Here is a 57,671-nt window from a genome sequence, read left to right as displayed (position 1 = left end):
ATTCGGTAAAAATAATGATAAAAGTATTATTAAGTTTAACCCTGATATCACAATCGAGGGAATACCCCTAAGGACTTATGATTATATTTTGGATGGGCGATCTGCGGTGGAATGGATTATGGACCAGTATAAGGTATCAACTGACACGCCATCTCAAATTACGGATGATCCAAATGATTATAGTGATGACCCAAAGTATATTTTTAATCTGCTATTACGGGTAATTTCAGTTTCGTTAAAGACATTAGATTTGGTTGAACAGTTACCTAAATTTGAATTAGCTGAATAGTTAAACTATTAAGAAACTTACCTTGAGTAAAAAACACATAGCATAATGCTATGTGCTTCACTGCCCCTGCTAACTTTCGGTAAATTTTCGGTAAAAGTACTTAAAACGTTGATTTGATGCCCTAGTATGCGCCCTCGGGGGGCGCATAATATGAGTTTTATATGCGTTACAAACGTTGATATATAGCAGTTCTTAATCAAGACTCCTTTTGCTGGTGACACTTTTGGTGACTTTCGTTAAGAACTTGTGTCGCAGGAACTAGATTAATTAACTAATAGTATTTAAAAACATACTATTTCATATGAGGTTGACTTAAGATGTATTTGATTCTTGAGTTAACTTCTTTTTGTTTGTCGCCAAATAACTAAAAAATGACTTCACTCCAATATTCATTAAGAGTGAAGCCATTTTGTTTTGCCATTTTAAAACGATTAATCCGCCAGCTTGTAGTGTTTTTTAACTGTATTAGAGAGGTAAGTTAAAATGGCAATCAAAATCAGATACATCAGGGCAATTAAGAACCAGACCTTGAACCCTTCCATATTTTTGGCGATGATGATGGTTCCTTCTTGGGTCAATTCAGCGACCCCGATAGCGGACAGCACTGAAGTCCCCTTGAGGGCAATAATGAACTGGTTGATGAAAGATGGCACCATGATGCGAACGGCTTGGGGAAGGACAATCTGGCGCATAGCGTCAAAGTAAGTTATCCCGCAAGAACGGGCAGCTTCCATTTGCCCCTTAGGAACAGCCTCAATACCACCGCGTACGAAGGAAGCGGTATAGGCGCTGTTTTCTAGTGTGATGGTGACGACCCCAGCGATGAACAACGGGATTTTTTCACCAGTTAAGTCTGGAATCCCAATGTAAACGAAGAAGGCCAGCACCATAACGGGGATACTCTTAAAGATAAAAGCGTAAGTTGAGGAAATCGCTTTGAGTGCCCGGTTGGGAACCGTTCCTAAAATACCAAGCACAACGCCGATAACGGTGGCAAAAACAATCGCCAAAACGGTGATTTCAATGGTCATGGTGATCCCACTGATAAATGAGTCGGCGTTTTGCCGCAGCAAACCAATGAAGGAACGGTCCACTTTGGTGGCACCGGTGACGGTACTGTGCTTGCCAAGGTAAGTTGAGATGATTTTATTATAAGTACCGTCTGCTTTGATGGCTTTTAAACCGGCGTTGAATTGCCGCAGCAACTTTTTATGGGTACCTTTTTTGACTCCGAAAGCAACGGGATTTTTATTGTAGGCTTTCCCAACTAAATGGAGTTTCATTTTATTCTTAATGGCATATTCAACGGTGGCGGTTGAATCCACGGCAGCTACGGTGTTGCCCACTAAAACATCGTTTAATTCGGTATTACTATCTTTGAAGTGGCGCAATTTAAAACCGTATTTCTTTTGCATCGATTCAGCGAACGCTTCAGAAGTCGAACCAGCTTTAACGGCGATGGTTTTCCCTTTCAAGTCTGACCAGCCCTTAATCTTACTATTAATGGGGGCAGCCAGTGTCAGTCCAACGCTGAGGTAGGAGTTGGAGAAGTCCATTTTCTCTTTCCGTTCAGGCGTGATCATGAGTGCGGCAAGGATACCATCCGTTTGATTACCTTCAAGGGCTGTGATATTGGCGGTTAATTCCATTGGCTTAAAGGTGTAGCTAATATGTTCTTTTTTAGCAATGGCTTTAAAAATTTCAATTTCTAACCCCGGATGTTTGCCAGTATATTCGCCTTTATTATCCTGTATTTGGTAGGGCATGAAAGTTGGCCCAGTACCAATTGTGTAATGATCTGCTGCTTTAGCCTGATTCGAAAAAAGCAGTGTAAAGGTGAATAAGCAAATAAATGCGAGTGATAATTTAATCAAATATTTTCTCATCAATTTCACATCCTTGGCATTTTCTACACACTATAGCACGGCTGAATAAAAATTAAAAGGGTTATCTACTGTAGATATATCTTGATAATTCAGGTAAACACTGAAGGTATAAGAAAGTTGACAGATTAAAAAATAATGAGTATATTTTAATGCAACGAGTAATATTAATTCAGAAATGCTTTAATTATTCCGATTGCTAACAGTGACATTTAAAAGTCTTTATATTTAAAAGACTGTAAAAGTCGGAATTGCCGGCAATCCGGCTATTTGATCAATAAAAAGCTAAATACGAACTATTTTAACTTGAATGGTTTAATGACTTGCACATATTATGGAGGAATGCAATATGTCGATGATTGAATTTCATAACGTTGAAAAATACTACGGTGAGTTTCACGCCCTGCATGATATTAACCTGACTATTGATAGTGGTGAAACGGTGGTGCTGATTGGACCATCTGGTTCAGGAAAATCAACGTTGATTCGGACCATTAATGGACTAGAGACCATTCAAAAGGGGCAACTGATCGTTAATGGCCAGGATCTAGCCCAAAAAGCAACGGATATGAATCGGATTCGCAAAAACGTGGGCATGGTCTTCCAACACTTTAATCTGTATGCCAATAAAACGATTTTGGAAAATATCATGTTAGCGCCGCGATTGGTACTAAAGCGGCCGGAAGCAGAAAACAAAAAGCTCGCGATGGACTTGTTGGATCAGGTGGGCCTGGTTGACCAAGCTGCCAAGTTACCAGCACAGCTATCTGGTGGTCAGCAGCAACGAATCGCCATTGCCCGCTCCTTAGCGATGAAGCCTAAGGCGTTGTTATTTGACGAACCAACCAGTGCCTTGGACCCCGAAATGATTGATGATGTGCTGAACGTTATGACGGACATTGCCCGGGATTCAGCTATGACCATGCTGGTGGTGACCCATGAGATGGGGTTTGCGAGGGAAGTGGCCAACCGAGTTATCTTCATGGCGGATGGTCGTATTCTAGAAGATGATAGTAAAGAACACTTCTTTAACGGTCAACCGGAAAACGAACGGGTACGGCAGTTCCTGGCAAAGATTATTACTCACTAAATAAATTGATAAAAACGCTCAAGCACATGTCAATCTGCTTGAGCGTTTTTATATGGCTGGTACTGTTTACTTACTGATATACATACTCTTAAAGTTATATTGAAGTCCGGCACTGTTATAGGCTAATCCCTTGATCTTGGGATTACGGATCTGTGGAATAGTTGCCTGATAGATTGGCGCGACCCCTTGATCCTTCATCATGACCCGTTGAGCTTGAATCAAATCTTGCCATCTGGCATTTGGATCATTGGCATCGGTTGAGGCTGCCCGTTTAACTAACTGATCATACGTTGGATTATCCCAACCGCCTTCATTGAACGTGTTATTTGACTGAAGGATTTGCAAGAACGTGTAAGGATCTGAATAATCTGCGCCCCAGTTGGAAATGAAGAAGTCGAATTCATGGTGCGTCTGGCGCTGAATCAGTGTTTTGTTGGGAACGTTTGTCACGGTTAATTTCAAGTTGGGCAGGACTTTTTCCAGTTGTCCTTGAATATAGCCTGCTGAGTGTTGGGCGGCAACTGAGTCACCCGCCAAGATTTCAAGCTTCAAGGATTTTTTATGGAGTTGACTTAAAGCCAACTTGTACTGAGCCTTCGCCTTCGTTGGGTTGTACGTTAGTCCTTGGTTATTTTGATTAGCTTCCTTGGCAAAATCCTCGCCCGTTTTCGGGTTATTAGCTAATCCTGAGGTTACAAAGCCTTCAGCAGGTTGTGACCCATCTGCCAAGACGTTTTTAGTAAATGATTTCCGGTCAATGGCATAGGAGAAGGCCTTTCTTAGCGCCTGATTTTTAAAAGCTGGCCGAGTTTTCTGGTTAAATTCCAAGTAGAAAATCCGTGAATCTTGCAGCATGTGCATGTCCTTATTTTTAAGTTGGCTTTTGGCTTGTACGCCTGAAAGGGATGCCACATCGACTTTCTTAGTTTGATACAAATTATAAAGCGTTGAGGGATCCTTTATCACCTGATCATTGATCTGCTTGAGATAAACGTGTTTTTTGTCCCAGTAATGATTGTTGGCAACTAATCGCCACTTTTCATTCGTACCCGTCCAGCCTTTCATGACGAATGGCCCATCGTAGACCATTTTGTCAGCTGATGTCCCATAACGTTTCCCGTATTTTTCAACGGCATTTTGGTTTTGCGGGAAGAAAATGGGAAACGCCATTAGTAGCTTGAAATAGGGAATTGGCCGTTCCAGCGAAACCTGCAGTTTTTGATTGCTGAGTGCTTTAACTCCCAGTTGATCAGCAGTTACTTTATTTGCCTGAATCTGGTTAGCATTTTTAATACCATCAAAAATGTAACCATACTGGGATGCCGTTTTAGGATTAATTGTTCGTTTCCAGCTATATACAAAGTCTTTGGCCGTCACTGGATCGCCGTTTGACCATTTGGCATTTTTTCTCAGCGTGAAGGTATAGGTTTTTCCATCTTTAGAAACATTGGCACCGGTCGCAATTCCAGGCTCAATCTTGTGATGGTTGCCCAGCCGGTACAGCCCTTCGTTAACGTTCCCATTCATGGTTAAATCAATGGGTTCTGTCAACTTAGACGGATCCAAGGTTACTAAGTCCTGTGTTTCTGACCAATTGACAACTTGGTCAGTTGCCATATCCGATTTGAGATTATTTTGACCAGTACCGCTTTTCTGCTGCTGACCGCAGCCGGCTAATGCGAGTGCACTCACTGCCACCGTTACTAAGAAACCGATTCTTTTTTGCATCCATGTCACCTCATATCAAAACGTACATCGACAATAACTGTTTCAAGGATAATTTTACACTAAATAGCCAAAAATTAAAATAAATTGAGATTATGAATTTATGATGATAAAATTGTGTTCAATTCGATGACGTAAAAGAGGTTCTATAAATGATAACCATTCTTTGGCAGCTGACGGAATTCAAATAAGCATATAAAGCTGGGAAAATCGTGATGCATGATATAATAATGGCGTAGTCGAGAGGCTACACAAATATAAGTCATATAATGTGACTTCCTTCACTGACGCTCCGGTTCTCCCAGCCGGGGCGCATTTTTGTGTGCTGGGGAAATGCTGTAGACCGGAATCGCAACATTCTGGATGACGCTCAATTCCACATAGCAATACTAAAATTCATTTTAAAACCCCCGTTTTGTACCGCAATTAATGATTGCTAATTTCGGTTTCTTTGATATGCTTAAATCATGTAGGATACTTCACAATCAGCATGCAAAGGGGAGATTCAAAATGAAGAAGAAACGTCGGTGTATAAAAGGGGTAGCCGCTGGTCTGGCGGTTATTGGATTACTGGGACTAAGCGGTTGCGGTAAATCGATTCAAAGTCAGTTTTCGGATGCTTTTTTTAAATCTGCAGCGGATCACAGTAAAACGACGATGTCTATTCAAGTGAAGGATTTAAAGACATCGACCAGTTCGACTGCATCACTGACAAAACTGATGAGCAACAATAAGCTTAAACTTTCATTTATCGTAGATCGGGCGAAGAACACGATGCAGCTGTCTGGTGGTGATGATAAAAACACGGGTGGCATTATTATCGCTAAAGATAAGGCCTATGTAGTGGCGACTTAATTGCTGCAATGACACGGGCCGGCAGTCAAGCCAATTCCGCTAGCAGTAGTTTTGATCAAGGGGCGCTCAATAAATTAAAGGGTAAATATTTAGTCGAAAAAGCTTCCGCTACAGACCTTAAAGTGAATACAAATGATGCTAAAGAGACCCTCGCTTTTCAACAAGATGTCACAAAAGCCATTAAAGATAAGTACGCTCACTTTGATAAGGTTTCATATAAGCAAAAGGGCAATGTTATCTCTCATAAAGTAACGGTTAAGGAAGCTGGCGTTTTAGCCAAGGCATATAATCAAGTCGCTAACAGTAAGAAAGCTTATAAAGAGAACAAACTATCCAAGTCTGATATTAACGATATTAAGGCTTGGATTAAGCATTATCAGGTGAAAATGAGTGTGAATACGAAGACTGATCAGCAAACTATTCAAATTAAGGGTGCAGACAAAGCTGATGGTGTCCAAAGTCTAAATCTGCTTGTTAACGCGAAATCGGCAGCGACGAAACAAAATGTCAAAGTACCAGCGAAGTCAGACCTGATTACCGAAAAAGATGTGGCAGATGCCATTCAACCTAAAATCAGTGATTCTTCGTTCAACACCATTTTGAAGAGCTACAAACGGTTACCTAAAGCAAGTAAACAACAATATTTGGACACAATGAAAAGCAATAAAGATTACTTTACAACAGAACAGTGGCAACAATTAACTGATTTAGCTAAGTGACGCGCAATAATCAAAAATGAGTCACCTTCATTCTGAAGGCGACTCATTTTTGATTTAAAATAAACTGGATACTGGTTCGTCGAGCTAATATAGCTCAATCACCCACTAAAGCGCAAACTAAAAGAGACGCACTATAAAAGTACGTCCCATTAATAGCCTTGTTAAACTTTTTTTCTACGTCCTATGGCTCTCTCTCTTGGGACCGCTCTTTGTCCCCAGAGGTCAGTATACCACTTTTAATAGGCATAATTCGGTTAATGCTAAATTAATTTGACAAATCAATAACATTTTGTCTCAATAAGGTGTACAGGAGGGATGAAAAGGCTGTTATTTACGTGGTAGCGACACTTCTGAAATCAAAATAATTAAGTAAAGTGTCTTACTTAAATAGGGATAGCTACCTTGAACGGTAAAATAGCCGTAGAATTTTTTCCTGGTTAAGAAGAGAATAGAAACCAGTATCTCAAGAAATGAGTGTAAGTGGAGGCAATGCAGATGAAGATTAGACCAATAGAACCAAAGGATGACGCACAAATTAAGGCCATTATTCAGTCTGCCATTCGTGAGTATGGCAATGATTTACCAGATTCACCCTACTACGATACAGTTTTAGATCATTTAGCAGAACACTATGATCACCAGGATAAGGCGAAGTATTGGGTAGCAGAGGTAGACGGTGAAATCGTGGGTGGAGGCGGCCTAGGGCCGTTTTCATATCCGCACACAGCAGAATTTCAGAAGCTCTACTTGTCACCGGCAGCCCGAGGCCATCACATTGGTCATCAGCTGGAAACGTTGGCAGAGCAGACAGCCAAGGAATATGGTTATCAGAAGTTCTACATTGAAACATTTTTGAATTACAAAGCGGCTCGGGGATTGTATCAGCATGTTGGTTTCACGCAGCTTGATAAACCGCTGGGAGATAAGCCTTCACATAAGGCTTGCACGGCGTGGTATGTGAAGGATATTTAAATAACAAGGGACCGCTATTCTAATTGGGTAGCGGTCTTTTTAATGCGCTATTTGTCGAATACCTTTGCTTGTATCAGGCAAGTTACCGTGATAAGTTAAAGCCGATTAAATAGTCGGCTTTAAACAGCAACAGCAGCTAGCTGGTTATTTCATGACTAATCGTGCACCAGAACTCAGTCTTGTTATTGAAGGGACGAAGAACGATGAAAGCAAATAAAGTAGTAGTACTCGGTGGTGGCGTTTTAGGCAGTCAAATTGCTTATCAGTCGGCTTTTTCTGGTATTGAAACGGTGATTTATGATATTAACGATGCTGCAATTGCTGCGGCGCAAAAGAAGATTGATTCCTATCCAGATCAATACGCGCATGATTTGGGCGCAACTCAGGATCAGTTGGATGCGGCTAACAGTAACATTTCATTAACACTAGATTTAGCGAGCGCCATTACAGGGGCTGACGTGATTATTGAAGCAGTGTCCGAAAATATTAAGGTTAAGGAATCAGTCTATCAAGGTCTCAAACCTTACATTGGTGAGAACACGTTATTACTGACCAATACATCAACGCTGATACCAAGTCAGTTAATTGGGTTTGCGCCTAATAAAAACCGATTCTTGGCCATGCACTTTGCTAATCTCATTTGGATTCATAACGTTGCTGAAATTATGTGGGCACCCGAGACACCGCAAACGGCAATTGACGATGCAATTGATTTCGCTAAGCAGATCAAGATGATCCCGATTCCAATCAAAAAAGAAGTTTCCGGTTACGTCATGAACTCAATCTTTCTTTCAATGATTAATGCTGCACTCCTGCTGTGGGCGGATGACGTTACCGACCCAATCTTAATCGATAAAAACTGGATGGTCAGCATGGGTGTGGACCGCGGACCATTTGGATTCTTGGACATTATGGGACTGAATACGGCGGTTAATATTGAAAAAGGCTTCTTAGCAAACACCGGCAACCAAAAGTTCCAGACCGTTGTTGATAAATTGCAGGCAATGGTGGATGCCGGTAAGTTAGGGATTGAAACGGGCGAGGGCTTTTACACGTATCCCGACCCGGAATATCAGCAAGCAGCTTTTGTACAGGGCTAATAACTCGAAAATATGATCAAAACCAGAGTAGCGATGATTCAGTGGTTGCTCTGGTTTTTTAGTGGTGCAGTGTTTGAAGCTAAACTATAATCAAACTAAAACATGATTTGGAATGAAGGAGTCATATGGAGTATGTACTATTAATGCGCGGCATCAACGTTGGTGGTCATCGACGGGTAGTGATGGCCGACTTGCGTGGGTTCCTCGCTTCAGCAGGTGCCACTGATGTTCAGAGTCATATTAATAGTGGCAATGTTTTGTTTGGTTATGAAGGCAATGCGACGGAAATGGTTGCTCAGGTCATTAAGGACCACTATGAGTTTGAGATTACCCACACTGTAATTGCTGCGCCAGATTACTTACAAGAGGTCGGCCAAGCACCGGAATGGTGGCGGGTAGATGACGATAATCGATACAACGCGCTGTTTAAGTTGCCCGGCTATCTGAGTGACTATGATCAGCTGATTAAGCAGAAGCTGTCAACATATGATGAAGTTGAATTTACAGCCCACGTGATTTTCTGGCGAGCACCGATGAAAAGCAATTACCGAAAGTCGTTTTTCTCGAAGCTGCTGTCTCAGCCGTTCTATTCAACGGTGTCGATTCGTAATCGCAATACCACTCTGAAGCTAGCAAAAATGGTAGCAGAGCGATTAAAAAAGAGATGAATAACGGAATCAGGGATGTTTAATGAAAACACCTCTGATCCCGTTTTGACTACCTGCGAAAATTAACTTCAGTCAGTGAGTCTCCGGTTGATTGTCTTGTTCTTAAACACCATCAGTACACCCCAGATGATGGCAATTATCCCGAGAACCAAAAAATAAAGCACTTCATGTCCCTTGGTATAGAAGTTTGCGGCAATAGCTGCCATACCGGAACCGGCAGCTTGAAATAGCGTGAAAATGGTCATCATTTGGGTGGTATAGGCGCGGGGTGCAATTTCACTGGCCATTGCTCTACCAACTGGCGAAACCAAGGTTTCTCCCGCAGTCATTAGGACAAAAAACATTAGGATCCACAGAGGCGATACCTTAGTAGAAGTAGAAAACAGACTCAGCGGCAAAATCATGATCAATGGTGCTGCGCCCCAAAGCAACAGGCCAATCCCGAATTTTAAACTTTGATTTGGCCCACGGGTTCCCAGTTTAGCCCACAATTTACTCGTGAAACTACCAAAAAGAACAGCTAATATGGCAGGGACTGTTTGAAAACTGGCGGCCGAAAGATGAATCCCCCAGACGTTTAAGTTCACGTGGTACAACGTATAAATTGATAAAACACCTTCAGCCTGACTACTGATCAGCATGCTGATACTGACGCCGATTAAGAAAAGGCCATACGTTTGTAGGTGACCTGCTTCCTGACGGGTAACCTTACTGCTGCAGATGATTTTTACTAAATAGCCGAACGGTAAGATGATGCCGAGGATGCCGACCACATTATTGAAACGATTGGCAGTTAACCAACCCATCCAGACCAGCAGGATAATCAAAAGAGCAATGATGGTTATTCCCCAGAACAGTCTTTTTTTCAAAACTCGCCGCTCTGCTGGTTGCATGGGATCAGGCGACAACGTTCCCAGGGTGCCAAAGTAACGATGATTCAGAAGGAGATAGGGAACAGTTGTCGCGATTTGAACGATGACGGCTACCAGAAAGCCCATATTATAGCCGAAGCGTAGGGATACCGCACCCGTAATGACCGGTCCGGCTGCCCCAACGTTGTTCATGATATAAATGAAAGTAAATGCGGAATTCCGCATGGTGCCATTTTGGTGATAAAGCAATCCCACTAACGCATAGAGACTCTGGCCGGTGATACCAGAGGCGATGATCTGGAGTGCCAAACTAATGAAGAACAGGATTAGGCCACCGTGCGGGACAACCAGTAGCGAAATGGCAACGATATTGAGCAGGGTACCATATATGTAAGGTTTTCGCAGGCCCACCAAGCGATCCGCGGCATAACTACCAGCGATTCCGGCAAAGTAGCCTAATGAAGAGAAGACCGCCATGATTTGGGCAGCGGTGATGCGATCAAGTCCCAGACCGCCGGCGTGCAGCGGTTCGTAGAGATATAAAATCATGATGGCACTGACTGCGTAGGTTGCAAAGCCGTTGCCTAGCGCGCCAGTGGCCATCAGGTTGAATGCGGGTCGTTGCTTAATAAGCATATTGTCTTGTTTTGCCACGGGGGACACCTCTAGTGATGACGAATTTTGTGAACTAATTAGCATAACATAAAAGTTGTGGCGTTTTAAACGGTTAGGTGATAAAGGTTTGCCAAAATTCAATTCAGCGATACTAAATGGGCGGTTAAAAATGCTATAATCTGGGTATTAAATCAAGTCCACCGAGGTAGAGAAATGGCTGAATTAAAGGCGAAAGATAAAAGCAAAGAGAAGTTCTATCAGGCCCTACTGCAAATGAAAGCGGATGGGGTAGATTATCGGGCAACCACCGTTCAGCAAATTGCTTCGTACGCAGGTTTGTCTCGTCAAACTTTCTATCGCCACTATCAGGATAAAGATGAGATCATTGCTTCAAGAGTTCACGAATTTAAGTTAAACGCGCTACATCGTTTTAGGTTGACTGCCAATTTAGATGCCCAAGCCATGATCGGTTTTCTAATTGCCTACTGGAATGATCATCGCGAATTCTTTGCGTTAATTGAATGGGCGGAACTACGCGAAGTATTGATTGATAACATTGCGTTCATGCAGCGTGAAGTCATGAAAATGAATAACGTGGTCCACTTGAATGAAGCGTATATCACGAATACTTATGCAGGTGCGACGTACATGTTTCTAAGAACTTTTCTAGAGGAAGATAGTCAGTCCAGAAATGTTCAAACTCTGACTGAACTATTTTTAAAGATGACGAATAACTACAATCTGTTGTTTAAATAGTGTGACAGTTTGCCTGTTATTGATACATTTAAACAGGCTGATCCATGATATTCTAGAACCGAAATCAATGTGAATTAATTATCAAACATTAATGGAGGTATTGACCATGGAAATTACTGCTGCTGTATCATTAGAAAAAGGCGCCCCTTTAGAGATTAAGAAAGTTAATTTAGACGATAATCTAAAAGCTGATGAGCTATTGGTTAAAACGGTTGCCAGTGGGATTTGCGGCGCCGATATTTTGGAAGTAAATGGTGGGCCAACAGGCTTTGCACCAATCCCAATGATTATGGGACATGAAGGTGCTGGTATTGTTGAAGCTGTCGGTTCAAGTGTCACTGAATTTCAAAAGGGCGATCATGTCACCGTTTCCTACGCTAGCTGTGGCACCTGCAAGCAGTGTGTTGCTGGCCGTCCATATGCCTGCGAACGGATGAACGAACTGAACTTTGAAGGCAAAGACATTGATGGCGGTACTCGTTATGAACTTGACGGCCAACCACTGAGTTCATTCTTCCAGCAAAGTTCTTTTGGTAACTATATGAAAGTGCAAGCTAGAAACGTTGTCAAGGTAACTAAAGATGTTGACTTGAAACTCCTTGGACCTTTGGGCTGTGGTTTACAAACCGGTGCCGGCACCGTTTTGAACGATTTAAAGCCAGAACCAGGTGATGGGATCGTTATCTTTGGTACGGGTACCGTGGGGCTGGCTGCAATTATGGCTGCCAAAGTGGCTCACTGTGACCCAATTATTGCCGTTGACGTGGTTGATAGCCGATTAGACTTAGCACTTGAATTAGGTGCAACCAACGTCATCAACAGCAAAAACATTCCTGATGTGCCAGCCGAAGTACAAAAAATCAGTGCTGGCGGTGTCGAATTTGGTGTTGTATCAGCTGGTATCAAAGGCTTAGCTGAAAACGCAGTTCGTTCAACTGGTATTTATGGTCAAGTTGCAGTTGTCGGCGGTGCTTTTGAAGGTGAATTTAATATGGCACAGGATTTCTTAGTACCAGCTCGAACGATGCGCGGTGTCCTGCAGGGTTCTTCATTGCCGAAGCTATTTATTCCAAAACTAATCAAACTTTATCAAGCAGGCCAATTCCCATTCGACAAGTTAGTTAAATACTATGATTTGAAAGATATTAACCTAGCAATGGCAGATTCAAAATCAGGTAAAGTCATCAAACCAATTTTGATGATGCCTTAATAAGTGATAAGAAGCAGATCTGGTATAGGTAGATTCTTCGGAATTTGCTAATGTGCTGGTAAAATCGTATGAGTGATAAGTATTGCTAAAACTGCAGATTGATTAATATTGTTTCATTAAAGCGAGACCGGACAAAAGCTTTTGTCCGGTCTCGCTTTTTGTATTAAAAACTCGAATAGTAGTTATTTTGACTTTAAAGCCCATGTTCGATATAGTTAGTGTACTAACTATATAAAGGAGGCGTCAGCATGCATAATTTTGGCTATCTCATCATGGATGTTGCTAAAAAGCTTCGCCATCAGCTAAATATGACGTTGGAGAAAGAGGGAATCACCAGTGCTCAATGGGCGGTACTAGCTCAAATGGGACTGGTAGAATCGCTCTTAACTTCAGCACAAGTGGCGGACATGGTGGGGATGGATCGCGCTACGATCTCGGGAGTCGTTAAACGGCTTGAAGCAAAAGAACTGGTTCACATTCAAACATCCAGTGAAGATCGACGGGCCCGTACCTTAACGTTAACGGACAGTGGTGAGCAGATGTTCAAACACTGCCAGCGGATTGCTGACCTGCAAATATCAGAATTTGCGACGCCTCTGAACGCAGAAGAACAGGAAGCATTAGTACAACTACTTATGAAATTGGAAGAGGGTCATGATGTTGGATAAAGTTCTAGTTTTAGGCAGTACAGGAAACATCGGCTGGCCGGTGGTTCAACAGCTGGCAGCAATGAATGATGTGACTGTCGTTGCTGGGATTTATCATTCTGAGCCGGATCAAATGAGGCAACTGGGCGTTGAAACCCGCCATTTTGATTTTCTAGATGCCAGTACTTTTACGCCAGCCTTAGAAGGGGTTAATAAGGTGTTTTTTGTTCGGCCACCAGAATTAGCCAAGCCGGAACAAGACATGAAGCCGTTTTTGACTGCAGTGAAGAAACACGGGATTGATCAAGTCGTCTTCGTGTCTCTCATTGGCGTGGAGAAAAATCCAATGGTTCCCCACCGCAAAATTGAACGGATGATTACCGAAATGGGGCTGCCACACACCTTTATTCGACCGAGTTTCTTTATGCAGAACTTAACCAGCACGCATTTACAGGATATTCAACAGCATCATGATTTATTTGTTCCAGCCGGTCATTCTAAAACCAGCTTTATCGATACGCGGGACATTGCGGCGGTTGCCGTAGCAACACTATGCGATCCCCAGTACCTTGGTCAGGCGTTAGCAATTACGGGGCCTGCTGCCATTACTTACAAGCAGGCTGCCCAGATTATGACCACGGAATTAGGTGTACCAATTACTTACAGTAAGCCTAGTCTACTTAAATTCCGGCGCACCATGATTCAGCGAGGCATCAAGAAAGAATTTGCCAACGTGACGGTAATGCTCTATATCATTACGCAATTGGGTAATGCCAAAACAGTTACGAATACAGTGGCGGAGGTCCTGGGCCGCCCAGCCACGACCTTTGCTGAATTTGTTAGAGATAATAAAGCTTTGTTCTTAAATCAGAAGTAAAAACCCGCCGTTTATTGGGAATATGTAGCGTGCGGCGATCGTCACAATAATAGCGCTCACATTTAAATAATCGTTGAAGTTTGCTTTGTTTGTGCCACTGTTGGTGCTAAGATATTAAAGGTAAATAAGGTTTGTAGATACTTTCACACTTTTTAAACTGTGAGGCAGTATTTAACTTCGGGCGTAATGTTCCGGTGTTCACCGGCATTGCGCCCAATTTAAATGAATCAATAATTTGGTTAAGTTGGAGAGGCAATAATTTAATGAAGCGAAAAGTAAAAGAGTCGCCTGCGTTACGTCGAACAATGACGGCGGGACAAATGGAAATGATTTCCTTAGGCGGCGCAATTGGTGTTGGCCTGTTTATGGGTTCCACTTCAACGATTAAGTGGACGGGGCCTTCCGTATTGTTGGCTTATATGTTTGTTGGCTTAATTTTGTACATCGTCATGCGAGCGCTTGGTGAAATGATCTACATTAATCCCGGAACGGGTTCCTTCGCGGATTACGCCACCGAATACGTTCACCCCCTAGCTGGGTATTTGGCGAAATGGGCCAACGTGTTTGAATATATTGTGGTTGGTATGTCCGAAGTGGTGGCGGCAACGCAGTACTTACAATACTGGTGGCCGCACATTAACACTTCAACAGTGGGCATTATCATCATTGCCTTTTTAGTGGTCGCTAATTTGGCCAGTGCGAAGGCTTATGGCTCACTGGAGTTCTGGTTTGCCATGATCAAAGTGGTAACGATCATCATGATGATTATCCTTGGTCTATTGGTCATTTTCTTTGGGATCGGTAACGGCGGTCATCCAACCGGTTTCAGCAACCTCTGGGCACATGGCGGCTTCTTTACGGGTGGCGTGAAAGGGTTCTTCTTCTCCATGTCGATTATCGTCGGTTCGTATGAAGGTATTGAATTGTTGGGAATTACGGCTGGTGAAGTGGCCAACCCGCAACAAGCTATCGTTAAATCCGTAAAGTCGGTTCTGTTACGAATCTTGATCTTTTACGTTGGCGCGATTTTTGTGATCGTCACGATTTACCCTTGGAATCATTTGAGTGCGATCGGTTCGCCATTTGTTTCTACCTTTGCTAAAGTTGGGATTACGGCTGCCGCTTCCGTGATCAACTTTGTGGTGCTAACTGCTGCGTTATCCAGTGCTAACTCGGGGATTTACTCTTCAAGCAGAATGCTGTTTAAGCTGGCACATGAAAATGATGCGCCAAAGATTTTCGGGCACTTGTCAAAACGCGTTGTTCCTAGTGCATCGATCTTAGGAATCTCAGGTGGTATCCTGTTAGGGTTTATCTTGGATATTGTCTTTTCTGCCTATAACAAATCAACGTCAAACTTGTTTGTGGTGGTCTTCAGTTCCTCTGTGCTGCCCGGCATGATTCCGTGGTTTGTGATCCTATTGGCCGAACTGCGATTCCGGAAAAATAATGCTTTAGTTATGAAAGATCATCCTTTTAAGTTACCTTTATATCCATTCTCAGATTATTTTGCCATCGTCATGTTACTGGTGATCGTAGGGTTCATGTTTGTTAACCCTGATACGCGAATTTCGGTGATTGTTGGCGCATTGGTCCTGGTTGTCGCAACCTTGTTCTACTTGGTACGGCATCGGCATGGACGCTTAGATTAAAGGAAGCTGCGACACAACTCGGTAGATTCCAGAATATAACCCCAAATAACGTCATTCCGATGGGCTTTATCGGGATGGCGTTATTTGGGGTTATATGGCCGGAATCTGAGTTGTGGAACAGGTTAAGGCTATATCTAAGTAATGAACTAAAGTAAATTTTAGGCTGTGTGTCCGTCAATAAATCACTTTAAATCCTTGTCGATATAGATTTACGGTACCACTCATTTAATTTCGGGAGCCAATTAATTTGGTGGCACAATTATGAATTTCCTAATCATACTTTAATTTTTGTGCTATAATGTTACTCAAACTACTACAAGTGCAGTGGTTAACATATTGCTTATTAGTAAACTTACATATAGAGGAGTGTTCTAGATGAACTATAAATTTTCTAACCGAGTTCCCAAGACTGATACTGACCCCGTTGGTGATATCTTAAAGGCTGCTGCTGATCCTAAAGTTACGTCATTCGCTGGTGGCTTACCCGCCCCAGAACTCTTCCCAGTGGCCCAAGTTCAAGCTGCTGCGGATAAGGTTTTAAAGGAAAAGGGTGCTGCTGCGTTACAATACAGTTCAGCACAAGGGGTACCTGAATTACGTAACGTCATTCTCAAACGATTAGAGGTCGAAGGGATTCATACGACTGCTGACCACGTCATGATTGCCACTGGTTCACAGCAATCGATCGATTTAACGGCTAAGATGTTCCTTGATGAAGGCAGTGCTGTCATTGTTGAAGACCCAACCTACTTGACCGCCGTTGATGTTTTCCGTTCATACGGTGCCCATTTTGTCGGCGTTGATATGGATGAAGACGGGATGAAGATGGATTCTCTTGAAGAAGCGTTAAAGAACAATCCGGATACCCGTTTAATTTACACTGTCCCTACTTTCCAAAACCCAACTGGCCGAACGATGACCTTGGAACGGCGGAAGAAGTTGGTCGAATTAGCTGACAAGTACGATGTGATGGTTTTGGAAGATAACCCCTATGGTGCTATTCGTTGGGCAGGTAAAAATTTACCTTCGCTGAAGTCATTAGATAAGACCGGCCACGTCATCTACATGGGAACCATGTCGAAGATCTTCGCACCAGGCCTTCGAATCGGCTGGGTTGTTGCAGAACCAAAATTACTGAAGAAGTACACCATGATGAAGCAGTCTGCTGATCTGCATACGGATAGCTTCTCACAGTACGTTTGTGCACAGTACTTTACCGACAATGATATCAATGACCATATCGAAAAGATCACGGCTTTATATCACAAGCGTGAGCAACTCATGATGGATGCCATCGATAAGTACTTCCCAAAGGGTGTCAAGCACAGTAATCCTGAGGGTGGGATGTTCCTGTGGGTCACAGTACCTGGCGTTAAGAGCTCGCAAGACTTGTTTGACGCAGCTTTGAAGCGTAACGTGGCCGTGGTTCCCGGCGATCCATTCTATGGTAACCAGCCTGAACCAGGCACGTTTAGAATGAACTATTCAAACACGCCTGAAGACGGTATCGTCGATGGGGTTAAGGAATTGGCTGCCGCACTTGATGAAGTGATGACAGTACCAGCACCAAAATAATAATCAGAAGTTAAATTAAGAAAAATCCCGTTCGCTGACGGACAGCATGGTTAATGCTATCTGTGCGTGTCACGGGATTTTTTATTGATCAGAAACTGATATAATAAGGCTAAACACCAGAAATAGGGGGAATTAAAATGACGACAATTACCGAAACGTTTGAATTAAATAATGGCTTAAAGATGCCCAAAGTTGGTTTTGGTACCTGGCAAACGGAACCGGGAAAAGAAACCTATGATGCCGTTAGTAACGCGTTGAAAGCGGGCTATCGGTTCATCGATACTGCTAAAGCATACGGCAACGAGAAGAGCGTTGGTGAAGCTATTGCAGATAGTGACGTTGACCGGTCAGATATTTTTGTTCAAACGAAGCTGCCAGGGGAAACGAAGACGTATGAGCAAACGTTGGCGGATTTTGACAGCAGTCTAAAGGCCCTTAACCTTGACTATGTTGATTCTTATATCATTCATGCGCCATGGCCATGGGATCAGATGGGAACCAACCATGATGCTGAGAACCGTGACGTCTGGCGAGCAATGCAAGAAATCTATAAGAGTGGTCGGGCAAAGTCAATCGGAGTTTCTAACTTTAATTCTCACGATTTGGCCAACCTGCTCACTTGGAAAGACCTCACCGTTACACCCGCTGTAGATCAAATTCAGTACTATATTGGCTATACCCAGGATTCGATTGTAAAGACTGCTGAAGACAACGGGATTGTTGTCCAAGCCTATTCACCGCTAGCAACTGGTGGCTTAGTGGGAAGTCCCGATTTGGAACGGTTGGCTGATAAGTACAGCGTCTCGATTCCACAGTTGGCCCTGCGTTTTGTGATTCAAAATGGGTTAGCACCGTTACCTAAGGCGCGCTCAATGGCACATATTCAGGCAAATGCTAAGTTGGATTTTGAAATCAGCGATAAAGACATGGCCTTTTTAAACCGATTAACTGCTGAAGATCATTGGCACCCAACCGGCGATTAGTCAAAATGATAAACGATGGAACAGCGTCAAATGCGGGCGCTGTTCTTTTTTTTGACGTCTTAGAGTGTTTAATTCATATTTACTTAAAAAAATCAAGGCTTTTAGTAAAAAGTCGCGGAATTAAATTTAAATTTTGGGTTAAACGTGGTAAACTATTGTTATCCAAAGCATAAGTGTGATGGGTATTCGGTGTCTGAATTTACGAGGTCACCGAATTGCCGTTATGCCAGTTAGAACAGTGTGCAGATAAGTTGAGTGATCAACTTATCTGTTATGTTTGTTCTCACTGTCTGACGGTTTTGGGCCTTTTAAAGGTCCACTGTAATTGAAAAAACGGGTCGCAAAAATCCTGCGGAATAAATTAAACTTCTCCCTGTAAATTTTAATAGACTAAGTGTTATTTCCCCCATAATAGATAACCAATTAGTTTCCGTGTAAGGATGACCTTGTGAGTATTGATTACAGCGCTAAAGAGCTTCGAACCTCCCCAGTTCGGAGCTTTTTGTTTGGCTTCATTTATCAAAAATAGCCTGATGGTCGTTTTCGTGATCATCAGGCTATTTTAAATTCAGTTAATCGTTTTCCTTTAACCAACTATCAAGCACTTTAATGAATTCATCATGCTGATCTAATAAAGCTAAGTGACGGCTGTTGGCGAATAAGTGCCATTTAGCACCTGGAATATGGTCGTAAACTGACTTGGCAATCAGTGGCGTGCAAAGATCATCGGTCCCATTGGTAACCAATACAGGTACGTGAATCTTATGCAAATCATTGGTAACGTCATAGTCGCTGATAGTCCCATTTTCGGTAAATTCGTTAGGGCCTTCCGCAATGAGGCTCGCACGTTTACCGTTAGTTTCTCGGCGCAATGGTTCTGGCGAATTTTCGTCAGGGTCATCCCAGCAATAGCGTTCCATATAGCGATCATTGGCAGCCAGGTACTTAGGACCGGTAAAATTACCTGTCCGCTCAGCTTCTGCAATGGCTTGCCGGTCTTCATAACTCAGGTAGGAAATCAGCCGGTGCTGTTCTTGCGTCCAAAGCTTAATTGAGGCAGGGGAGCCGTCAATCATGACACTCTTGACGCCGGTTTGATCGTACTGGGTTAGATAAAGCATTTCCAGCATGCCGCCCCAAGACTGTCCCAGCATGTGAATCTGGTCAAGGTGCAAGTATTTTCTCAGGACAATTAATTCCTCTGCCCAAGTTTCTTTGACGTAGACGCTTTCGTCTTCGGGTAATGAAGATTTACCGCAACCCACTTGGTCATACATAATGAGCTGGCGGCCGGTTTCAGCGTAGTCGTCTAGTAATTCAAAATAGTTATGAGAAGATCCGGGACCACCATGAATTAATAATAATGGTGCTTTGCCCGGCGCTTTTTCACCCACAATTCGGTAGTAGGTTTTGTAGCCATGAAATGGCATATAGCCTTCTTTAATTTTCATTCCTGATCAATCCCCTTTGAAATATGGTTTCATCTTTGATTGTACTACTGTTTAGGGATTGAGGAATGATGTTATGGAGCTAAAACGTGGTTCAGTAGATGGGGATTTGCAAGCCCCCTGAACATCAGTTATCACTTGTTGATGACTTTTTTCATTAATATATCTCTTTGCCGAGCGTTACCCAGTTTGAATAAATGATCTGCAAACTCGGTGAAGCCCAACGCTGCGTAGAACTTTTGGGCAGCATGGTTATATTCCCATACGCCTAACCAGACGACCTTTTTATCCAGCTGATAGGCTCGCTTGATGGCGTAATCCATTAACTGCCGGCCGTAGCCTAACCGTTTATAAGCCTGCCGGACATAGATGCGCTCAACTTCTAGTGCGTCAGCACCTTGATCAACCGATTGGGCAGCGTTAATATTCAATTTTAAATAACCAACGATTTGATCATCTTTCTTCAAGAAGTAGAAAAACGAATTTGCGTTTTGCAGCTGTTCCTGCAACCTTTCTTTGCTTAATTCGTGATCTATATACCAATTCATATCTTCATCGAGATTATAGGCACCAAGGGTATCTTGAAACGTTTCTTGGCTAATTGCTTGTAATGCTGCTGCATCCGCGGCCGTTAACTGAATGATTGAATCTGCCATGATTTGACTCACCATACTTTCAACTAGATTTTCTACGAAATCATTAAGTCTATTCTACGATAGGCTTTTTAGTGTTTTCAAGTAGTGGCCCTCACTAAAATTGGTCAATGATGCGGTCAACGTTCTTCTCAAAAATCGTTTGGTTAATGCCGGATTCTTTCCTGGCAGTCAAAAGTGCCAAATGACCGACCACAAATTCTAAAAAGAGGGCGGTATTGGCGGTTACTTGCTGCTTGTCCTGACTGACTTCAGCAACGAGTTGTTTAATTGGTTGGCGTAACTGATTCATCGCTTCTGCAACTTCTGTTTCATCACTATAGTAAGAAATTCCCCACACCATATCAGTGAAGGGCATTCCTGATCGGGTAAATTGAATAAAATTGATTGCTAATTGCCGCAGGGCAGTTTTACCAGTTAAACCATTAATCTGTCCATCGAGGTAGGTCACTAACTTTTGGACATATAGCGCTACAATACCACTCTTCACGGCAGCAATATCGGCTAAATAACGGTACATTGATTGTGGGCGGATGCCGATTTCACGTGCCAGTCCATTATACGTAATGCCGTTTAGACCTGATTCACTTGCGATTTCCAGCCCTTTTTCCAAGATGATTTCACGGGATAATTGTCCACGTTTCATTTATTTTTCTCTCCTCATTTGCAAAACTCATGGTATGAGTTTATAATACAATTACAGTTTAAAACTCATACCATGAGTTTATCCTAAACAACGTTAATCAGCAAGCTTTAATCACAATCGAGGGAGTCTTTAAAATGGCAACATTAAATCAAAAAGGTGCAACATTAGACTATCAAGTAAAAGGTAACGGCCCAGTTCTTATTTTGATCCCAGGTGCTAATGGTACAGGTAACATCTTCCAAGGAGCGGTTGAATTCTTACAGCACAAATTTACGGTGGTAACCTTTGACCGCCGTGGCTATGGTAATAGTAAGCTAACTGAGCCACTGCCAGCAGAAGCCGAAGAAATCAATAGTACCTACCGACTCAAGACTGATGCCGCTGATGTTGCCGCTTTAGCAGCTAAATTAAGTCCTAACGACCCCGTTTACATCATGGGTTCAAGCTCTGGGTCAATTGTTGCCATGGAGACTTTACAAGACTATCCAGATATCGTTAAGGGAATTGCCTTTCACGAACCGCCAATCAACAGTTTCTTGCCAAATGCGAAACAAGATCAAGAAAACAATAACGCCATCGTGAAATCAGCCTTTGAAGAAGATATGGGCGCAGCGATGAAGAAGTTTGGCCAATTTATGCGGATTGGCGGTTTAGACGCCAAAATGATGAGTAAGCCGGCCGTCAACTTAAAGGGGAATACCGATCCCGCCATTGCTGGGATGAAGTTCTGGTTTCAGTACGAGATTCGTCAATACACAAGTCGCAAGATTGATATTGACCAGTTGGCAAAGTACAGCGACCGGATTCATTTGCTGAATGGGACCGATTCAGTTGGCTCTTATCCACAAGATGTGAATGCTTTTCTATCTGATTACTGGAACATCCCAATTTATGACATTCCTGGCGGTCACTTGGGCTATGCTCAAAATCCAGAAGGATTCGCAACGACACTCGAAGCCGTTTTACTATAGGAGGCACATTTTAAATGACTTATCACAAAATTGATTTTCACGCACACTACCTATCACCCGGCTACAAAAAGTATTTAAAGGACCAGTTTAATGACATGGGTGACGGGGTGCCAACGCCTGAATACTCGATCGATACGACACTTTCAATCATAGATCAAGTGAATATCGACTATTCCGTTATTTCTATTTCGTCGCCTCACATCAACACTGGCGAAGAATCTAGCACTATTGAATTAGCCCAGGAAGTAAACGAATACGCTGCTAAGCAACACCAAAAATACAAGGATAAAATCGGCTTTTTCGCTTCACTGCCACTGCCTTACGTTACTGCCAGTCAAAAGGCCATTAAGGTTGCGTTAGCTGATGATGCCACCGGCTTTACTTTGCCAACTAATTCCCGCGGGATTTACCTGGGTGACAAGCGCTTAGATCCAATCATGCAGGCTCTGGATGACAACCATGCACTGGTCGCTTTGCACCCCAATGCACCAGGTGTGGAAGACCCAACAGTAACAAGCGAAATTCCAGCGCCAATCGTGGAATTCTTCTTCGATACGACTCGGACGGTATTAAACATGCTGCAAAACGGCATCTTCACCCGTTATCCAAATATCCGGTTCATCATTCCTCATGCTGGTGCCGTATTACCATTGGTAGCTAGCCGGGTACAAAACTTGGCACAGTCATTGAACCACGATTTGACCGATAATCAAGTGGATATCATGAGCGTGCTGAGTAACCAGTACTTTGATGTTGCTGGTATGGTACTGCCACAGCAACTACCAGCACTATTGGAGTTAATCGATTCAAACAAGTTGCTGTATGCTTCTGATACACCATATACTCCGACGCCGGCGGTTTTGAATTTATCCAATCAGCTTGAAATAACCGGTTTACTGTCAGATGCTTTGAAGCAGCGGATCTTCATGAAGAATGGGGAAGATCTGTTAAAGAAGTAGAGCGTGAAAAAGGGCGTTCATGCCCCAGAGTATAAGACGAAAAAACAAGTGCTCAGTCGTTTTTTGACTGGGCACTTGTTTTTTCGTCTTATACGGCCGGGGCATGCCCTTTTGAACGCGTTTCAGCTATGTAAAATTAATGAGAACTCCTAAATTTCATCATTTTCACGCCCTAAAACTTTCCAACAACAGTAGAATAGAAAAAGAATGCTATCAACTGGAGTGAAAATATATGTCGACACAAAAATTAAGCACCCGTAACCTGATCTTCATCGGCATGATGTTATTTGGTCTCTTTTTCGGTGCTGGTAATTTAATTTTCCCCGTTTTTGTCGGTCAGCAGGCGGGAACCCACTATTGGCCAGCCATGATTGGTTTTTTGATTTCTGGCGTTGGTCTGCCGCTGTTAGGGGTGGCAGCTATCGGTATCACAAAATCGGATGGGGTCTTTCAATTATCGCAAAAGGTTAATCGGTTTTATGCCTATGCGTTTACGATTCTGCTCTATCTCTGTATTGGGCCGCTATTTGCGTTACCGCGGCTAGCATCAATCTCATTTGAAGTCGGTTTGAATCCATTTGTAACTACTAACCACCGAAGCGGGGGACTTTTGATTTATTCGATCCTATTCTTTTTGGCAGCTTGGTGGTTTGCCCGAAAGCCCAGTAAAATCATGGTTTATGTGGGTAAATTTTTAACGCCTGCTTTTTTGATTCTACTAGCAGCCCTTCTGATCATGGTAGTCGCTAAGCCAATGGGCAGTGGTCAGCTTCCCGTGGGAGATTATGTGAAATCCCCCGTTGCAGCGGGATTTACGGCGGGCTATTCCACCATGGATGCCCTAGCAGGACTAGCGTTTGGCATCATTGTGGTCAACGCGATTCGTGAGTTAGGGGTGACAGAACCCACTCGGGTGGCGCGTGATACTATCCAAGCGGGGAGCATCGCGGTTATTTTCATGGCGGTAATCTACAGTTTGCTAGGTCTATTAGGACGGAATGCACTGGGACAATTTAGTCGAGCTGCCAATGGTGGCCCGGTATTAGCCAACGTGGCTAACCATTACTTTGGTGATTTTGGGAATCTGTTATTAGCTATTTTAGTGATTTTAGCTTGCTTAAAAACGGCTATTGGCCTGATTACAGCGTTTGGCGATACCTTCAAGGAACTTTTTCCGCGGATCCCTTATGCAGCGTTAATTATTCTGGCTAGTACCGTACCGTTGATTTTCGCCAATATCGGCCTAGATCGGCTACTTTTATTTTCCACACCGCTGCTATATTTCATCTATCCCTTAGCCATTACCCTGATATTGATGAGTTTACTCACGCCGCTGATCGGTGAATCACACTGGTTATTTGGATCGGTGACCGTTTTTACACTGATTCCTGCGATATTGGATGGGTTAAATGCTTTGCCAGCAAATCTGCATAATGGCTGGATCGCCGATATTCTTTCGGTAGGTCGCTTACTGCCTGGATTCAGCATGGGGCTTGGCTGGACAGTGCCCGCGTTGGTCGGCTTAGTCGTTGGCTGGTGTTTGGCGAGAATAATGCCACAAAAATAATTGAAACCACAAAAAAACATGACGGCAATTGCCGTCATGTTTTTTATTATGGGTTGGGTTTTATCTTATAAAGCCCAGGCACCCATACCTTGTGCGTGGTAAAGTGAAACTGCTGCGTTAACTTGGGCAGTAACATCGCCACCGTTGATGTGCATGTTTTGGAATAAACCGTAAGCACCGCTTGAACTGTTACGGATACCGGCATTCCAGCCTGATTCACGAGTGATGATCGCGTTCCAAGTAGAAGCGGGGACACCAGTCCGTGATGACATTTGGTTCAAGACGTAGCTCTTCATGTTGCTGCCAGAGTAGCTAGCTGAGCCAGCGTTGTTAGTGGTTTGGTTAGTTGTTGCAGCTTGGGCTTTGTAACCATTGTAGTTGTTGGTTTGGCCGTTGTAAGCTGCGGTTGACTGGCTGGTAGCTGCTGGTTGAGCAGCAGTTGTTTGGCTAGTCGTTGAGCCATCAGGAATAACTAATTTTTGACCTGGTAAGATCAAGTGGTTATTGATGTGGTTGGCTTGCTCGATGGCATTGATCGTTGAGTGGAAGGTCTGTGAGATCGCCCAAACTGAGTCACCGGACTTAACAGTGTAAGTCGTAGATGCACTCGCGCCGGTTGCGCCAGCAAAGAACAATGCGACAGCTGCTGCGGATGTTGCTAAAATTGAAGTAACAAATTTTTTCAAGTATATACACTCCTATAATTTAAACCTGTAAGGTCCATCAATGTGTCGATTCATATCAATCAACAAAACAGAGTTTACATCCTAGGTATTACTCTGGCGTATCACTGAATTTAAGAAAATAAGTCACAATGCGACAAGAAATTGAATCCTTGTAATATTTGAAATAGTAAAGGATTTTTTAAGGACCGAGTATAAATAGGGCAACGTCGAGTAATGCGACGCTTTCAAATGATGACTATATCATGGATGGATGTTAAATATATTACTAAAAAAAAGGTTTTAGACATGTAAAAGGGCGTCTAATAGTTTAGATTTAGGCCTGATTTTAAAAAATAGTTACCAGACATAGTTCTAGAATACTTTCATGGTGCCCACTATATATAGTAGGCATATTTTAAAATTCTTTCCGATTGTACACAATATATGGTTGCGGATGCGGATTCAACACTATATTATGTACTTGTGCACTAATTCGGTAACAATATATGGAGTTGATCAGAATGCAAGAACCAAAAGAATTAACAATCGAAACGTTAACCGTTCTGAAACGAGATGGCCGTTCCGTCAAGTTCGACACGAAGAAGATCGAACGGGCGATTAAACGGGCCGCTATTTCGGTTGATTCAGAGCTAACAGCTGAAGACCAGCACGCTATTGATGACGTGGTGGATGCTGTTTTGACCGAAATCAGCAGTCGTTTTAAAGAAAACGTCAAAATTTACGAAATTCAAAGTATTGTGGAACATGAATTAATGGAGCACCAGCAACTTGATTGGGCCAAAGCCTACATTAACTACCGTGCCCAAAAAGATCTTAAGCGTAATCAAGCCACTGATATTAACTTTACGATTCAAAAACTGCTACATAAAGATGAAACAGTGGTCAACGAAAATGCCAATAAAGATAGTAACGTTTTTAATACACAGCGTGATTTAACTGCCGGCACGGTGGCAAGAACCATGGGACTTAAAATGCTGCCACCAAAGGTAGCCAACGCTCACTTGAAGGGTGATATTCACTGGCATGATTTGGACTACCAGCCATACAGTCCGATGACGAACTGCTGCCTGATTGATTTTAAGGAAATGCTTAATCACGGTTTCAAAATCGGTAACGCAGAAGTTGAACCGCCTCACTCCATTCAGACGGCTACAGCGCAGATGTCACAGATCATCGCAAACGTTGCTTCTAGTCAGTACGGTGGCTGTTCAGCAGACCGGGTCGACGAGCTGTTAGCACCATTTGCACTGAAGAACTATGACAAACACATGGTAGATGCTAAGAAGTGGATCGATGGCGAAGACCGTCAAAAAGCATTTGCTAAACAAAAGACCATTAAAGATATTGATGACGCCATGCAAGCGTTAGAATACGAAATCAACACGTTGTACTCCTCTCAAGGCCAGACGCCATTTACGACGCTCGGTTTTGGACTTGGTACGAGTTGGGTTGAACGTGAAATTCAAAAGGCAATTTTGAACGTTCGAATTGCTGGATTGGGCAAGGAGAAACGGACCGCTATCTTCCCTAAGCTGGTCTTTACGATCAAGCGCGGGTTAAACCTGAAGCCAGAAGATCCTAACTATGATATCAAGGAATTAGCCGTTGAATGTGCGACTAAGCGGATGTACCCCGATGTTTTAATGTACGATAAAATCGTTGAACTGACTGGTTCATTCAAAGCACCAATGGGCTGCCGCAGTTTCTTACAAGGTTGGAAGGACGAAAACGGCAAGGAAGTTAACGCCGGTCGGATGAACCTCGGTGTTGTAACCTTGAACTTGCCGCGAATCGCGCTTGAATCGAAGGGTGATAAGGATAAATTCTGGGCTATCTTGAAGGAACGACTGGGCATCTGCAAAGAAGCACTGGTCTTTAAGGTTAACCGTGCTAAGCAAGCGACACCACAAAACGCACCGATTCTTTATGAATATGGGGCTTTTGGTAAACGGCTGAAGCCAACGGATTCTGTCGACGAGTTATTTAAGAATCGTCGGGCAACGGTTTCCTTGGGCTACATTGGCCTTTACGAAGTCGGCACTGTGTTCTATGGCCCAACTTGGGAACATAATCCTGAAGCTAAACAATTCACCGTCGATGTGGTTAAGAAACTTTATAATAGCTGCAAAGATTGGGAGAATCAGTACGGTTACCACTTCAGTGTTTATGCAACGCCAGCTGAAAGTTTGACTAACACCTTCTGCCAAGCAGATATTAAGAAGTTTGGCCGGGTCAAGGACGTTACGGATAAGGAATACTATACGAATAGTTTCCATTATGATGTTCGTAAGGCACCAACTCCATTTGAGAAGATTGATTTTGAAAAGGACTACCCGCCATATAGTGCTGGTGGCTTCATCCACTATTGCGAATATCCAAACTTGAAGCAGAACCCAAAGGCCTTGGAAGCCGTTTGGGACTATGCCTATGACCGAATTGGTTATTTAGGAACCAACACCCCAATTGACCAATGCTTCAAGTGCGGCTTCAAGGGTGAATTCAAACCAACAGCGCGCGGTTTCGAATGCCCTAAGTGCGGTAACACTGATCCAGCTACGTGTGACGTGGTTAAGCGGACTTGCGGTTATCTCGGTAACCCAAACCAGCGGCCAATGGTCCACGGCCGGCACGTTGAAATTGCCAGTCGGGTCAAGCACATGACTTTAGGGAACGATAATAACAATATTGCTAGACAGTAAGGTGACAGTATGCAGACAAAAAAGGTAAGATTACCAAAGAATCCACAGCCAAAGGAATGGTTGGCAGATGACCTAAGCGAACAACGCATCGCCAGTTATAAGCCGTTCAACTTTGTGGATGGTGAAGGTGTGCGGTGCAGTCTGTATGTCAGTGGCTGCAAGTTCAGCTGTCCGGGCTGCTATAACAAGATTGCTCAAAGCTTCCATTATGGCACCCCTTATACGCAGGATTTGGAAGACCAGATCATCGAAGATCTAGGTCAGTCCTACGTTCAAGGCTTGACGTTGCTAGGTGGCGAGCCGTTTCTCAATACGCAAGTCTGCAACCATCTCTGCCATCGAATTCGTAAAGAATTCGGTCATGACAAAGATATCTGGAGCTGGACGGGCTATACCTGGGACGAACTCATGAAGGAATCGGACGACAAAAAAGAATTGCTGAGTCTGATCGATATCTTGGTAGACGGCAGATTCTTAAAAGCAAAAATGGATTTAACGCTGCAGTTCCGTGGCAGCAGTAATCAACGAATCATTAATGTTCCTGAATCACTGAAGAGTGGGAAAGTTGTGATTTGGGATGGGTTAGTAAAATAGAGCGCTCCGCAACACGGTTTGACTCCAGAGTATAACGATAAACAGGCAGGTTCCCTGAACTTTGGGAACTTGCCTGTTTATCGTTATACGGCCGGAGTCAGTGTTGCGGAGCGCGTTTCAACTAGATAACAGTGAACAGCAGCCGGAGTCAGTGTTGCGAAGCGCGTTTCAGCTAGATAACAGTGAACAGTGCCGGAGTCAGTGTTACGAAGCGCGTTTCAACAATAAAGTAGCGTTCTTTCCACAATATTATTCCCAAATAACTTATGTTTATATCTAAAATGTAGTAAGCTAAAAAAAGGAAAAAATTCGGGGAGGAAAAGTCTATTGAGCAAATATCGTTTACAAGCGATTGTCTTTGTGCTGGTTGCCTTCATGTTAGGCTGTAACGAGTTCATGGTTGTCGGTATTTTGTCTGACATTGCTAGTCATCTGCACGTTTCAATCGCATCAGTCGGGTATCTGGTAACTATTTTTGCAACGGTGTATGCCGTTAGTACGCCGTTCATTACCATTTTGACGAGTAAATATAGTCGGTATAAGACGCTATTGGTACTAATCGTGATCTTTTTAATCGGTAATACGCTTAGCGGATTTGCCACTAACTACTGGTCAATGTTGCTGTCACGGGTTATTGCAGCCTCGGTTGCGGGCTCGATTATTTCACTGATTATGACGTTTACAACGACAGTAGCGCCACGGCAGAAAAGGGCGAGCCTCGTTTCATGGGTGTTTGCCGGCTTCAGTATTGCATCGGTTATCGGTGTACCAATTGGGACCACTATCAGTACGAATTATAGTTGGCGGTACGCATTTTTCGCTGTTTCAGTCATCACTATTATTATCTTCGGCCTCTTAGTGTGGTTACTACCTAAGCACGTTGAACAGGTGCAGGGATCGATTAAAGGGCAGTTAAGCCTGTTAAAGGATCCACGGATTTACATTGGTATTATTCTGGTACTCTTCACTGCGGCAACGATGTACGGTTATTACACGTACATTCGGCCATTGCTGACTACTGCTTTGGGCTTCAGTAATGCCAGCTTAAATATCCTGCTTTTCGTGATTGGGATTATGAGTATTATTAGTAATCGTTGGTCGGGTCGAATTGCAGAAAATAAGGGGTTGCGTGGTATGCCAAAATACTACGTGGCTGATATTATTTTGTTGGTGCTATTACCACTAGCGTTGTCCACGAAGGTTTCTGGGCTAGCAGTGCTACTCATTCTCTCGTTGATCGTAACGTTAGTTAACGCGCCGATTCAAATTCATTTTCTTAATACCGCCGAGCGAGAATATCCGCAGTCGCTGGTATTGGCGTCATCACTCAATTCGATTTTCTTTAACTTTGGTATTTCACTAGGATCGGCAACATCGTCTGTGTTAGTGAGTGCCATCGGATTGAAAAATATTAGTTTGGGTTCAGCAGTATTTGCCGTTCTTTCCCTGACACTTATCGTTGCACTGAACAGAGCGATTAAAGCGAAACCGGTCCGCAGAGTGAGTCAATCATAATAGAATGAAAAAATCCCAGTTAATCACGTTGAGTGACTAACTGGGATTTTTTGATTAAGCAATACCTTCAAGGTTACTTGGTTCCTCTAAGTAAGGAATGAAGAATGCACCTGAAGCTTTTTTATTGGTTGCGGTAACCGTATAAGTCAGTGTTGGCTTATATTGCTTTAACGTCAATCTGAAGCTGACATGTTGTCCGCTACCCGTGTTTTGACTTGAAAGTAATTTCTTACCACTGTAAAGTCTGACGGTTCGGTGTGAGCCCAACGTATTAACGATTACTTGGGCATCCGATTTTGTCCGGACTTCACTAAAATTAACGATTTCATTAGTCGCGTAAGCAGAACGTGATAGCTTTTTGGTCTGAGTAACGCGCTGATGTTTACTTGTTGTGCCATATAATTCAAAGGTTTTATAACCAGTGAATTTATAATTCAAATTGCAGGTGTTCTTCTTTAGCTTGCAGTAGCTCGTGTGATGGTTATACACGACCGCGAGTAAGCTTGCCGATTTCGGCGCTTTAACCTGCACATTCAGTGCTGAAGAGACATAGGTTACCTTTTGGGTGCTAAGCTTAGGCAAGGACTTTGCGGAAGCTGACGGTGACGTCGTAAAGGCGCCTCCAAGCAGAATCAGAAACAGGCCAGAAATAAATAGTAATTTTCGCATGCACCCTCCTTAATACGGTGGATAAAATATGAGACAATGGTGATAATAACACATTTGTAATTTATCGTAAAGGTAAATTTGTCGTTTTCAGACAGACAATAAGTGTGGCAAGTATGACAGGTTGCCACTAAAATTGCAAGGATAACCTACAGAGTGTCAACACTGTATGAAAAATGAATTTCGGGCTGGCGACTAATCTGTTTACCACTGAGCATAAAAACTTTATAATGAGGTAAATGACGTGTTGGGGGGTGCCATGATGGGAATGATAGTAGCAGCCACATTTCTACTAAGTTTTTTAAATGTTGGTTTTATTGCTGTCCTGCAACGATTGATGCGGTTATTAGATCATGATATTGAGGGCAACAATCCCTATCCATGGCGAACGGAATTAGTTTACACGTGTTATTATTCAGCAGTGACTGCGTTTATCTTTGTGATGGCGGTCAATTCAACGCCGACACAGCAGCCGTTGTGGATTAACGGTGCGCTGATACTGATGATGAGTTATACGGATGCCGTTAAAACCAGAATCAATATTATTTTGCCGTTGGTGATCACTGTCGGTTTGTTTTTCGCCATTTCCAGGCTCTTTAGCTTCTGGCTCATCCTCACTTTGACGATTGGCATATTGTTGCTGCTGGCTGAGCGTCAGTGGTTTTTCCCCTTTGATCAGCATCCAGTGATTATTTTGAGCGTCAAAGCAATCATTGGTGGTATCTCATGGGCAGGGTTAACCGTAACCTTGCACTTGGCCTTAAAAGAGACGATTTCGATGTTTATCGTTTACCTCCTTGTAACGGCAATTGTTTACCGCTATATGGTCACGCTTCGACGAGAACACGTGAATCAAGTTGAAACAGCCCGTAACGTGATTTACGATAATCTGACGCACGCTTACAGCTGGTTGAGCTTTCGGTCAGATGCGAACTTTTTTTTTGAAAATTATAGTGAATTAAGTATTATTGCAATGGATATTGATAATTTTAAGCAAATTAACGATACCTATGGTCATTTGGCAGGTAACGTCACGCTGCAGAAATTCGCTGCAGTACTAGAAGCAGTCTTGGCGAAACAAACCCATGGGGCGAAACTGTATCGAACGGGTGGTGAGGAGTTTACCATCCTTTATCCTGGCGTTACCGCTGAAGCAGCCACGTTGATTGCAGAAGAACTGCAAGAGGTGGTTCGTGATCTGCAGGTTAAAACCGAAAAGGGTGAGACCATTCACATGACGATTTCCATGGGTGTCGAAAACCGGCGTATGGATGATAAGAGTGCAATCGAGATTTTTAATCGGGCGGATCGATACTTGTATGTCTCTAAACGAAACGGTAAGGATCAAATTTCCTTTGGTACAGATGAATAAGGTTTGGTAAAATGGAGATTGAAGTCAAAGTTCGTTTCACTCTCTTAAATACTCGGCGAAGGAGCGATTAAAATGGCAGAATTAGATCCAAAAAAATTTAAGCACATTTTAGTTGGCGTTGATGATTCACCGGATGCACAGTTAGCCTTTCGGTATGCCATGAATCGTGCCAAGGAAGACGATGCGCAAATGACCATTACCTCGATTCTTGAATCTGATGATATGAATGTTTATCAGGCGTTGAACAAAGATTTTGTTCACGGTAAACGTGGGGAATTGGAAAAGCATATTCTTGGTTACCGAGATTTAGCCATGCGGTTTGGCATTAAGAAAGTCAACGTCATCATTGGCGAAGGTGATCCTGGTGAGACAATCGTTAAGCAAATTATCCCAGAGGTTAAGCCTGATTTATTGATTATTGGCTCGTTATCAAAAAAGGGTATTCGGAAGCGCTTTGGTTCACAAGCTGCGTATATGGCAAAATATGCCCCGATTTCGGTGTTAGTGATTCGGTAATTTATAGAGAGTTGAGCCGCACTACTTAAAAGGTAGTGCGGCTTTTTTGATGCCATTTATCTAAAAATATGGCAATATTCGTAAAATCAATTTTGGTTACGCTAATGGTAGCATTATCGATTCAACGGGAAAAACAACATCATAAAATGACAAAAAATGGTCACTAAAAGCCAATAATTGATAGTAGTTAGCAATATATTTAATTTGACTAATGAATAAATATTGCATAGTATGAGAGTAAATTGTATCCTACATTGAATTAAAGATGGTTTATCAAGGGATGGTGGGTTTGATGACAAAAAAATTTGTGTCATTACCAGTGGTTGAATCAAGCATCTATATTTTTGGCGGGCATCAGCGAACTGTACCAGGAGGCTGGAGTTTCTTTGAACAGAAGCATCAAGTCTTTGAACTTATGTGCGTCGTCGAGGGACAGCAGACCACTGAAATTAAGGGTGTTTCGGCTTATACATACGGTCCTGGAGATGTGATGATCATTTCACCTGGCACACTGCATACCAATTGGAATGCCAGCAAAAATGCAGAAATGACCTATATTACGTTTCACTTCAACATTGAAAGCCTTGAATTAAAGTCTGAAATTATCAGCACGGTGGCTAACAAAGTTTTGAAAGCGGATACAGAAATAGCACGATTGGCAATGAAAACGGCACAACAAATGGTTCAAGACAGCCAAAAAGCTGATTTAAGCTCGGAAAAACTTAAAATTAAAGTCCAAATAGATTTACTTAAGTTCTTATATGGGCTGATGGTACATGATGAGCATGCAAAGGGCTCCAACTCTAAATATTCTGAACGTGAGGCGCAAACTGCGCGAGAAATAGCGACTCGAATCGAGGACCGGATTGAACAAGATGAGGTCAGTCATTTTTCCTTCGGCGATATTTGCCGTGAACTTGGGATTAGCCAGGGACATGGTCACCGGGTCTTCAAGAAAGTGTATGGCGTGACACCCTTACATTTTGCTGATGAACAAAAGTACCGAAAAGCCAAATTATTATTGGGATCACCAGAGAATTCAATTGAGGAAGTTGCCTATAAGCTAGGGGCTAGCAGTATCTCTAACTTTAGCAAGCAGTTTAAAAAGTGGTCAGGCATTACACCAAGTAAGTATCAACGGCAAATGATCGGCAAACGGTCAGTTAAAACCGTTAAAGAGGGCGGATATTTTGAATAGGCAATCAACATTTATGAATATTAAGTCATTATATTGATTACTATTCGAAATGGCTTCTTTACTTCATTTCTCCATGTGAATATCATAATTTGACAAAAATTAGGCATAAACGAAGATAGCTAGGAATATTGGAAGCGATTACAATGTAATCTATAACAAGCTAGCTTGTCGGTTACACAATAGTTTGGTTGTTAGAGATGCCTGTCACTGTCAGTTACGGAGAGAACTTGGTGTACGTTTGGTTGCTTTAATTAACCAACTAATGGAATGCTTATTTCTTGATTGGAGGAAACAATTATGGCATCTGTGCCTAAGCAAGACGTCGTTGAACAAAACGATGAATTTGCCAAGTTATCTTGGCGTGAACGTATCAGTTATGGGGCTGGTGACCTTGCACAAAACCTGATTTTCGGGACCATTGGTTCTATGCTCTTATTCTACCTAACTACCGTTTATGGTATTTCTGCAGCAGCTGGTGCAACGATTTTCTTAGTTGTCCGGTGGATCAACGTTTTCTGGGATCCGTGGGTTGGTGCATACGTTGATCGGCATAAATTTAATCCCAAAGTCGGTAAATATCGCCCATTCTTGATTAAATATGGGATTCCACTGACGATTTTATCAGCATTGCTGTTTTTGCCTATTCCAGCTGTCCGTGGCAATATCATATATGCTTTCTTAGCATATATGGCAACCGCGATGGTTTACTCGATGGTTAACATTCCTTACGGTGCTTTGAACGCGTCATTAACCCGTGATAACGATGAAGTTTCAACGTTGACCACTGTTCGGATGACTGAAGCAAACATTGGTAATCTGTTAGTTTATACCTTCTTACCGCTCTTCGTTCAATTAGCTTCACCTGATAAGCAATTAAAAGACATTGGTTTCTTTGGTATTAAGTTACATCTTGGTAATTATGCTTCACCAAAAGCCGGTGGCGCGTACTTCCTTGTCATGGCCATTTACATGGTCATTGGGTTTGCGATGTTATTATTCACTTACTCCGGCGTTAAAGAACGAATCTTACCAACCAAGGAAGAATCAGCATCCGTTAAATACAGTGACTTATTTGGTGAAATCAAACGTAACAAGCCACTGCAAATTCTTGGTTTGTTCTTCTTGATTGGTTTCACGTTCATGTTCTTTGGTAACACCGTATGGCCATTCTACATGCAATATAACGTTGGTCATCCAGAGTGGATGGCTTCAATCAACTTGATTGGGTCAATTCCAGGTATCTTCTTAGTCTTCTTATGGCCAATCGTTCGTAAAAAGATTGGTAAAAAAGGTTTCTTCTACTTGTTCTTGAGCTTGTTCATCGCTGGCTCATTAGTTCTGTGGGCATGGTCATTACCAGGCTTTAAGGATCAAACAATGCTTGGGTACATTGGTCGTTTCTTACAACAATGGGGCTTAACTGCTGCTACTGGTTACATGTGGTCAATGGTGCCAGAAGTTGTTTCATACGGCGAATACAAGTCAAAGAAGCGGGTTGCTGGGATCATCAACGCCATCATGGGCCTATTCTTCAAGATTGGCCTAGCGCTTGGTGGGATTATTCCAGGTTACATTAACGCCTTCTTCAAGTTTGATGGTTCTACTGCACATCAATCAGCTTCAGCAATGATGGGGATTCAGTGGTCAATGATCTGGATTCCAATCGTCTTAGCCGTTGTTGCTATGTTGATCATGAGCCGTTATCCATTAAGTGACAAGCGAATTGCTGAGATCAACGTTGAGCTTGAAGCTGAACGGAAAGCAAAGCGCGTTTAATTTAACACTATTATTTAGTCTGAAAGGAAGATTCTCATGAAGATTCAAAACCCCGTTTTACATGGTTTTAATGCTGATCCAAGTATGATTCGTGTTGGTGACACCTACTATATTGCTAATTCAACCTTTGAGTGGTTCCCAGGCGTTCGGCTACATGAATCAAAGGACTTGGTTCATTGGAACCTATTGCCGTCACCGTTATCAACAACCACTTTACTAGACATGAAGGGCAACCCAAGTTCAGGGGGAATCTGGGCACCAGATTTAACCTATGCTGACGGTAAGTTCTGGTTAATCTACACCGACGTTAAAATTACTGAGGGTGCTTTCAAGGATATGACCAACTATCTGACCACTGCCACCGATATTCGCGGACCATGGACGGATCCAATTCGGGTTAACGGTGTTGGGTTTGATGCCTCATTGTTCCACGATGATGATGGCCGTAAGTATTTGGTTCAACAGACTTGGGATCATCGTGAATACCACCACCCATTTAATGGGATTACCTTAACTGAATTTGACACTGATACCATGAAGCTGAAGCCGCAAACAGCTAGAACTATTTACACTGGGACCAAGGTTAAATTAGTTGAAGGGCCGCACCTGTATAAGATTAACGATTACTACTACCTGTTCGCAGCTCAAGGCGGGACGGTTTACACCCACCAAGAAGTGGTTGCACGTTCAAAGACTCTTGATGCGTTGTCATTCGAGTCAGAACCAGACGGCCCATTTCTGACGAACTTTGATACCCCTGATTTGGGTATTCAAAAGCAGGGTCATGGTGCGCTTGTTAACACGCCAAGCGGTGACGAATGGTACTACGCTTCACTTTGCGGCCGTCCTTGGAACCATGAAAATGAGTCGGCTTATGATCCTCGCGGCTGGTGCACATTAGGCCGTGAAACTTCCATTCAAAAAGTTGAATGGGACGATGAAGGCTGGCCACGGGTTGTCGGCGGTCACGGTGGTCAAATGGAAGTTGACGCCCCTAAGGATGCCATTTTAACGGAAGCACCTAAAGACGGTTCTCAACACGATGAATTTGATACACCAAAGCTTAACGATGAATGGAACACGTTACGGACACCATTCACTGCTGAAAAGGGTTCATTTGGCGATGGTCATTTAACCTTGATTGGTAAAAATTCGCTGGCAAGTACCTTCGATGTTTCAATGATTGCCCGTCGTTGGCAAGCCTTCAACTTTGATGCTGAAACCAAAGTGACCTTTGATCCATTCACGTATCAACAAATGGCCGGCTTAACGAACTTCTACAACGAAAAGCACTGGTCATTCGTCTTCATCACGTGGGATGAAAAGAAGGGTCACGTTATCGAAGTCGGCGAAAACAACAACGGTGACTATACATCGTACCTTAAAGATGACGCCATTGCGATTCCAGAAGGAACGGAATCCGTTTGGTTTAAGGTTAAAGCCCGTAAGCAGTCGTACAGTTACGAATACTCGTTTGATGGCCAAAACTGGCACGAGATTCCAGTGGCACTCGATGCTGCTATCTTATCAGATGACTACGTTTTGCAAAATTACGGTGGTTTCTTCACCGGTGCGTTTGTTGGCTTAGCAGCAGTTGATTACGCTGGTTATGACCAACCCGCAACCTTTGATTACTTTGATTATAAAGAATTAGATTAACTTTGAATCGCAATCAACCTCACATTGATCGCATCACAAAATAGCTGATTCATCAGTTTCTGACTGATGGATCAGCTATTTTTATTGGGGTAACTATGATTGTTGACCCTTTGTTTTCCAATACTTTGTCACGTAATAATTTTGTCGGCTGACATAGTCAATGACCATCACATCCGATTTATCGATCAAAGTAGGTGCTCCGAAAGAGACGGATTCAAAGTCGACTAGCTGAAGGCCAATCTGATGCTCACTGATTAAAGAGACGCGGCCAGCATAGATTTCAGGCCCAGTCACAATGCTGATCAATCGCTGCTCGCCTTGGCACTCAGCCAATAAACGGTCGGTAGACTGCCAGTTGTGTGGTAACTGCTGAGCTAACTGAAAAGGATCAAAAATATGTGCTGCTTGATTTTCCTTGATCATTGACTGGCAAAAGTCTAGGTAGGAGGAGTCAGTGACGACTTTTGAAATGTGAGCGCGGTCAATCACTTCTACGCTGTCGACCTGACCGTTATCATCGATTGAGACGAGCAAGAGCTGCTGCTCATTTTCCGCGATACTGGTGCCCACAATAAAGGAGTCGTCATCATCTTCTAAGTAAAGTTCGAATAGGTTATTCATCATCTTCCATTTCGCCTCGTTCCTTGGCCTCTTGATTCAGTTTCTGGGCTTTGCCAAAGTCCTCGGTCACAATGTAGCTACGAATACCCCACCAGTAGAAGCCTAGTGATGCAATGATAATTACGATAAAGTCCAATGGGTAGGGAATCCAGTTTAAGCCGTTAAATTGATGACTGCCAATGAAGGACATGATTGAAATGAAAATGAGGTAGCCGATCATCCAGCCACTAGCTTTAAAGGCTTGACGAGTTGAAGCAAAGTGATTCCGCCATTCATAGTAGAAATAAAAGGGCAGGCCCAATAAAATAATGAGAATGACTTGAACGGTAGTTGGCCACATGGCCCAGTAAGTAGCCAGTGAAGCGAGCACAAAGGACATTGGCGCAATCCACGGCAGCCTTTTTAAGCGAATCGGCCGGTAGAGCTTCGGCCCCATTTTTCGCAGTGAAACAGCGGTCACTGGGCCGGTTAAGTAGGCAATCAGAGTGGCGGTCGATAACACTGTTGCCAGGACTGCCCATGAGCGAAAGACTGTGACCATCACCATACTCAGTAAAGTATTGACCATCATGGCGTAGCGGGGAATACCGTATTTTAAGTTGATCCTGCCCAGAAAGTGCGGCACGTGACGGTTACCTTCCATCGCAAATAGCGCTCTGGCGGTATTGGCCACGAAGGACACACCGGTGCCAAATGGTGAAACGAAGGCGTCCATGTATAGCAGGACGGAAAGCCAGTGGATACCAAGTAAGATAGCCATGTCAGCAAATGGCGAGTTAAAGACGATGCCATGCCACCCGGTCGCTGCAATCATTTTCGGTGGAATCGCGGTGATAAAGGTGCTTTGCAAAATGACGTATAAAATCCCGCTGATCAGTAATGAAATTGTGATCCCACGACCAATATTTTTCTTTGGATGTTCAATTTCACCGCCCATATTAATAACGGTCTGAAAGGCATCAAACGAAAAGATAATACCAGCAGCAGAAGTGGCAGTGAAAATGGGTGCCGAGCCATAGGGCATAAAGGTTTGCAGGTTACTGCCGTAGTTGCCAGGGTGAAACCCTGAAAGTGTCAGCATGACAATGGTCAGTAGCGGGATGCCAATTTTAAAGACTGAGATCAAACTGGTGAACCGGGTCAAAATTTTGACTGACCAGAAATTTAACGCGGTGAAGACCAGGATGAAGCCAAATACCACAAACAAGCCACTGGTTGTGATGACACCGTTGCTAAGAAAACGGTGAGTCCAGTGAGCCCATGACCATGGCCAGGTACTCATGTACTGAACCGCGGCAACGGCTTCGATTGGAATCAATGTGATCAATGAAACCCAGTTGGCCCAAGCCGCAATGAATCCAAGTAGTGAGCCATGAGAATACTGAGCGTATTTACTCATACCGCCAGATTCTGGAAACATTGCGCCAATTTCGACGTAATCATAGGCGATGGAGCCAATGACGATGCCCCCAATGATCCAGGAAAAAATTGCGGCTGGGCCGGCAATTTTAGTTGCCTCCCAAGAACCGAACAGCCAGCCGGAACCGATTAAGGATCCCAGTGCCAGCATGACCAGCTGAAAGAGGTTGATTTTTTTGAATTTTGAACCTTCCATGCGTTGTACCTCGTTTGATTTCCTAGATAGTTGAATGATGAGAATGAAAGAAGGGTCGAATTGAAAGACTGTCAATTCGACCCTTCCTGCCCTTTTTTAAGATAATTAATTTTCTTCCTGTTCTTGGCTCATCGTTGTCCGAAAGGGACTTTCGATTTTTTCGCCGGGTTGATTGGCTAAGTTAGTCCGAACGACCAGCACGTCGCAGGTAGCGTTACGGGTAACAAAATCAGTCACAGATCCCGTCATGACACGCTCTAATGCGCCCATCCCAGTGGCGCCCATCATGATGAGGTCGTTATGGTGTTCCTTAGTGAAGTCCAAGGCAATCACCGTTTTGGGGTTACCAAAGCGAATATGCGTACTAATATCAGTTAGCCCATATTTTTCCTTGACCTGACTCGTTAATTCAGCTAAATATTCGGTAGCGTCTTCGACTAATGAGTTAACAATGCTACCGTTTGATAGCCCGCCATAGTAGTTGGATTGATGAGTGTCAATGATACTGAGCAGGTCTAGGTGGGATTCGTTTCGAATTGCGACAGCAACTGCCTTTGCCAGTGCCAATTCAGCAAATTTCGAGGTATCTAATGGTACGACTATTGATTGGTATTTTAACATTTTTTCTCTCCTATTATAGCTTACGCGGAATTTGGATGAAATGGCCATTTAGGCACGGCCTAAAACAACCTGACTAGCTTCAGCCAAAACGTGATCCTTCATGGTATCGTGCAGATCGTTAAGCCAAAAGCCGTCTTTTAGCGGTAACTTGCTGTCCAGTGCGTACACGATCACTGTGTAACGATGATCCTTGTTCGGTGGCATTGGGCCATTATAGTGCTGGCTAGTCAGCGGATTTTGATTATGAACCAAGCCGCCAGCACTGGAATTATTACCAAAGGTCATCGGGATTTCACCGCTTTGACTCGCGTTTTCAGGGATCGTTATTAAATCTCCTGGTAAGTTGGCAGCAACCCAGTGAATCCAGGTAAAACCGCTAACGGGGATTGCGTCATGATCGATCATGACAACAGCAAACGTTTTGGTATCGGCTGGTGCAGCCATAATTTTAATGGGAAAAGAACGGACAGGACCGTCGTCAATTCGGTATTTTTCTGGTGCATATTTGCCGTAAATATCTGGTAAATAACCGTTTGTCACAGGCACTTCAATTTGCATCACGGTCACGCTCCTTTATCGAACTTGTTCTTATTATAACGCAATTTAGATTTCGTGCGATAACGGCTGTTTGAAGGGGCTGATTGAAATAGATTGATATTGCATTCAAAGCGGGTGGCGGAGTATGCTGTCTCTAAACAACTGTAAGGCGGGGGCCAAAGTGGAAAATACTGAAAAAATTGCAATCTTACAAAAATTGATTCAAATTCAGTCAGTCAACGGCAATGAAGCGGCCGTAGCACGCTATCTAGCGTCATTATTTGAACCCTATCGAGAATCAGCCCAGGTGGAATTTGTCACTTATTCGCCCGGTCGCGATAACTTAGTGGTTACCATTGGTCATCCCAATGGAAAACAACTTGGTTTATCGGGTCACGAAGATGTGGTTGATCCAGGGGACCTGAGTCAGTGGCATCACGACCCCTTTGCCGGTGAAATCGTTGATGGCCAGCTTTACGGCCGGGGGGCGTCGGATATGAAAAGTGGCCTGGCTGCCATTGTGATTGCCATGTTGGAATTGCTGGCAGACAAGACACCTTTAAAAGGCTCAATCCGCCTGCTGGCAACGGTGGGAGAAGAGACCGGTGAATACGGCGCGGCCCAGCTGACTAAAGCCGGCTATGCAGACCAGTTGGCAGGTTTGGTGATTGCTGAGCCCACCGGCTTAGATAAAATTGCCTATACCGCGCGTGGTGTGATTGATTATCACGTGGATTCAATCGGCAAATCAGTGCACAGCGCGCAGTCGACCAAGGGAATCAACGCCATCGATAATTTGATCGTATTTTATAACGAAATTACGGCAATGATGCAGGGTCTCGATAAAATCGATCCAGTTTTAGGAGGCTTGCTGCATAACGTTGATCTGATATCTGGTGGTGAACAGATCAATACAATTCCAGGAAAAGCCCGACTTTCAGCTAATGTACGGACTATTCCGGCTTATCCGAATCAGATGATTTATGATATACTGGAAAAACTTGTCCATCGTCTAAATGACCGTTCAGGTTTTCAGTTGAAGTTGTCCTATAGCTATCCAGAGGAAGCAATTCCCGGCCGGCCAGACGCGCCGTTAGTCAAACTAGCGCAAAAAATTGGTCACCGGATCATTGGTAACCGTGTGATCCCGGTTGGCTCTGGCGGTGCTAGTGATGCGTCAGAATTTTTACAGTCGAAAGCCCGGTTCTCGGCCATTGTTTACGGTCCCGGAACCAATACGTCTCACGAGGCGGATGAATACGTGGAAATCGACGAATTTTTACAGGCGACTGTGCTGTATCGGAAGTTGGCGCTGGCGTTCTTAGAGGGGGAATAACCGCACCATGCAAATATCAAAGGGGCGCGCCAATCTAATGCTGCTGATGGCAGCAATGATCTGGGGTGCCGGGTATATCTTTTCCAAAATGGCGACTAACGCGCATATGCAAGCCGGCTTGATCAATGCCATCAGAGGGCTGATTTACACTGGTTTAGCTTTTCTGTTTTTCCACAAAGCCATTATGAAAATGAGCCGGGCTGATATCCAGATAGGGTTATCCGCCGGTTTAATTAATTTTTTAGGTTATCAGTTCCAGACTTGGGGCTTGCGCTATACCACACCGTCAAACAATGCGTTCTTAACGGCGATTTACGTGGTGATTATTCCCATTATTATTTGGGTGATTTATAAGCGTCGGCCCGAAGCAAAGAGTTATCCTGCCATTATTATTGCGATTGTTGGGATGGGCTTTCTGACCAACATTTTGCAAAACGGATTTACGTTGCACATTGGTGATTTATTGACACTCATTTCCGCGTTCTTTTACGCGCTTCAAATTGTCTATTTTGGCATGCGGACAATGAATACGAGTCCCTTTGTGCTGTCATTTATGCTAGGAATCACGCAAAGCGGTTTTGGCTTGATCTGGTCACTGTTATTTGAACATGCGAGTTATGGTGCAATTAACTGGCAGGCCGGGTTGTGGCCAGTGATTGTTTTAGGAATCGTTTCTTCATTTGGCGCTCAATCGCTCCAAATTATCGGTCAGCGGTTTACCGATCCTACGCCGGCCGGTCTGATTCTCATGACGGAATCGATGTTTGGCAGCCTCTTTTCGGTTGCTTTAGGGTTTGAACCCTTCACCGTCCATTTATTGCTGGGTGGCGTTTTAATTATTATTGCGATCTTAATCATGCAGTTGGATTTTTCCCGGTTTAAACCCGTTAAATAAGCCCCAATTCAAAAGCAGCGTTCCCAAACACGATAAGGTGTCTGGGGACGCTGCTTTTGATCAAGTTCGACTTAATAGTGTTCGACTCATTACTTCACAAACCGAAGCACGTAGTTACCCTGTGCATCTGAAGTAATCGTATAGGTGGAATAACCATCCTTCAGCCATTGCGATTTCGTGGCTTGGGCCCAACTCTTGGCGTCTGCGACGGAAGAGAAGGTATGAGACTGACTGAAAGTGATGGATCCTGAGTTCTTTTTACTGTTGTCGGTTTTCTTGGATGACCCAGCTGAGTTAGAAGTAGTATTGGCTGAGCTGGACGATTGCTGGTTACCGGATTTGGTTTTCGTGTCGTCTAGCTTTTTTTGTTCGCTGTTCTTAATTGTTGCATCTGATTCCTGATTAATCGAACTTTGCAAAGAGCTTCGCTGAGATGAAGTGATTTCTTTATCATCGGTAGAATTGTTTGAGTCTGAGTTGCCCGTCTCCTTAGACGCGTTGTCAGACTCGGTGTGACTAGAACTATTATCCTTAACAGATTGTTCGGTGTTTTGAGCACCATTTTCGACTTTTGTCGAGCGGTTAGCAAGCCAAACACCAACACCCACGACCAGCACAAGTGTGATTAGAAAGCTGACCACAATCTGTCGGAAGTGCGACGGCTTTTTCGGCGGTTTGCGCTTCGAGGCAGACTGATCATCGGTGTTGAAATTATAGCGTTGCATGCGCGATTGCGGTTCTTGATTATTCACGTAAAATACCTCCAATATCAAGAACGAGCGAACAAGCCATTAAATACTACTAGTGTTAGTTTAACTCATTTAGCTGTAAAGTTTACTATTTTTTACTGATTTTGTAAAATTTTGTCGGTGAAAAAATGGGGGTGGTGTATGGTAGAATTAAAGGGTGCGGTGTGAAAGCCAATAGATGGCTGATACTGATGATTCTTGAAGCAGAAAGACTACATAACTTTTGAAAGGTGGTTTTTATTTTGCACAATGATATTCCTCAAATTCCGCTAGCAAATGGGAACACGATTCCTCAATTAGGCTTGGGGGTGTTCCAAGTTGATAACGAAAGTGATATTAAAAACTCGGTCAAGTGGGCTTTAGCGGCTGGCTACCGGCACATTGATACTGCCGCATATTATGGTAATGAACAGTGGGTTGGTGAAGCTATCCGTGAAAGTGGCTTGGATCGTAAAGATCTTTTTGTGACCTCCAAACTTTGGAACAATGTTCGCGGGTATGATGAAACGAAGCAGGCCTTCCAAGAGAGTTTAACTAAATTAGGCTTGGATTATTTGGATCTTTACCTGATTCATTGGCCAGCACCAGGCTATGTTGATAGCTGGAAAGCTATGGAAGATCTTTACCGTGAGGGCAAGATCAAAAATATTGGTGTCTCAAACTTTGAACAAAATCAACTGGAAGATTTGATGAGTAAGACTGACATTAAGCCTGAAATTGACCAAATTGAAACGCACCCTTACTTCCAGCAAACGGCACTTCACGCTTATTTGGAATCCCAAGGCATCCAGCATGAAGCTTGGAGTCCGCTTGGTGGCGGTAAAAACAACGCCATTAAGGATCCGCTCTTTGTTAAGCTGGCAGAAACGCATAACGTGACCCCAGCGCAAGTTATCTTACGTTGGCACGTTCAACGAGAAGAAATCGTCATTCCAAAGTCCATTCACGAAGACCGGGTTAAAGCTAACCGCGATATCTTCGCTTTTGGCTTGGATGAAGCTGAAATGGCAGAAATTGCCAAGCTAGATCAGGGTAAGCGGGTTGGTCCTGATCCGCAAAACGCTGACTGGCTGAAAAAGTCACAAAATTATGGTGCTCGTAAATGAATTTGGCGGCTGTTAAAGCGTCTCATGCGACATGGTAGTGTTTAGAATTTAAGCGGAACAAAGTCACTAAACAGAGGAGCGATTTTTTGACACATCGAGCGAAGTGGACGGTGATCTCCGTAGCGATCTACGTTGTTTTTGTTATCTGTGCAGTCGTTTTTAAGTTACTAGATCCAGCTAGAATTGGGCTGTCATGGACCGTTTTTTGGTACGTTGCTGCGGCTGGGTTTATGTACTACTTCTACTTTAAAAACATGGCTTACCAAGAAGTGATTTACTTTGCCCGACAGTTTCATTTAACTAAAGCGGACCTCGAAACGATGGTGCCTGATCGAAAAGCCACGGCCGAAGTGCCAGACCCAGAGCGCCCCGGTATTTTAACGCCGCTTATTCAAGTGCCACTGAGTGTGACGAATCGGTTGACGGATGCGTTGGAAAAGCGCGCTAAAGCAGAACATGTGACGCCCTTTAAGTAGGAAAAATCCCTGATGACCTTTGTGGCCGTCAGGGATTTTGTTAATCATGACTATTAAAATTAAAGAACTGAAGCACCAACGATACTCATCAGAATCATACTTAAGAAACTGTTAACGATCAATGCGATTAGAAGCGCATAGATTTTATCCATCCCACGAGTCTGATTGAACTCCAGAATGGCGTAGGCGTAACCAACAAAGTAGACGGTAGAACATAGTCCTAAGAAGATAAATAACAGGGCACCGCCCGCCAGTGCATTTAATAAGGCAATAAAGATCAGGGCAAGGAGCAAGAAAATCATGTTGATGTTGCTGTAACCAGCTAAACGGGTCGCAAAACTAAGGTAACTTTCGTGTTCATCCCCAAGCATATAACGCCGAATCAGCCAGCCAACTAAAACGAACATAGCGGTAAAAATAAGTGCAATGATAAAGACCTTTAGAAAGATGGTAAAGCCGTTGCCGGTTGGGACGGGCGTGGTGGGAGCTTCGCTTTCTGCCTCGCCTAAGCTGTTCACAAATGAATCGAGATCGGATTCGAACTTGGATATTGCATCGAAGATTCGGTACAAGCCGACCATACTAATAATACCGATCAACACTGACGAAATGGCAAAGGAAGTCGCACCAAAAAATTTGTTAGCTTTGATATCGGTTTGGCTAGGATGTTTAATTGAGTCCCATAGCCAACTAAAATAGTTCGTGGAATAATTCTTGGCGGCTGCAACATTTGGATTAGGCTGATGCGGTTGCTGAACCGTTTGCTGTTGTGTGGCCCTCTGAGTCGCCTGTTGGTGTAACTGTGCGTTGAATTGCGTTAAGTCAAAACCGCAGCTGGTACAAAATTTAGCCCCTGGCTTCAGCTTTGCACCGCAATTGGGACAGAAGCTTGGCGTTACTGTTTCACTCATGATAAATCCCCCCTAATAATTGTTAACACTACACTATAAAAGTATCACAAATAATTAATGGTGAGTTAGGAAATCTAAGATTTTTTTAAATGATTGCTGCCTTTTGCGTCGTTGTGATAATGACCTGTTCTTGACACTCACTGGGCGGCATGATAGCATAAAACTACTTTATTGTTTCTCAACTCAAGTAGTGCTCAGTCTGGGTGTCAGAAAGTCGGTGGTTGCTGCGAACCGATCAGGGCTGTGTAACCAAATACTGGGAAACATCGTACGGAAAGTTCTAGATCCGTTATCATCTAGTGAGTGAGGAGTCTGTGACTCCTAAGCTGGGTGGTACCACGGTTAGTCCAATCGTCCCTGTTGCGTTTATGACGTATCGGGGGCGATTTTTTATTAGAAGGGATTGTTAACGATGGAAAAACGGTCGAACATTAAATTTGGCGAAGCAATCGCCGTTTTATTAATGATGTTAGTTGTGATGGGGGTAGGCGTCATTGGCTTTCGAATCAGTCCGCAAATTCCCGTGCTGGTTGTGATTGCGCTGGTGATCCTTTGGGCGCGGTTGCGGCATTTTAACTGGAATGACATTCATAAAGGGATTACGGATGGGGTATCGACAGGGATCGTGCCAATCTTTATTTTTATTTTGATTGGTGTATTGATTAGTGTTTGGATTGCTGCTGGGATTATTCCATCCTTAATGGTAGCTGGTTTCCACATGCTAAGTGTTCGCTGGTTCGTGCCTTCCGTCTTTATCGTCTGTGCCCTGATTGGGACTTCGATTGGGAGTGCGTTTACCACGATTTCCACCGTTGGGATTGCACTGTTTGGTATGGGAATGACCATGAGTTTAAACCCTGCTTTAGTGGCTGGTGCAATTATTTCTGGCGCAATTTTTGGCGATAAAACATCACCGCTTTCTGACTCAACCAATCTGGCTTCAGCAATCGCGGATGCCGATTTATTTAAGCATATCAAGAACTTAATGTGGTCGACGATTCCGGCCTTCTTAGTCTCATTAATTCTGTACGCCATTCTTGGTCACGGTACGACCAGTAGTGATACGCTGACTAAAGTATCCTCAACGGTCCAAGTACTCAGCGGTCATTATGAGATTACATGGTGGGCAGCATTGCCGATTTTGCTCATGTTCGTCTGTGCGTTTATGAAAATACCGGCCATTGGGACGTTATTGATCAATATCGCCGTGGCGGTAGGGATGATCTTTATTGAAGATCCGACAACTAGAGTTCCAGCACTCGTTAAAATGATGGAAACGGGTTTTGTTTCTCACACGGGTAATCAAGCGGTGGATGCTTTGCTGAGCCGGGGCGGCATTTCGTCCATGATGGGCACCGTTTCGTTGATTTTTATGACCCTCTCGCTAGGTGGCTTACTGATGAAATTTGATTTGATTCAAATTGCGATGAAACCACTGGTCGATCGGCTGCATCGTAATGGTGATCTGGTAACAGCAGGGATTTTTGCCGGCATTGCGGTGAATTTATTCGTTGGTGAACAGTACTTGTCGACGATTTTACCAGGGAAAGCCTTTAAGAAGCCGTTCAATGATCATGGCTTAGATAATCTGGCTTTAAGCCGGGTACTGGAAGATGGCGGGACCGTTATCAATTACTTGGTTCCCTGGGGTGTGGCCAGTTCCTTTGCGGCTGGTACTTTGGGCGTTAGCACACTGGCCTTTCTACCGTTTTGTTTCTTCAGTCTTTTGTCACCCGTCTTTTCAATTTTAAGTGGTTACACGGGCATCGGGTTAAAGAAGTTACCCCAGACGCCTGTCGAAGGGTAAGAGGGTTAAATTGAACTTTTAAAAGTACGGCGTTTGGGTAGATTCTTTTTGGAATCTGGCCAAACGTCTTTTTGGTGTTAAAATTTAACTATTAATTTGGCTGTATGCAAGGAGGGACTGCAACTTGACGTTTTACACGTATTCCTATTTAAAGAATCAAAATTTTACGACGAGCTATCTGCGCTTAGCCATCCTGACAGTGTTGCTAATTGCTGCAGCGGTGGTGTTTTTAAAGTATTTCCGCAATCGAACTTCAGTTAAATATCGGGATCTGCTGGTCATTTTTCTAACGGGAAGTTTATTGCTGATTGGTTTTCAATTCCAAAATTTTTCAATCCTGCAAAATAATAAGCACAACAGCAGTAACGTTGTCGGTATTTTGCAACGAATCGCAAAACAAAACGGGGTTTCACCTAGAGATCTTCAAACAAATACGACGACGGCCAGTGACCAAATGTTGATCCGTGACAGCCGGCAGCATCGCTATTATCGGGTACTTTATAACGATGACCAGTCCGGGTTTATTACCGAAAAGATTAACGTCCAATTGACGAAAACAAAGCTTAAAGTAGTAGGGGGATACTAATGTTTGCATATAGTGACATCTTAATTAAGTTAGTGATTGGTTTTTTGTTTATTACCGTTTTGATTAACCTGACGGGGAAGAGTAATTTAGCGCCAACTTCTGCCATGGATCAGATTCAAAACTATGTATTAGGTGGCATTGTTGGGGGGTGCTCTACAATCCGAGCATCACGCTGATTCAGTTCATCATCATTTTACTGATTTGGTCGCTGCTGATTTTAATCATGCGCTACATCACGATTCATAGTCAGATGATGCAAAAATTTCTGAACGGTGAGCCAGTAACGGTGGTTCGAAATGGTGAAATATTAGTGGACAACTGTTTGCGAGCTAATTTATCGGCCAAGGAAGTGGCGCTGAAACTGCGGATGGCCGGTGTAGCGGACATTGCCATGGTTAAGCGGGCAGTGCTGGAGCAAGGTGGGCAATTAACGATTGTGAACCAGGGGGATGCCAATATTAAATTCCCTGTGATCACCGATGGAACGGTCGATCCGGATGTGCTTGACCTGATGGAAAAGGATCAGGAATGGCTTGAAGAAGCACTCAGACGTCAAGGCGTTGACCGAATTAAAGACGTTTATCTGGCGGAGTTTAGAAACAATCAGCTGGTGGTGGCGACGTATCACCATTAACAATAAGCCCTATTCTGACCGCACGTCGGAATAGGGCTTATTGCTGTTTAATGACAACTATTCTACAGTTCGCCAGTTAAAAACTGAGCTTTACCGTCACCAAAACTCCAGTCATCATCTGAATTTACCGTTAAGTTGATCATGACGTCTTCTGGTCGAGTGCCGATTTGATCCGAGAGCTCCTGCACTAAGTTACGGTAGAAAGTTTCCTTTTGTTCTCGAGTTCTGGGACGTGTGGTCAAACTAAAAACTAAGACTTTTTCCGTTCGGGTGAATCCCAGCCCAGTATCCAAGATTTGCATTTCATAGGGTTCATGTTGGGTAACGACCTGATAACGGTCACCTTCAGGTGCGCCAAAGGCATCCAGCATGACCCGATAGGAAATATCGAGAATTTGTTTGATCTCGGACTCTTTGCGACCCTTTAGCATATCAATTTTCATTAGTGGCATGTGCCCACCGCCTTTCAATTGCTTTAGCAGCTGTATGGTATTGTTCATCAATCACGCTGATTATAACCAACGGTGAGGGATAATGCTATTATGATGGCTTTAGCTTTTGCGGGACAATTAAAAAATGGTCAACGATTTGAAATAATCGTTGACCATTTTTTGTTAATTTAGTAAGAATCGCCATTCATGACGGAATTCTTAACCACCATATAGTTCACTAAACGGATGTCCATCAGTTTATTACCGCCAGCGTAAGAAATTGAACTTTGCAGGTCTTCTTGCATTTCTGCCAAAGTATCCGCAATATCACCGCGGTATGGCACAAGCATTTGCTTGCCTTCAACGTTCCGGTAAGCGCCCTTTTGGGTTTCTGATGCAGAACCCCAGTATTGTTTGTAGGTTTTACCATCGATCTTGATCATGGTACCAGGGGATTGCTGATGACCAGCCATCAATGACCCAATCATAACCATGCTGGCACCGAAGCGAATCGACTTAGCAATGTCACCGTTGTAGCGGATTCCGCCATCAGCGATGAGGGGCTTGCTAGCAGCTTTGGAGCAAAGCCGAAGAGCGGCTAACTGCCAGCCACCGGTACCAAAACCGGTTTTTAGTTTCGTGATGCAGGCCTTACCTGGACCAATGCCAACTTTGGTGGCATCGGCACCGGCGTTTTCCAGCTCGCGGACGGCTTCGGGAGTGCCAACATTACCCGCAATAACGAAACTATCGGGCAGGTATTTCTTGATGTGCTGAATCATTCGAATCACGGAGTTGGAGTGGCCGTGAGCGATATCAATCGTAATGTACTCTGGGACGTCGTTTGCGGCTGCTAATTCTTGAATGAAATCAAGCTCTTCCTGCTTCACGCCGACACTGATTGAGGCAAACAAATCTTTACCGTGCATCATTTTAACGAAATCGTGCCGCTTTTCCGGCTGGAAGCGATGCATGATATAGAAATAATCGTTTTGGGCTAGCCAAACAGCCAGGTCATCATTGATCACGGTTTCCATGTTTGCAGGAACTACCGGGATCTTAAATGTCCGTGGGCCGAATTTGACTGAAGTATCGGCTTCGGATCGGCTCTCAATAATACATTTATTTGGGATCAGTTGAATGTCTTCGTAGTCAAATACTTCTGGGTTCATCATTTACATGTCTCCTTATTCTTTAACGGGTGTATCAGTATCTCGCCAAGCGTCGATTAAAACGTTGGTTTGGGTCCGGTCAGGGCCAACTGAGAAAGTGGCGATATCAACACCGACCAACTCAGCTAGACGTTTAACGTAATTTTGAGCATTAATGGGTAAGTCTTCGAACTTCTTAACACCAGTAATGTCTTCGTCCCAACCAGGGAGTTCTTCATAAATCGGTTGGCTGTTTTTGAGTTCTTTCAGACTAGCTGGATAATGGTAAATCGTTTCGCCATCAAGTTCGTAGGCCGTGGCGATCTTTAACGTTTTCAGCCCGGTGAGCACGTCTAAACAGTTGAGTGACAGGTGAGTTAAACCGGAAACACGTTTAGCATGGCGCATGACAACGGAATCGAACCAGCCGATTCGACGGGGACGCTTCGTGACGGTTCCATATTCGTGGCCGGCTTCACGGATGAAGTCGCCAGTTTCGTTGTTGAGTTCAGTTGGGAATGGGCCATCACCAACACGGGAAGTGTAGGCTTTGCAGGCACCAACGACTTCGTCGATCTTAGAAGGACCGACGCCGTTACCAATCGTGACGCCACCGGCAACGGGGCTAGAACTTGTAACGAATGGGTAAGTTCCGTGGTCGATATCCAGCATGACACCTTGCGCGCCTTCAAATAAAACGTGCTTGCCGGCATCGATAGCATCATTGATGACTACTGATGTATCAGTGACATAGCGTTTGATTTCTTGGCCATACTCATAGTAAGGTTCGTAGATATCTTCAAATTTTAGTGGTTCGTGATCATAAAGTTTCGTGATCATTTCGTTTTTTTCTTCGAGGTTTTGACGTAACTTTTCTTCAAACGTATCTTTTTCCAGTAAATCAGCTACCCGGATACCAATTCGTTCAGCTTTATCCATATAAGCAGGACCGATACCCTTGTTAGTCGTACCAATCTTGGCTGTCTTAGCGGCTTCTTGTAATTGATCAATGAGGATGTGGTAGGGCAGAATAACGTGTGCCCGATTTGAAATTCGCAGATTATCCGTAGAAACGTTGCGATCGTGCAGGTAATGGAGTTCTTCAACCAATGATTTCGGGTTAAGCACAACACCGTTACCAATGACACTTAACTTGTCTGAGTAGAAGATCCCAGATGGAATTAAGTGTAACTTGTAAGTTTCACCTTTGAAGACAATGGTATGGCCAGCGTTGTCGCCACCTTGATAACGTGCGACGACATCGGCCTGTTTGCTAAGAAAGTCGGTAATCTTACCCTTACCTTCGTCGCCCCATTGGCTCCCTACTACTACTATAGATGACATTAGAACACCCCATATCTGATTATTGCTGAGCTGATATAAACGCGAACAACCCAGCAATTCATATATTACCAACTTAATTGCGGAAAATCAAGTAAAAACACGAATAATATTTTCTTTTAAGCAATTATCGTTCATGGTTATAGGAATAACGGCTAAAATAAATAAGCTATTAATAGAAAGACTTTAAATAACAGTAAATTAAGTTATGCAAAGTCACAAAGATTATGTTATTATTTTAGTGGAAATTCAGCTATGAATTTCAATTAATGTTCGTCTTTTAATGAAATCAAGCAGAAATGAGGATTACAATGCTCGAAAGATATACACGCCCAGAAATGGCGAAAATTTGGTCGCTTCATAACCAGTATCAATCTTGGCTGGAAGTCGAAATTGCGGTGGATGAAGCGTGGGCTCAATTAGGGGTCGTCCCTCAAGAAGACGTTGACAAGATCAACGCGAAGGCAACTTTTAATGAGGATCGAATTACTGAAATCGAAGCTGTTACTCATCATGATGTTGTGGCGTTTACCCGTGATGTTTCTGAGTCATTGGGTGAGGAACGCAAGTGGATTCATTATGGCATGACCAGCACTGACGTTGTGGATACAGCGCAGGGTTACCGTCTGAAACAAGCCAACGAACTGTTACGGCAGGATTTGCTGCACTTAAAAGAAGTTGTCAAAAAACAGGCATTAAAATATAAGGATACCGTGATGATTGGCCGGACACATGGTGTCCAAGCCGAGCCAACCACCTTTGGTTTGAAGTTAGCCCGCTGGTATTCTGAAATTAACCGGGATATTGACCGGTTTAACGAAGCGGCTGATGAAGTTGAAGCTGGTAAGATCAGCGGTGCTGTGGGGACGTTTGCTAACGTGCCGCCATTCGTAGAAAAATACGTTTGCGAAAAGTTAGGGATCAGACCGCAGGAAATCACCAGTCAGGTATTGCCGCGTGATTTGCACGCCAATTACATTGCTACCTTGGCTTTGATTGGTACGAGTCTAGAAGAATTTGCAACGGAAATTCGTGCGTTGCAGCGATCTGAGATCCATGAAGTTGAAGAACATTTCAATAAGGGGCAAAAGGGGTCGTCAGCAATGCCGCATAAGCGTAACCCAATTGGCTCAGAAAATATTACCGGGTTGGCACGGGTCCTCCGTGGCCACGTGCAAACGGCGTACGAAGACGTTGCGCTCTGGCATGAACGCGACATCTCACACTCTTCTGCAGAGCGTATTATTCTACCAGATACCACAGCAACGCTGGATTATATGCTGCACCGTTTTGCCAATATTGTAGAAAATCTGACGGTCTTCCCAGAACGAATGAAGCACAATATGACATTAACCTATGGCTTGATCTACAGTCAGCGGGTCATGCTGAAACTGATCAAGGCAGGCTTAACAAGAGAAACGGCCTACGATTTAGTCCAGCCGCTGACTGCAAAGGCCTGGGATGAAGGCCTCCAGTTCCGTCCACTGGTGGAAGGCAACGAAACTATCATGTCACATTTATCAGAAGAGGATATCAATGATGCGTTTGATTATCATTACCATATCCGCAGAGTGGGGGAGATTTTTGAGAGGATTGGATTAAACTAAGGTGCGAAACCAGGCGCTTAGATAGCGGAGTGTAAGGGGCTTTAGCCAAAAATCCCGGTCTTGGATTTATGGCTAAAGCCCTTTACATGCAGCTGTCTGCCTGGTGTAACCCAATTCGGCTATGTAAAAAAGCTCCCACATAGTAACCCATTGTAGAAATAACCACAATAAAAAAACCAAACTCGTTGGAGTTTGGTTTTTTTATAGGGATTAATTTCCAATTTAAGGGGGGAATTGGAAATAGAGGAGCATGGGACCCGTTTTCTAGGGGAGGAGGATGGGTCCCACATGCAATCAGTTTCTAGGGGGAGAAACCGATGAAACAAGGAAGTGTACCCTCTTATTGTTAAGAGGTATAGCTTGTTGCCTTTGCTATGATATAAATATACCAAGCAAATGTGATAAATTTGTGAAAATCATGCAGGATATTCATGAAGTTTTTTGACCGTTAGAAATAGGTTTTCAAAAAGGCGGCAACCCGTGCCTGGTAGGCGGTTGGGTTGTACCAGAAACTTTCGGCATGAGTGGCATTCTTAACGATCCAAAGCTGCTTAGGCGCTTTAGTGGCGCGATAGTTTTCGTAAGCCATTTTGACGGGAACATATTTATCTTTACCCCCATGGATAAATAGGATCGGCCGGCGATTCTTTTTCAGCTGTTCCTTTGATGAAACATCACCAAGGTAAAAGCCTAAACGGCGCCGATTAATCGTGCTGACCAGGGGTTCAACCGGATATTCAGGTAAATGATACTGTTCTTTTAACAGATAAGTTAATTCCTCTTTAATGCTTGAGTAGCCGCAATCTGCGATGATTGCTTTGACTTGGGTAGGTAAATTTTCGCCAGACAGCATTTCCATGGTGGCGCCGCCCATGCTGACACCGAAAAGCAGAATTTTTTCGTCTTCACCTTTCAGGTTGATCAGCTTATTGATCCAAGTCAGATAATCGAGCCGGTCTAACCAGCCAAAGTTGATAAATTGACCGGCACTTTCCCCGTGGGCGCGATCGTCAGGCAATAAAACGTTGAAGCCCATGTTATAAAACATTTGGGCGTAATTAGCCATCGTTTCACGGTTACCCTTATAGCCGTGAGAAATAATCACCGTTTTCTTTAGGTGATCGGGGTGCTGAATAAACGTGGCCACCAGTTTTTTATCGGGTTCGTTTTCGTGTAAATACCAAGTCTCCTGTGGAATTTTGCGGAACCAGTCGACGTAGTTATAATACTGTTCAGCATATTTCTGCTTTTCCTGGGAGGTTTCAGGTACATAATTGACCCGCTTAAACGCAATGTTAAATAAATAATGGCTAACGTACAGTGCGCCAGTAGCGACTGCCGCCAGCGGGAGTCCAAGTGTAACTGATTTTTTCAATTTTCAACCTCCGTTATTTAGTCAGTTAAGTAAAGTTTCTTTAAGTCGTTAACGTCTTCGCTTGATAATTGAAGTGCGTCCTTTAAAAATTGAGGCATCGTGCCGTAGTTGTCATTGATGACTTTCATAGCAGCATCGAAATAGCCGCTGGAAACCGTCATTTGAGCTTTAATCGTATCTAAAGTTGTGCCGGTTATCCCTTCGTTTTTAGCTTTGATTAGCCGATTTTGAACCAGTGAAGCTAAAATGTCGTTCGTTAATAGGTAGTCTTGTTTGATGATCTTTTTTGGAACACCTAACGCTGATAGAAAGAACGTCGCCCCCATGCCTGTCCGATCTTTACCGGCCGTACAGTGGAAAAGCAGGCCATCTTTTTCGTTGGTATTAGTTAATAAGGCAGCAAAAAAGGCTCGGTAGGCAGCCTGAGCTTGCGGCTGAGTGACCATGTTTTGATAGACACGCACCATGTGATCAAAACCGTTCATTTTCCGTGTCTTCAGTTCCGCACTGAGTTCCGCTTGCGACTTGGAAGCGTCCGTTTTGTCGTCAGGAAAGACGGGTAAATGACGGTAGAGGATATCATTTGGAATTTGATCCGGGGCTTGTGCAACTTCAACGTCTGAACGGAAGTCCACGTCAAACTTAATCCCATAATCAACTAGTGCCTGCTGATCGTGTTGGGATAGGTAGGCCAAGGTGCCGGTACGAATAACTCGTTGCCATTTTACGGTTTGACCATCGTTAGTTTGGTAGCCGCCTAAATCCCGAAAGTTGTAGCCGTGGTCCATTGTCAGTACGCGTTGATTCGTTTGCTGCATGGAAAATTCCCCCCTTTAAGTTGTGTACATGCAATGTCATTGTAACGCAAACTTGGGGCCATTTCATAAATAAAGATGTCAACAAGAGGCCGGTGAGACGTGAATCAGACCTAGCAAATTGTTTTGTTAATGCCAATGAAAGCGCTATAATTATCGTGTTAATATCAAACTAGGGAAGGTGATCGTGATGAAAATTGGCATTATTGGCGGCAATGGCAAGACCGGCTCGGCACTTTATGCTGAAGCTAAAAAGCGGGGTCATGAGCCAACCGCAATCGTTCGTAGTGAACAGCGAGGACGCGAAGTGCTGGGTGAGGATGCGCAATTGCTAGTAAAGGATGCCTTTGATTTAACCAAGGCTGATTTAACTCAGTTCGATGTCGTTGTCGATGCATTTGCAGTGCCAATGGGGTCACCGGTGGCTTATTTGCACTTGGATTTACTGACAAAGTTAGTGCATGATTTACGTGACACGAAGATCCGGCTGGTTGTGATTATTGGGGCTGCAAGCTTGAAACAGCCTGATGGCAAGCGGTTGATCGACCAATTGTTAGCAATGCCTGATCACGATAAATGGATTGGGACGCCACTCAACCAAACCTATGAATATGAGTTCTTACAAATGATTGATAACGTTGATTGGGTCGCAGTTTCACCGTCACGTAATTTCGGACCTGGGCCAACTAACGGCTATGTCACAGGGACGGATGAACTCTTGGTTGATTCCCATGGGAAGTCGGAATTGTCTAACGGCAACATGGCATTAGCAATTATGGATGAAATTGAATCCCCGCAGCATCAGCATCAGCGGTTTACAGTTCGTAATCGGGAGGATTGAATAGATGAGTGTACGCGGTGATTGGCTCTTATTTAAAACGAAACGCAGTCGGTTAAAGCAGCAGGTAGCGACTAGTTTTCTCCATCCTAGTCGGCGAACGGATCACCTTAAGCCTGCGCGTTTCCGACAGCCGGATGATGTAAAAGTGGTGCCACTAGAGAAAGGACGGTTAGTCACGTTATTACCCGTGAAGGAGACTGACCGGCACGTTGTTATTTTTCACGGTGGGGCTTATACGGTACCCGCTACTGACAGTCATCGTCAGTGGATGGAACAGATTGCAGCGCACATGGGCGCTAAGGCGACCATGCTGGAATTTCCATTAGCACCTGAATCCACTGCGGTGGAGACGGTGCCAGCTTCATTAGATGCTTACGCGGAGTTACGGGCAGAGTATCCGGATGATCAGTTTTACTGGCTGGCGGATTCTTCTGGCGCGGGTCTAGCCTTAGTGCTGCTGCAGCAGCTGCGTGCCCGGCAATTACCGATGCCACGTGCGACCGTGTTAGTTTCACCATGGTCAGACTTGGCCATGCGTGATCCTGAGATTGATAAGCGGCGCCAAACCGATCCAGAACTACCCCTGCAAGCGATGCGAGAGGTGGGTGCTAACTACGCTGGTACATTGGTTTTGGATGATCCATTAGTGAGTCCGTTGAATGGCCCAATGGATCATTTGGGCCATATTAGTCTGTGGTATGGCACGACGGAATTGCTGCTGCCTGATCACCGTAAATTAGCAGCTAAGCTGAAGCAGGCGGATGGCACTCAAGTTGAAGTACGCGAAATGAAGAATATGCTGC

The 57,671-nt window shown here is 43.7% G+C and carries 55 protein-coding genes (2 of these 55 running past the window's edge); 36 read left to right on the top strand and 19 right to left on the bottom strand.

The genetic code is table 11. The features are described from left to right. A protein-coding gene (locus IWT5_RS01275) for a type ISP restriction/modification enzyme (protein ID WP_089108142.1) crosses the window boundary here: on the top strand, positions 1-289 show its final stretch. It extends 4,481 nt beyond the left edge of the window; 289 of the gene's 4,770 nt are visible here — the last part of the coding sequence; its start codon lies beyond the left edge, outside the window; the stop codon is at positions 287-289. A gap of 431 nt (positions 290-720) precedes the next feature. Here the strand turns inward: IWT5_RS01275 and IWT5_RS01270 are convergent, their stop codons facing one another. Next, the gene (locus IWT5_RS01270; protein ID WP_089108141.1) at positions 721-2,175 is read right to left on the bottom strand and encodes an ABC transporter substrate-binding protein/permease; all 1,455 of its coding nucleotides are present in this window, start codon (positions 2,173-2,175) and stop codon (positions 721-723) included. Between the two features lie 346 nt (positions 2,176-2,521). Here IWT5_RS01270 and IWT5_RS01265 point away from each other — a divergent pair, with 346 nt between their 5' ends. Then, on the top strand, positions 2,522-3,262 hold the full coding sequence (locus tag IWT5_RS01265; protein WP_089108140.1) for an amino acid ABC transporter ATP-binding protein: 741 nt from the start codon (positions 2,522-2,524) through the stop codon (positions 3,260-3,262). Positions 3,263-3,328: 66 nt separating this feature from the next. Here the strand turns inward: IWT5_RS01265 and IWT5_RS01260 are convergent, their stop codons facing one another. Next, entirely contained in the window at positions 3,329-4,990 is a 1,662-nt protein-coding gene (locus IWT5_RS01260; protein WP_089108139.1) for a peptide ABC transporter substrate-binding protein, read from the bottom strand. A gap of 507 nt (positions 4,991-5,497) precedes the next feature. Between IWT5_RS01260 and IWT5_RS01255 the strand changes: the two genes are divergently transcribed. The 5 genes from IWT5_RS01255 to IWT5_RS01235 all read left to right on the top strand — a co-directional run bounded on the left by IWT5_RS01255 (position 5,498) and on the right by IWT5_RS01235 (position 9,301). After that, positions 5,498-5,842, top strand: a complete 345-nt coding sequence (locus tag IWT5_RS01255) for a hypothetical protein (protein ID WP_089108138.1) — start codon at positions 5,498-5,500, stop codon at positions 5,840-5,842. Between the two features lie 122 nt (positions 5,843-5,964). After that, the gene (locus tag IWT5_RS01250; protein ID WP_143443067.1) at positions 5,965-6,561 is read left to right on the top strand and encodes a hypothetical protein; all 597 of its coding nucleotides are present in this window, start codon (positions 5,965-5,967) and stop codon (positions 6,559-6,561) included. A 495-nt stretch (positions 6,562-7,056) separates the two neighbouring features. Then, complete coding sequence (locus IWT5_RS01245; protein WP_159459257.1) at positions 7,057-7,533, top strand: GNAT family N-acetyltransferase; 477 nt, start codon at positions 7,057-7,059, stop codon at positions 7,531-7,533. 203 nt (positions 7,534-7,736) lie between these two features. Next, the gene (locus tag IWT5_RS01240) at positions 7,737-8,633 is read left to right on the top strand and encodes a 3-hydroxyacyl-CoA dehydrogenase (RefSeq protein WP_089108135.1); all 897 of its coding nucleotides are present in this window, start codon (positions 7,737-7,739) and stop codon (positions 8,631-8,633) included. A gap of 125 nt (positions 8,634-8,758) precedes the next feature. Further along, positions 8,759-9,301: a DUF1697 domain-containing protein gene (locus IWT5_RS01235; RefSeq protein ID WP_089108134.1), complete on the top strand. Its 543-nt coding sequence runs from the start codon at positions 8,759-8,761 to the stop codon at positions 9,299-9,301. A gap of 68 nt (positions 9,302-9,369) precedes the next feature. Here the strand turns inward: IWT5_RS01235 and IWT5_RS01230 are convergent, their stop codons facing one another. Then, the gene (locus IWT5_RS01230) at positions 9,370-10,827 is read right to left on the bottom strand and encodes a peptide MFS transporter (protein WP_159459256.1); all 1,458 of its coding nucleotides are present in this window, start codon (positions 10,825-10,827) and stop codon (positions 9,370-9,372) included. 174 nt (positions 10,828-11,001) lie between these two features. Here IWT5_RS01230 and IWT5_RS01225 point away from each other — a divergent pair, with 174 nt between their 5' ends. From IWT5_RS01225 to IWT5_RS01195, 7 genes are all read left to right on the top strand, one after another. Continuing rightward, positions 11,002-11,544: a TetR/AcrR family transcriptional regulator gene (locus tag IWT5_RS01225; RefSeq protein ID WP_089108132.1), complete on the top strand. Its 543-nt coding sequence runs from the start codon at positions 11,002-11,004 to the stop codon at positions 11,542-11,544. Positions 11,545-11,650: 106 nt separating this feature from the next. Then, positions 11,651-12,754 (top strand): NAD(P)-dependent alcohol dehydrogenase, encoded by a 1,104-nt coding sequence (locus IWT5_RS01220; RefSeq protein WP_089108131.1) that lies wholly within the window; start codon positions 11,651-11,653, stop codon positions 12,752-12,754. A gap of 248 nt (positions 12,755-13,002) precedes the next feature. Continuing rightward, positions 13,003-13,422 (top strand): MarR family winged helix-turn-helix transcriptional regulator, encoded by a 420-nt coding sequence (locus IWT5_RS01215; protein WP_089108130.1) that lies wholly within the window; start codon positions 13,003-13,005, stop codon positions 13,420-13,422. Then, positions 13,415-14,278: an SDR family oxidoreductase gene (locus tag IWT5_RS01210; protein ID WP_089108171.1), complete on the top strand. Its 864-nt coding sequence runs from the start codon at positions 13,415-13,417 to the stop codon at positions 14,276-14,278. The genes IWT5_RS01215 and IWT5_RS01210 overlap by 8 nt, the downstream gene beginning before the upstream one ends. A 263-nt stretch (positions 14,279-14,541) precedes the next feature. Continuing rightward, positions 14,542-15,930 (top strand): amino acid permease, encoded by a 1,389-nt coding sequence (locus IWT5_RS01205; RefSeq protein WP_089108129.1) that lies wholly within the window; start codon positions 14,542-14,544, stop codon positions 15,928-15,930. A gap of 375 nt (positions 15,931-16,305) precedes the next feature. After that, positions 16,306-17,505: an aminotransferase-like domain-containing protein gene (locus tag IWT5_RS01200; protein ID WP_089108128.1), complete on the top strand. Its 1,200-nt coding sequence runs from the start codon at positions 16,306-16,308 to the stop codon at positions 17,503-17,505. A 137-nt stretch (positions 17,506-17,642) separates the two neighbouring features. Next, positions 17,643-18,488 carry an aldo/keto reductase gene (locus IWT5_RS01195; RefSeq protein WP_089108127.1) on the top strand — a complete coding sequence of 282 codons (846 nt, stop codon included), beginning with the start codon at positions 17,643-17,645 and terminating at the stop codon, positions 18,486-18,488. A gap of 572 nt (positions 18,489-19,060) precedes the next feature. Here the strand turns inward: IWT5_RS01195 and pepI are convergent. The 3 genes from pepI to IWT5_RS01180 all read right to left on the bottom strand — a co-directional run bounded on the left by pepI (position 19,061) and on the right by IWT5_RS01180 (position 21,235). Continuing rightward, on the bottom strand, positions 19,061-19,939 hold the full coding sequence (pepI, locus tag IWT5_RS01190) for a proline iminopeptidase (RefSeq protein WP_089108126.1): 879 nt from the start codon (positions 19,937-19,939) through the stop codon (positions 19,061-19,063). A 131-nt stretch (positions 19,940-20,070) separates the two neighbouring features. After that, positions 20,071-20,592 carry a GNAT family N-acetyltransferase gene (locus IWT5_RS01185; RefSeq protein ID WP_089108125.1) on the bottom strand — a complete coding sequence of 174 codons (522 nt, stop codon included), beginning with the start codon at positions 20,590-20,592 and terminating at the stop codon, positions 20,071-20,073. Between the two features lie 94 nt (positions 20,593-20,686). Further along, a complete protein-coding gene (locus IWT5_RS01180; RefSeq protein ID WP_089108124.1) occupies positions 20,687-21,235 on the bottom strand; it encodes a TetR/AcrR family transcriptional regulator in 549 nt (182 codons plus the stop codon). A 134-nt stretch (positions 21,236-21,369) separates the two neighbouring features. On the opposite strand from IWT5_RS01180, the gene IWT5_RS01175 reads away from it, so the two are divergent. From IWT5_RS01175 to brnQ, 3 genes are all read left to right on the top strand, one after another. Then, positions 21,370-22,206 carry an alpha/beta fold hydrolase gene (locus tag IWT5_RS01175; RefSeq protein WP_089108123.1) on the top strand — a complete coding sequence of 279 codons (837 nt, stop codon included), beginning with the start codon at positions 21,370-21,372 and terminating at the stop codon, positions 22,204-22,206. Positions 22,207-22,220: 14 nt separating this feature from the next. Beyond that, positions 22,221-23,165: an amidohydrolase family protein gene (locus IWT5_RS01170; RefSeq protein WP_089108122.1), complete on the top strand. Its 945-nt coding sequence runs from the start codon at positions 22,221-22,223 to the stop codon at positions 23,163-23,165. A gap of 232 nt (positions 23,166-23,397) precedes the next feature. Continuing rightward, positions 23,398-24,732, top strand: coding sequence for a branched-chain amino acid transport system II carrier protein (gene brnQ / locus IWT5_RS01165; RefSeq protein WP_089108121.1), 1,335 nt, complete (start codon positions 23,398-23,400; stop codon positions 24,730-24,732). Positions 24,733-24,797: 65 nt separating this feature from the next. On the opposite strand, the gene IWT5_RS01160 is transcribed toward brnQ, so the two are convergent. Then, positions 24,798-25,418, bottom strand: a complete 621-nt coding sequence (locus IWT5_RS01160; protein WP_089108120.1) for a LysM peptidoglycan-binding domain-containing protein — start codon at positions 25,416-25,418, stop codon at positions 24,798-24,800. A gap of 500 nt (positions 25,419-25,918) precedes the next feature. On the opposite strand from IWT5_RS01160, the gene nrdD reads away from it, so the two are divergent. The 3 genes from nrdD (at position 25,919) to IWT5_RS01145 (ending at position 30,226) form a co-directional block, all read left to right on the top strand. Next, complete coding sequence (gene nrdD, locus IWT5_RS01155) at positions 25,919-28,117, top strand: anaerobic ribonucleoside-triphosphate reductase (protein WP_089108119.1); 2,199 nt, start codon at positions 25,919-25,921, stop codon at positions 28,115-28,117. Positions 28,118-28,126: 9 nt separating this feature from the next. After that, positions 28,127-28,711 carry an anaerobic ribonucleoside-triphosphate reductase activating protein gene (gene nrdG, locus IWT5_RS01150; protein WP_089108118.1) on the top strand — a complete coding sequence of 195 codons (585 nt, stop codon included), beginning with the start codon at positions 28,127-28,129 and terminating at the stop codon, positions 28,709-28,711. A 327-nt stretch (positions 28,712-29,038) separates the two neighbouring features. Beyond that, positions 29,039-30,226 carry an MFS transporter gene (locus tag IWT5_RS01145; RefSeq protein WP_089108117.1) on the top strand — a complete coding sequence of 396 codons (1,188 nt, stop codon included), beginning with the start codon at positions 29,039-29,041 and terminating at the stop codon, positions 30,224-30,226. A 54-nt stretch (positions 30,227-30,280) separates the two neighbouring features. On the opposite strand, the gene IWT5_RS01140 is transcribed toward IWT5_RS01145, so the two are convergent. Next, positions 30,281-30,895 carry a hypothetical protein gene (locus tag IWT5_RS01140; RefSeq protein WP_089108116.1) on the bottom strand — a complete coding sequence of 205 codons (615 nt, stop codon included), beginning with the start codon at positions 30,893-30,895 and terminating at the stop codon, positions 30,281-30,283. Positions 30,896-31,154: 259 nt separating this feature from the next. Here IWT5_RS01140 and IWT5_RS01135 point away from each other — a divergent pair, with 259 nt between their 5' ends. The 5 genes from IWT5_RS01135 (at position 31,155) to IWT5_RS01115 (ending at position 37,413) form a co-directional block, all read left to right on the top strand. Further along, positions 31,155-32,264, top strand: a complete 1,110-nt coding sequence (locus IWT5_RS01135) for a GGDEF domain-containing protein (RefSeq protein WP_159459255.1) — start codon at positions 31,155-31,157, stop codon at positions 32,262-32,264. Positions 32,265-32,336: 72 nt separating this feature from the next. Then, positions 32,337-32,780, top strand: a complete 444-nt coding sequence (locus tag IWT5_RS01130) for a universal stress protein (protein WP_089108114.1) — start codon at positions 32,337-32,339, stop codon at positions 32,778-32,780. A gap of 292 nt (positions 32,781-33,072) precedes the next feature. After that, positions 33,073-33,978 carry an AraC family transcriptional regulator gene (locus IWT5_RS01125; protein WP_089108170.1) on the top strand — a complete coding sequence of 302 codons (906 nt, stop codon included), beginning with the start codon at positions 33,073-33,075 and terminating at the stop codon, positions 33,976-33,978. A gap of 297 nt (positions 33,979-34,275) precedes the next feature. Further along, a complete protein-coding gene (locus IWT5_RS01120) occupies positions 34,276-35,754 on the top strand; it encodes an MFS transporter (RefSeq protein ID WP_089108113.1) in 1,479 nt (492 codons plus the stop codon). A 36-nt stretch (positions 35,755-35,790) separates the two neighbouring features. Then, entirely contained in the window at positions 35,791-37,413 is a 1,623-nt protein-coding gene (locus tag IWT5_RS01115; protein ID WP_089108112.1) for a glycoside hydrolase family 43 protein, read from the top strand. 93 nt (positions 37,414-37,506) lie between these two features. On the opposite strand, the gene IWT5_RS01110 is transcribed toward IWT5_RS01115, so the two are convergent. From IWT5_RS01110 to IWT5_RS01095, 4 genes are all read right to left on the bottom strand, one after another. Beyond that, on the bottom strand, positions 37,507-38,037 hold the full coding sequence (locus tag IWT5_RS01110) for a hypothetical protein (RefSeq protein ID WP_089108111.1): 531 nt from the start codon (positions 38,035-38,037) through the stop codon (positions 37,507-37,509). Next, a complete protein-coding gene (locus tag IWT5_RS01105; protein WP_089108110.1) occupies positions 38,027-39,649 on the bottom strand; it encodes an APC family permease in 1,623 nt (540 codons plus the stop codon). Before IWT5_RS01105 ends, IWT5_RS01110 begins: the two co-directional genes overlap by 11 nt. 105 nt (positions 39,650-39,754) lie before the next feature. Further along, positions 39,755-40,270 carry a universal stress protein gene (locus IWT5_RS01100; protein WP_089108109.1) on the bottom strand — a complete coding sequence of 172 codons (516 nt, stop codon included), beginning with the start codon at positions 40,268-40,270 and terminating at the stop codon, positions 39,755-39,757. A gap of 48 nt (positions 40,271-40,318) precedes the next feature. After that, positions 40,319-40,828, bottom strand: coding sequence for a YbhB/YbcL family Raf kinase inhibitor-like protein (locus tag IWT5_RS01095; protein ID WP_089108108.1), 510 nt, complete (start codon positions 40,826-40,828; stop codon positions 40,319-40,321). 160 nt (positions 40,829-40,988) lie between these two features. Between IWT5_RS01095 and IWT5_RS01090 the strand changes: the two genes are divergently transcribed. Beyond that, entirely contained in the window at positions 40,989-42,143 is a 1,155-nt protein-coding gene (locus IWT5_RS01090) for an ArgE/DapE family deacylase (RefSeq protein WP_089108107.1), read from the top strand. Positions 42,144-42,150: 7 nt separating this feature from the next. Next, the gene (locus IWT5_RS01085; RefSeq protein WP_191981266.1) at positions 42,151-43,038 is read left to right on the top strand and encodes a DMT family transporter; all 888 of its coding nucleotides are present in this window, start codon (positions 42,151-42,153) and stop codon (positions 43,036-43,038) included. Positions 43,039-43,127: 89 nt separating this feature from the next. On the opposite strand, the gene IWT5_RS01080 is transcribed toward IWT5_RS01085, so the two are convergent. Then, entirely contained in the window at positions 43,128-43,790 is a 663-nt protein-coding gene (locus IWT5_RS01080) for a hypothetical protein (RefSeq protein WP_089108106.1), read from the bottom strand. A gap of 239 nt (positions 43,791-44,029) precedes the next feature. Here IWT5_RS01080 and IWT5_RS01075 point away from each other — a divergent pair, with 239 nt between their 5' ends. Both IWT5_RS01075 and IWT5_RS01070 read left to right on the top strand, forming a co-directional pair. After that, positions 44,030-44,893 (top strand): aldo/keto reductase, encoded by an 864-nt coding sequence (locus IWT5_RS01075; RefSeq protein ID WP_089108105.1) that lies wholly within the window; start codon positions 44,030-44,032, stop codon positions 44,891-44,893. An 86-nt stretch (positions 44,894-44,979) separates the two neighbouring features. Beyond that, positions 44,980-45,369: a hypothetical protein gene (locus tag IWT5_RS01070; protein ID WP_089108104.1), complete on the top strand. Its 390-nt coding sequence runs from the start codon at positions 44,980-44,982 to the stop codon at positions 45,367-45,369. 59 nt (positions 45,370-45,428) lie between these two features. Here the strand turns inward: IWT5_RS01070 and IWT5_RS01065 are convergent, their stop codons facing one another. Further along, a complete protein-coding gene (locus IWT5_RS01065; protein WP_089108103.1) occupies positions 45,429-46,280 on the bottom strand; it encodes a zinc ribbon domain-containing protein in 852 nt (283 codons plus the stop codon). 412 nt (positions 46,281-46,692) lie between these two features. Here IWT5_RS01065 and nhaC point away from each other — a divergent pair, with 412 nt between their 5' ends. From nhaC to IWT5_RS01050, 4 genes are all read left to right on the top strand, one after another. Continuing rightward, positions 46,693-48,087, top strand: coding sequence for a Na+/H+ antiporter NhaC (gene nhaC / locus IWT5_RS01060; RefSeq protein ID WP_089108102.1), 1,395 nt, complete (start codon positions 46,693-46,695; stop codon positions 48,085-48,087). A gap of 124 nt (positions 48,088-48,211) precedes the next feature. After that, the gene (locus IWT5_RS01055) at positions 48,212-48,673 is read left to right on the top strand and encodes a DUF3290 family protein (protein WP_159459254.1); all 462 of its coding nucleotides are present in this window, start codon (positions 48,212-48,214) and stop codon (positions 48,671-48,673) included. Further along, positions 48,673-48,849 carry a DUF421 domain-containing protein gene (locus IWT5_RS12495; protein ID WP_439959070.1) on the top strand — a complete coding sequence of 59 codons (177 nt, stop codon included), beginning with the start codon at positions 48,673-48,675 and terminating at the stop codon, positions 48,847-48,849. The genes IWT5_RS01055 and IWT5_RS12495 overlap by 1 nt, the downstream gene beginning before the upstream one ends. Then, positions 48,822-49,307 (top strand): DUF421 domain-containing protein, encoded by a 486-nt coding sequence (locus IWT5_RS01050; protein ID WP_439959069.1) that lies wholly within the window; start codon positions 48,822-48,824, stop codon positions 49,305-49,307. Before IWT5_RS12495 ends, IWT5_RS01050 begins: the two co-directional genes overlap by 28 nt. 62 nt (positions 49,308-49,369) lie before the next feature. Here IWT5_RS01050 and IWT5_RS01045 read toward each other — a convergent pair whose 3' ends face one another. The 3 genes from IWT5_RS01045 to IWT5_RS01035 form a co-directional block, all read right to left on the bottom strand. Then, positions 49,370-49,759, bottom strand: a complete 390-nt coding sequence (locus tag IWT5_RS01045; protein ID WP_089108100.1) for a tautomerase family protein — start codon at positions 49,757-49,759, stop codon at positions 49,370-49,372. Positions 49,760-49,926: 167 nt separating this feature from the next. Beyond that, a complete protein-coding gene (locus IWT5_RS01040) occupies positions 49,927-50,910 on the bottom strand; it encodes a GMP reductase (RefSeq protein ID WP_089108168.1) in 984 nt (327 codons plus the stop codon). Positions 50,911-50,925: 15 nt separating this feature from the next. Further along, the gene (locus IWT5_RS01035) at positions 50,926-52,233 is read right to left on the bottom strand and encodes an adenylosuccinate synthase (RefSeq protein ID WP_089108099.1); all 1,308 of its coding nucleotides are present in this window, start codon (positions 52,231-52,233) and stop codon (positions 50,926-50,928) included. A gap of 308 nt (positions 52,234-52,541) precedes the next feature. Here IWT5_RS01035 and purB point away from each other — a divergent pair, with 308 nt between their 5' ends. Then, positions 52,542-53,837, top strand: coding sequence for an adenylosuccinate lyase (purB, locus tag IWT5_RS01030; RefSeq protein WP_089108098.1), 1,296 nt, complete (start codon positions 52,542-52,544; stop codon positions 53,835-53,837). A gap of 448 nt (positions 53,838-54,285) precedes the next feature. Here purB and IWT5_RS01025 read toward each other — a convergent pair whose 3' ends face one another. Both IWT5_RS01025 and IWT5_RS01020 read right to left on the bottom strand, forming a co-directional pair. Then, positions 54,286-55,212 carry an alpha/beta hydrolase gene (locus IWT5_RS01025; protein WP_089108097.1) on the bottom strand — a complete coding sequence of 309 codons (927 nt, stop codon included), beginning with the start codon at positions 55,210-55,212 and terminating at the stop codon, positions 54,286-54,288. Positions 55,213-55,229: 17 nt separating this feature from the next. Beyond that, positions 55,230-56,030, bottom strand: coding sequence for a tyrosine-protein phosphatase (locus IWT5_RS01020; RefSeq protein WP_089108096.1), 801 nt, complete (start codon positions 56,028-56,030; stop codon positions 55,230-55,232). A gap of 187 nt (positions 56,031-56,217) precedes the next feature. Between IWT5_RS01020 and IWT5_RS01015 the strand changes: the two genes are divergently transcribed. After that, positions 56,218-56,868: an NAD(P)H-binding protein gene (locus tag IWT5_RS01015; RefSeq protein WP_225360174.1), complete on the top strand. Its 651-nt coding sequence runs from the start codon at positions 56,218-56,220 to the stop codon at positions 56,866-56,868. A 4-nt stretch (positions 56,869-56,872) separates the two neighbouring features. Beyond that, on the top strand, positions 56,873-57,671 hold the 5' portion of the coding sequence (locus IWT5_RS01010; RefSeq protein WP_089108094.1) for an alpha/beta hydrolase fold domain-containing protein. 86 nt of this gene lie beyond the right edge of the window; the window shows 799 of its 885 coding nt (coding positions 1-799); its start codon is at positions 56,873-56,875; the stop codon falls past the right edge of the window.

This window comes from Secundilactobacillus mixtipabuli, from assembly GCF_002217925.1.
Lineage (GTDB): Bacteria > Bacillota > Bacilli > Lactobacillales > Lactobacillaceae > Secundilactobacillus > Secundilactobacillus mixtipabuli.
This window is presented reverse-complemented; position numbering and strand designations above follow the sequence as displayed.

Excerpts from the sequence above, each read along its gene's own strand:
- IWT5_RS01270 (WP_089108141.1), bottom strand. The coding sequence starts at position 2,175 with ATGAGAAAATATTTGATTAAATTATCACTCGCATTTATTTGCTTATTC.
- IWT5_RS01265 (WP_089108140.1), top strand. The coding sequence starts at position 2,522 with ATGTCGATGATTGAATTTCATAACGTTGAAAAATACTACGGTGAGTTT.
- IWT5_RS01260 (WP_089108139.1), bottom strand. The coding sequence starts at position 4,990 with ATGCAAAAAAGAATCGGTTTCTTAGTAACGGTGGCAGTGAGTGCACTC.
- IWT5_RS01255 (WP_089108138.1), top strand. The coding sequence starts at position 5,498 with ATGAAGAAGAAACGTCGGTGTATAAAAGGGGTAGCCGCTGGTCTGGCG.
- IWT5_RS01245 (WP_159459257.1), top strand. The coding sequence starts at position 7,057 with ATGAAGATTAGACCAATAGAACCAAAGGATGACGCACAAATTAAGGCC.
- IWT5_RS01240 (WP_089108135.1), top strand. The coding sequence starts at position 7,737 with ATGAAAGCAAATAAAGTAGTAGTACTCGGTGGTGGCGTTTTAGGCAGT.
- IWT5_RS01235 (WP_089108134.1), top strand. The coding sequence starts at position 8,759 with ATGGAGTATGTACTATTAATGCGCGGCATCAACGTTGGTGGTCATCGA.
- IWT5_RS01225 (WP_089108132.1), top strand. The coding sequence starts at position 11,002 with ATGGCTGAATTAAAGGCGAAAGATAAAAGCAAAGAGAAGTTCTATCAG.
- IWT5_RS01220 (WP_089108131.1), top strand. The coding sequence starts at position 11,651 with ATGGAAATTACTGCTGCTGTATCATTAGAAAAAGGCGCCCCTTTAGAG.
- IWT5_RS01215 (WP_089108130.1), top strand. The coding sequence starts at position 13,003 with ATGCATAATTTTGGCTATCTCATCATGGATGTTGCTAAAAAGCTTCGC.
- IWT5_RS01205 (WP_089108129.1), top strand. The coding sequence starts at position 14,542 with ATGAAGCGAAAAGTAAAAGAGTCGCCTGCGTTACGTCGAACAATGACG.
- IWT5_RS01200 (WP_089108128.1), top strand. The coding sequence starts at position 16,306 with ATGAACTATAAATTTTCTAACCGAGTTCCCAAGACTGATACTGACCCC.
- IWT5_RS01195 (WP_089108127.1), top strand. The coding sequence starts at position 17,643 with ATGACGACAATTACCGAAACGTTTGAATTAAATAATGGCTTAAAGATG.
- pepI (WP_089108126.1), bottom strand. The coding sequence starts at position 19,939 with ATGAAAATTAAAGAAGGCTATATGCCATTTCATGGCTACAAAACCTAC.
- IWT5_RS01185 (WP_089108125.1), bottom strand. The coding sequence starts at position 20,592 with ATGGCAGATTCAATCATTCAGTTAACGGCCGCGGATGCAGCAGCATTA.
- IWT5_RS01180 (WP_089108124.1), bottom strand. The coding sequence starts at position 21,235 with ATGAAACGTGGACAATTATCCCGTGAAATCATCTTGGAAAAAGGGCTG.
- IWT5_RS01175 (WP_089108123.1), top strand. The coding sequence starts at position 21,370 with ATGGCAACATTAAATCAAAAAGGTGCAACATTAGACTATCAAGTAAAA.
- IWT5_RS01170 (WP_089108122.1), top strand. The coding sequence starts at position 22,221 with ATGACTTATCACAAAATTGATTTTCACGCACACTACCTATCACCCGGC.
- brnQ (WP_089108121.1), top strand. The coding sequence starts at position 23,398 with ATGTCGACACAAAAATTAAGCACCCGTAACCTGATCTTCATCGGCATG.
- nrdD (WP_089108119.1), top strand. The coding sequence starts at position 25,919 with ATGCAAGAACCAAAAGAATTAACAATCGAAACGTTAACCGTTCTGAAA.
- nrdG (WP_089108118.1), top strand. The coding sequence starts at position 28,127 with ATGCAGACAAAAAAGGTAAGATTACCAAAGAATCCACAGCCAAAGGAA.
- IWT5_RS01140 (WP_089108116.1), bottom strand. The coding sequence starts at position 30,895 with ATGCGAAAATTACTATTTATTTCTGGCCTGTTTCTGATTCTGCTTGGA.
- IWT5_RS01135 (WP_159459255.1), top strand. The coding sequence starts at position 31,155 with ATGGGAATGATAGTAGCAGCCACATTTCTACTAAGTTTTTTAAATGTT.
- IWT5_RS01130 (WP_089108114.1), top strand. The coding sequence starts at position 32,337 with ATGGCAGAATTAGATCCAAAAAAATTTAAGCACATTTTAGTTGGCGTT.
- IWT5_RS01125 (WP_089108170.1), top strand. The coding sequence starts at position 33,073 with ATGACAAAAAAATTTGTGTCATTACCAGTGGTTGAATCAAGCATCTAT.
- IWT5_RS01120 (WP_089108113.1), top strand. The coding sequence starts at position 34,276 with ATGGCATCTGTGCCTAAGCAAGACGTCGTTGAACAAAACGATGAATTT.
- IWT5_RS01115 (WP_089108112.1), top strand. The coding sequence starts at position 35,791 with ATGAAGATTCAAAACCCCGTTTTACATGGTTTTAATGCTGATCCAAGT.
- IWT5_RS01110 (WP_089108111.1), bottom strand. The coding sequence starts at position 38,037 with ATGATGAATAACCTATTCGAACTTTACTTAGAAGATGATGACGACTCC.
- IWT5_RS01105 (WP_089108110.1), bottom strand. The coding sequence starts at position 39,649 with ATGGAAGGTTCAAAATTCAAAAAAATCAACCTCTTTCAGCTGGTCATG.
- IWT5_RS01100 (WP_089108109.1), bottom strand. The coding sequence starts at position 40,270 with ATGTTAAAATACCAATCAATAGTCGTACCATTAGATACCTCGAAATTT.
- IWT5_RS01095 (WP_089108108.1), bottom strand. The coding sequence starts at position 40,828 with ATGCAAATTGAAGTGCCTGTGACAAACGGTTATTTACCAGATATTTAC.
- IWT5_RS01085 (WP_191981266.1), top strand. The coding sequence starts at position 42,151 with ATGCAAATATCAAAGGGGCGCGCCAATCTAATGCTGCTGATGGCAGCA.
- IWT5_RS01065 (WP_089108103.1), bottom strand. The coding sequence starts at position 46,280 with ATGAGTGAAACAGTAACGCCAAGCTTCTGTCCCAATTGCGGTGCAAAG.
- nhaC (WP_089108102.1), top strand. The coding sequence starts at position 46,693 with ATGGAAAAACGGTCGAACATTAAATTTGGCGAAGCAATCGCCGTTTTA.
- IWT5_RS12495 (WP_439959070.1), top strand. The coding sequence starts at position 48,673 with ATGTTTGCATATAGTGACATCTTAATTAAGTTAGTGATTGGTTTTTTG.
- IWT5_RS01045 (WP_089108100.1), bottom strand. The coding sequence starts at position 49,759 with ATGCCACTAATGAAAATTGATATGCTAAAGGGTCGCAAAGAGTCCGAG.
- IWT5_RS01040 (WP_089108168.1), bottom strand. The coding sequence starts at position 50,910 with ATGAACCCAGAAGTATTTGACTACGAAGACATTCAACTGATCCCAAAT.
- IWT5_RS01035 (WP_089108099.1), bottom strand. The coding sequence starts at position 52,233 with ATGTCATCTATAGTAGTAGTAGGGAGCCAATGGGGCGACGAAGGTAAG.
- purB (WP_089108098.1), top strand. The coding sequence starts at position 52,542 with ATGCTCGAAAGATATACACGCCCAGAAATGGCGAAAATTTGGTCGCTT.
- IWT5_RS01020 (WP_089108096.1), bottom strand. The coding sequence starts at position 56,030 with ATGCAGCAAACGAATCAACGCGTACTGACAATGGACCACGGCTACAAC.
- IWT5_RS01015 (WP_225360174.1), top strand. The coding sequence starts at position 56,218 with ATGAAAATTGGCATTATTGGCGGCAATGGCAAGACCGGCTCGGCACTT.